At 61.7% G+C, this 56306-nt stretch carries 54 protein-coding genes and 2 pseudogenes (2 of these 56 running past the window's edge); 21 read left to right on the top strand and 35 right to left on the bottom strand.

The annotated features are described in order from the left end of the window. The 8 genes from HX811_RS28870 to HX811_RS28835 all read right to left on the bottom strand — a co-directional run. A protein-coding gene (locus tag HX811_RS28870) for a proline/glycine betaine ABC transporter permease (RefSeq protein ID WP_023658964.1) crosses the window boundary here: on the bottom strand, positions 1–546 show its 5' portion. 351 nt of this gene lie to the left of the window's left edge; 546 of the gene's 897 nt are visible here — the first part of the coding sequence; its start codon is at positions 544–546; its stop codon lies off the left edge, out of view. Further along, on the bottom strand, positions 539–1672 hold the full coding sequence (locus HX811_RS28865) for a glycine betaine/L-proline ABC transporter ATP-binding protein (protein ID WP_003219477.1): 1134 nt from the start codon (positions 1670–1672) through the stop codon (positions 539–541). The genes HX811_RS28870 and HX811_RS28865 overlap by 8 nt, the downstream gene beginning before the upstream one ends. Before the next feature lie 242 nt (positions 1673–1914). After that, the gene (locus tag HX811_RS28860) at positions 1915–2310 is read right to left on the bottom strand and encodes a carboxymuconolactone decarboxylase family protein (protein ID WP_003219479.1); all 396 of its coding nucleotides are present in this window, start codon (positions 2308–2310) and stop codon (positions 1915–1917) included. Then, positions 2303–3115 (bottom strand): alpha/beta fold hydrolase, encoded by an 813-nt coding sequence (locus HX811_RS28855; RefSeq protein ID WP_102369460.1) that lies wholly within the window; start codon positions 3113–3115, stop codon positions 2303–2305. Before HX811_RS28855 ends, HX811_RS28860 begins: the two co-directional genes overlap by 8 nt. Beyond that, positions 3115–4191, bottom strand: coding sequence for an LLM class flavin-dependent oxidoreductase (locus HX811_RS28850; protein ID WP_003219483.1), 1077 nt, complete (start codon positions 4189–4191; stop codon positions 3115–3117). The genes HX811_RS28855 and HX811_RS28850 overlap by 1 nt, the downstream gene beginning before the upstream one ends. An 18-nt stretch (positions 4192–4209) precedes the next feature. Continuing rightward, entirely contained in the window at positions 4210–5721 is a 1512-nt protein-coding gene (locus HX811_RS28845; RefSeq protein ID WP_087693080.1) for an aldehyde dehydrogenase, read from the bottom strand. A 22-nt stretch (positions 5722–5743) separates the two neighbouring features. After that, positions 5744–6691 carry a flavin reductase family protein gene (locus tag HX811_RS28840; RefSeq protein WP_177048450.1) on the bottom strand — a complete coding sequence of 316 codons (948 nt, stop codon included), beginning with the start codon at positions 6689–6691 and terminating at the stop codon, positions 5744–5746. A 298-nt stretch (positions 6692–6989) separates the two neighbouring features. Then, positions 6990–7589, bottom strand: a complete 600-nt coding sequence (locus tag HX811_RS28835) for an amino acid synthesis family protein (protein ID WP_177048448.1) — start codon at positions 7587–7589, stop codon at positions 6990–6992. A 189-nt stretch (positions 7590–7778) separates the two neighbouring features. Between HX811_RS28835 and HX811_RS28830 the strand changes: the two genes are divergently transcribed. From HX811_RS28830 to HX811_RS28800, 7 genes are all read left to right on the top strand, one after another. After that, positions 7779–9527, top strand: a complete 1749-nt coding sequence (locus HX811_RS28830) for a helix-turn-helix domain-containing protein (RefSeq protein WP_177048447.1) — start codon at positions 7779–7781, stop codon at positions 9525–9527. Between the two features lie 67 nt (positions 9528–9594). Further along, complete coding sequence (locus tag HX811_RS28825) at positions 9595–10095, top strand: sigma-70 family RNA polymerase sigma factor (RefSeq protein ID WP_003219490.1); 501 nt, start codon at positions 9595–9597, stop codon at positions 10093–10095. A 32-nt stretch (positions 10096–10127) separates the two neighbouring features. After that, entirely contained in the window at positions 10128–11102 is a 975-nt protein-coding gene (locus HX811_RS28820; protein ID WP_177048467.1) for a FecR family protein, read from the top strand. Positions 11103–11198: 96 nt separating this feature from the next. After that, positions 11199–13604 (top strand): TonB-dependent receptor, encoded by a 2406-nt coding sequence (locus tag HX811_RS28815; RefSeq protein ID WP_177048446.1) that lies wholly within the window; start codon positions 11199–11201, stop codon positions 13602–13604. Between the two features lie 232 nt (positions 13605–13836). Then, a complete protein-coding gene (locus HX811_RS28810) occupies positions 13837–14808 on the top strand; it encodes a type III secretion protein (RefSeq protein ID WP_177048445.1) in 972 nt (323 codons plus the stop codon). Between the two features lie 95 nt (positions 14809–14903). After that, positions 14904–15248, top strand: coding sequence for a hypothetical protein (locus tag HX811_RS28805; protein ID WP_256344475.1), 345 nt, complete (start codon positions 14904–14906; stop codon positions 15246–15248). Between the two features lie 497 nt (positions 15249–15745). Continuing rightward, entirely contained in the window at positions 15746–16360 is a 615-nt protein-coding gene (locus HX811_RS28800) for a type III secretion effector protein (protein WP_177048444.1), read from the top strand. A 46-nt stretch (positions 16361–16406) separates the two neighbouring features. Here the strand turns inward: HX811_RS28800 and HX811_RS28795 are convergent, their stop codons facing one another. Together HX811_RS28795 and HX811_RS28790 are read right to left on the bottom strand one after the other, a co-directional pair. Further along, positions 16407–17558 carry an MFS transporter gene (locus HX811_RS28795; protein ID WP_087693074.1) on the bottom strand — a complete coding sequence of 384 codons (1152 nt, stop codon included), beginning with the start codon at positions 17556–17558 and terminating at the stop codon, positions 16407–16409. A gap of 279 nt (positions 17559–17837) precedes the next feature. Next, positions 17838–18083: a hypothetical protein gene (locus HX811_RS28790; RefSeq protein ID WP_003219506.1), complete on the bottom strand. Its 246-nt coding sequence runs from the start codon at positions 18081–18083 to the stop codon at positions 17838–17840. A gap of 92 nt (positions 18084–18175) precedes the next feature. On the opposite strand from HX811_RS28790, the gene HX811_RS28785 reads away from it, so the two are divergent. Further along, entirely contained in the window at positions 18176–18997 is an 822-nt protein-coding gene (locus HX811_RS28785; protein ID WP_177048443.1) for a helix-turn-helix domain-containing protein, read from the top strand. Here HX811_RS28785 and HX811_RS28780 read toward each other — a convergent pair. The 7 genes from HX811_RS28780 to HX811_RS28750 are packed head-to-tail and all read right to left on the bottom strand — an operon-like array spanning position 18939 to position 25135. Beyond that, a complete protein-coding gene (locus HX811_RS28780; RefSeq protein WP_177048442.1) occupies positions 18939–20159 on the bottom strand; it encodes a sugar MFS transporter in 1221 nt (406 codons plus the stop codon). The two genes, HX811_RS28785 and HX811_RS28780, sit on opposite strands and share 59 nt — an antisense overlap. A gap of 51 nt (positions 20160–20210) precedes the next feature. Then, positions 20211–20558 (bottom strand): L-rhamnose mutarotase, encoded by a 348-nt coding sequence (locus HX811_RS28775; RefSeq protein WP_177048440.1) that lies wholly within the window; start codon positions 20556–20558, stop codon positions 20211–20213. After that, positions 20555–21328, bottom strand: coding sequence for an SDR family oxidoreductase (locus HX811_RS28770; protein WP_003219518.1), 774 nt, complete (start codon positions 21326–21328; stop codon positions 20555–20557). Before HX811_RS28770 ends, HX811_RS28775 begins: the two co-directional genes overlap by 4 nt. Next, a complete protein-coding gene (locus tag HX811_RS28765) occupies positions 21325–22185 on the bottom strand; it encodes an amidohydrolase (RefSeq protein ID WP_177023247.1) in 861 nt (286 codons plus the stop codon). Before HX811_RS28765 ends, HX811_RS28770 begins: the two co-directional genes overlap by 4 nt. A gap of 37 nt (positions 22186–22222) precedes the next feature. Next, positions 22223–23500 (bottom strand): L-fuconate dehydratase, encoded by a 1278-nt coding sequence (locus HX811_RS28760; RefSeq protein ID WP_008432761.1) that lies wholly within the window; start codon positions 23498–23500, stop codon positions 22223–22225. A 20-nt stretch (positions 23501–23520) separates the two neighbouring features. Beyond that, complete coding sequence (locus HX811_RS28755; RefSeq protein ID WP_102369452.1) at positions 23521–24366, bottom strand: ureidoglycolate lyase; 846 nt, start codon at positions 24364–24366, stop codon at positions 23521–23523. Between the two features lie 28 nt (positions 24367–24394). After that, positions 24395–25135 (bottom strand): SDR family oxidoreductase, encoded by a 741-nt coding sequence (locus tag HX811_RS28750; protein ID WP_177048438.1) that lies wholly within the window; start codon positions 25133–25135, stop codon positions 24395–24397. Positions 25136–25369: 234 nt separating this feature from the next. Between HX811_RS28750 and HX811_RS28745 the strand changes: the two genes are divergently transcribed. From HX811_RS28745 to HX811_RS28720, 6 genes are all read left to right on the top strand, one after another. Further along, a complete protein-coding gene (locus tag HX811_RS28745; protein ID WP_087693068.1) occupies positions 25370–26131 on the top strand; it encodes a FadR/GntR family transcriptional regulator in 762 nt (253 codons plus the stop codon). Beyond that, on the top strand, positions 26128–27117 hold the full coding sequence (locus HX811_RS28740; RefSeq protein ID WP_177048436.1) for a diaminopimelate epimerase: 990 nt from the start codon (positions 26128–26130) through the stop codon (positions 27115–27117). The genes HX811_RS28745 and HX811_RS28740 overlap by 4 nt, the downstream gene beginning before the upstream one ends. A 311-nt stretch (positions 27118–27428) precedes the next feature. Continuing rightward, positions 27429–29471, top strand: coding sequence for a type VI secretion system tip protein VgrG (locus tag HX811_RS28735; RefSeq protein ID WP_177048434.1), 2043 nt, complete (start codon positions 27429–27431; stop codon positions 29469–29471). Beyond that, entirely contained in the window at positions 29471–30313 is an 843-nt protein-coding gene (locus HX811_RS28730) for a DUF4123 domain-containing protein (RefSeq protein WP_177048432.1), read from the top strand. The genes HX811_RS28735 and HX811_RS28730 overlap by 1 nt, the downstream gene beginning before the upstream one ends. Before the next feature lie 67 nt (positions 30314–30380). After that, positions 30381–30923, top strand: coding sequence for a hypothetical protein (locus HX811_RS28725; protein ID WP_143495382.1), 543 nt, complete (start codon positions 30381–30383; stop codon positions 30921–30923). Positions 30924–30971: 48 nt separating this feature from the next. Next, positions 30972–33122: a lipase family protein gene (locus HX811_RS28720; protein WP_177048430.1), complete on the top strand. Its 2151-nt coding sequence runs from the start codon at positions 30972–30974 to the stop codon at positions 33120–33122. 2 nt (positions 33123–33124) lie between these two features. Here the strand turns inward: HX811_RS28720 and codA are convergent, their stop codons facing one another. From codA to HX811_RS28685, 7 genes are all read right to left on the bottom strand, one after another. Then, positions 33125–34360 carry a cytosine deaminase gene (codA, locus tag HX811_RS28715; protein WP_003219538.1) on the bottom strand — a complete coding sequence of 412 codons (1236 nt, stop codon included), beginning with the start codon at positions 34358–34360 and terminating at the stop codon, positions 33125–33127. 27 nt (positions 34361–34387) lie between these two features. Continuing rightward, positions 34388–35605 (bottom strand): PucR family transcriptional regulator ligand-binding domain-containing protein, encoded by a 1218-nt coding sequence (locus HX811_RS28710; RefSeq protein ID WP_177048427.1) that lies wholly within the window; start codon positions 35603–35605, stop codon positions 34388–34390. Continuing rightward, positions 35602–36870: a cytosine permease gene (gene codB, locus HX811_RS28705; RefSeq protein ID WP_003219542.1), complete on the bottom strand. Its 1269-nt coding sequence runs from the start codon at positions 36868–36870 to the stop codon at positions 35602–35604. Before codB ends, HX811_RS28710 begins: the two co-directional genes overlap by 4 nt. 201 nt (positions 36871–37071) lie before the next feature. Continuing rightward, positions 37072–37695, bottom strand: coding sequence for an NUDIX hydrolase (locus tag HX811_RS28700; RefSeq protein ID WP_003219544.1), 624 nt, complete (start codon positions 37693–37695; stop codon positions 37072–37074). Between the two features lie 10 nt (positions 37696–37705). Continuing rightward, positions 37706–38158 carry a GNAT family N-acetyltransferase gene (locus HX811_RS28695; protein ID WP_177023239.1) on the bottom strand — a complete coding sequence of 151 codons (453 nt, stop codon included), beginning with the start codon at positions 38156–38158 and terminating at the stop codon, positions 37706–37708. A gap of 89 nt (positions 38159–38247) precedes the next feature. Then, entirely contained in the window at positions 38248–38604 is a 357-nt protein-coding gene (gene queD / locus HX811_RS28690) for a 6-carboxytetrahydropterin synthase QueD (protein WP_003190259.1), read from the bottom strand. Between the two features lie 180 nt (positions 38605–38784). Next, complete coding sequence (locus HX811_RS28685) at positions 38785–39864, bottom strand: hypothetical protein (protein WP_003219547.1); 1080 nt, start codon at positions 39862–39864, stop codon at positions 38785–38787. Between the two features lie 159 nt (positions 39865–40023). Between HX811_RS28685 and HX811_RS28680 the strand changes: the two genes are divergently transcribed. The 4 genes from HX811_RS28680 to HX811_RS28665 are packed head-to-tail and all read left to right on the top strand — an operon-like array spanning position 40024 to position 42636. Beyond that, a complete protein-coding gene (locus tag HX811_RS28680; RefSeq protein WP_008432789.1) occupies positions 40024–40332 on the top strand; it encodes a PepSY domain-containing protein in 309 nt (102 codons plus the stop codon). Next, the gene (locus HX811_RS28675; protein WP_177048425.1) at positions 40332–40655 is read left to right on the top strand and encodes a PepSY domain-containing protein; all 324 of its coding nucleotides are present in this window, start codon (positions 40332–40334) and stop codon (positions 40653–40655) included. The genes HX811_RS28680 and HX811_RS28675 overlap by 1 nt, the downstream gene beginning before the upstream one ends. Then, positions 40655–41323: a response regulator transcription factor gene (locus HX811_RS28670; protein WP_003219550.1), complete on the top strand. Its 669-nt coding sequence runs from the start codon at positions 40655–40657 to the stop codon at positions 41321–41323. The genes HX811_RS28675 and HX811_RS28670 overlap by 1 nt, the downstream gene beginning before the upstream one ends. Further along, a complete protein-coding gene (locus tag HX811_RS28665) occupies positions 41320–42636 on the top strand; it encodes a sensor histidine kinase (protein WP_177048423.1) in 1317 nt (438 codons plus the stop codon). The genes HX811_RS28670 and HX811_RS28665 overlap by 4 nt, the downstream gene beginning before the upstream one ends. Before the next feature lie 88 nt (positions 42637–42724). Here HX811_RS28665 and HX811_RS32340 read toward each other — a convergent pair whose 3' ends face one another. After that, positions 42725–43480 (bottom strand): methyl-accepting chemotaxis protein, encoded by a 756-nt coding sequence (locus HX811_RS32340; protein ID WP_371132465.1) that lies wholly within the window; start codon positions 43478–43480, stop codon positions 42725–42727. 102 nt (positions 43481–43582) lie between these two features. After that, positions 43583–43729: pseudogene (locus tag HX811_RS32335) on the bottom strand (HAMP domain-containing protein); the annotation flags it as partial. Positions 43730–45120: 1391 nt separating this feature from the next. Between HX811_RS32335 and HX811_RS28655 the strand changes: the two are divergent. From HX811_RS28655 to HX811_RS32325, 3 genes and pseudogenes are all read left to right on the top strand, one after another. Then, positions 45121–46440: a Na+/H+ antiporter family protein gene (locus HX811_RS28655; RefSeq protein WP_161635727.1), complete on the top strand. Its 1320-nt coding sequence runs from the start codon at positions 45121–45123 to the stop codon at positions 46438–46440. 70 nt (positions 46441–46510) lie between these two features. Further along, positions 46511–47332: pseudogene (locus HX811_RS32330) on the top strand (cache domain-containing protein); the annotation flags it as partial. Between the two features lie 36 nt (positions 47333–47368). After that, entirely contained in the window at positions 47369–48190 is an 822-nt protein-coding gene (locus tag HX811_RS32325; protein WP_371132463.1) for a methyl-accepting chemotaxis protein, read from the top strand. 60 nt (positions 48191–48250) lie between these two features. On the opposite strand, the gene HX811_RS28645 is transcribed toward HX811_RS32325, so the two are convergent. From HX811_RS28645 to nuoH, 9 genes are all read right to left on the bottom strand, one after another. Beyond that, positions 48251–48565, bottom strand: coding sequence for a DNA-binding transcriptional regulator (locus HX811_RS28645; RefSeq protein WP_003219555.1), 315 nt, complete (start codon positions 48563–48565; stop codon positions 48251–48253). After that, positions 48555–48905: a toxin gene (locus HX811_RS28640; protein ID WP_032899042.1), complete on the bottom strand. Its 351-nt coding sequence runs from the start codon at positions 48903–48905 to the stop codon at positions 48555–48557. The genes HX811_RS28645 and HX811_RS28640 overlap by 11 nt, the downstream gene beginning before the upstream one ends. Positions 48906–49143: 238 nt before the next feature. Further along, complete coding sequence (gene nuoN, locus HX811_RS28635) at positions 49144–50607, bottom strand: NADH-quinone oxidoreductase subunit NuoN (RefSeq protein WP_003219557.1); 1464 nt, start codon at positions 50605–50607, stop codon at positions 49144–49146. 7 nt (positions 50608–50614) lie between these two features. Beyond that, the gene (nuoM, locus tag HX811_RS28630) at positions 50615–52147 is read right to left on the bottom strand and encodes an NADH-quinone oxidoreductase subunit M (RefSeq protein ID WP_003219558.1); all 1533 of its coding nucleotides are present in this window, start codon (positions 52145–52147) and stop codon (positions 50615–50617) included. Between the two features lie 49 nt (positions 52148–52196). Beyond that, on the bottom strand, positions 52197–54050 hold the full coding sequence (gene nuoL, locus HX811_RS28625) for an NADH-quinone oxidoreductase subunit L (protein ID WP_003219559.1): 1854 nt from the start codon (positions 54048–54050) through the stop codon (positions 52197–52199). Next, positions 54047–54355 (bottom strand): NADH-quinone oxidoreductase subunit NuoK, encoded by a 309-nt coding sequence (gene nuoK, locus HX811_RS28620; protein WP_003219560.1) that lies wholly within the window; start codon positions 54353–54355, stop codon positions 54047–54049. The genes nuoL and nuoK overlap by 4 nt, the downstream gene beginning before the upstream one ends. 2 nt (positions 54356–54357) lie before the next feature. After that, on the bottom strand, positions 54358–54861 hold the full coding sequence (gene nuoJ, locus HX811_RS28615) for an NADH-quinone oxidoreductase subunit J (RefSeq protein ID WP_003219561.1): 504 nt from the start codon (positions 54859–54861) through the stop codon (positions 54358–54360). 9 nt (positions 54862–54870) lie between these two features. Next, complete coding sequence (gene nuoI / locus HX811_RS28610) at positions 54871–55419, bottom strand: NADH-quinone oxidoreductase subunit NuoI (protein ID WP_003174725.1); 549 nt, start codon at positions 55417–55419, stop codon at positions 54871–54873. Between the two features lie 11 nt (positions 55420–55430). Further along, positions 55431–56306 carry the 3' portion of an NADH-quinone oxidoreductase subunit NuoH gene (gene nuoH / locus HX811_RS28605; protein ID WP_003219563.1) on the bottom strand. It continues 132 nt past the right edge of the window, so only the last 876 of its 1008 coding nucleotides appear in the window; the start codon falls outside the window, past its right edge — the gene reads right to left on this strand; the stop codon is at positions 55431–55433.

The raw sequence follows: 56306 nt of genomic DNA, 5'->3' as shown, positions 1-56306 counted from the left end.
GTCGACCATGCGGATGCCCAGGTAGGTAAAGCGAATCAGCGGCGGGCAGGCGGAGATCACCACCGCCACTTCACCCGACACCGTGCCGACGCCAAACAGCATCACCACCGGCACCAGGTACACGAAGGTCGGGGTGGTTTGCATGATGTCGAGGATCGGCCGCATCACGCCCCACACCCGCTCGCTGCGGGCGCACCAGATGCCCACCGGAATGCCCACCACCATGCAGATCACAATCGCCGTGGTGATCAGCGACAAGGTGGTCATGGCCTCGTCCCACACCCCCAACGCGGCGATCACCACCAGGGCCACGGCGCTGAACACCGCCACCCCCAGGCTCGCCGCACGGTAGGCGATCAGGAACATCAGCAACACCATGACCGGGAACGGGATCGCGTGGATCACCGTGTCACTCAGCCCCAGCAAATGCTCCACCGGCCAGCGAATCGCCTGGAACATTGGCCGCAGGTGAATCCCCAGCCACTCCACACCCTGGCTGATCCACTGGTCTACGGGTAAAACCGCGAGGTCTTCTGAACTAAGCATGCTGTGCAACCTCCGCAGCGGCAGGGCGCGGGGCCGGGACGCTGGCTATGCAATCAAGAATGTGCGCGCTGTTGAGGGTGCCGACGAACTGCCCGTCGCCATCCACCACCGCCACCGGCAAACCCGGTTTGAGCAGGCGCGCGGCTTCCACCAGCTTGGCGCTGGCCGGCACGCAAACGAACTGGCTCGACAGCCGTTGCAGTGCGTCGGCGCCGCCGCCCACGGCCAGCAGCGCTGCCGAGTCCAGCACGCCGACCGCCTTGCCGCTGGTGTTCAGTACGAATGCAGCCGTGCCGTCATTGCCCACCACCCGGGTGTCACCCTGCACCAGCAGCGTGTGGGCTTTTTCCATGATCGAGCGCGCATCGAACAGCCGCGAACGGTCCACCTCCCGGGTGAACGCCGCGACGTAATCGCTGCCCGGGTCCATCACGATTTCCTGGGGCGTGCCCTCGCGCACCACTTGGCCGTCGGCCATGATCGCGATGCGTGTGCCCAGCTTCAGGGCTTCCTGGAAGTCGTGGGTGATGAACAGGATGGTTTTTTTCAGGGTGCGTTGCAGGCGCAGCAACTCGTCCTGCATCTCGGTGCGGATCAATGGGTCGAGGGCACTGAAGGCCTCGTCCATGATCAGCACGTCGGCGTCGGTGGCCAGTGCGCGGGCCAGGCCGACGCGCTGGCGCATGCCGCCGGACAGCTCGTGGGGATGGTGGTCGGCCCACTTGGCCAGGCCGACAATCGCCAGTACTTCCAGGGCCCGCTTGCGCCGCTCGGCCGCCGAGACACCGCGCAGCTTGAGGCCGAACTCGGTGTTCTCGATCACGGTTTTATTCGGCAGCAGCGCGAAGTGCTGGAACACCATGGAGATACGCGTGCGGCGCACTTCCCGCAGTTGGTTTTCGTCGAGGCTCACCAGGTCTTCGCCGTCCAGCAGGATCTTGCCCGCGGTCGGTTCGTTCAGGCGGTTGATACAGCGCGCCAGAGTGGATTTGCCCGAGCCCGAGAGGCCCATGATCATGTAGATCGCCCCGCTGGGGATCGACAGCGATACGTTGTTGAGGCCGACCACGGTGGCGGTCTCGGCCAGGATCCGGTCTTTGCTGGCCCCGGCGGTCAAGAGCTGCATGGCCCTGTCCGGGGTTGAAGAAAAGACCTTGTAGAGGTTCTCAATCTTTAGTCGTTCGCTCACCAATTGCCTCCAATTGTTGTTTTGCAATCTGCGGAAAACTTCATCAATAGAAATTTTTGGGCTACTGGCAGTTAAAAATCTTCGAGCTAAGGCGACGCAAGGCGCAGTCGCAAAAATTTCTTGTTGTGGTGCCAAGGCACTTACAGCATGAGCGGTGTGGCGAGTGCAAGGGTTGGGCGTCAACCGGTCGTTGAATCCGATGGAGCCATGCTTTCCCGGGCTTTGCGGGCCACACGAAACGCCTCGACACCCGCCGGCACGCCGCAGTACACCGCGATCTGCACGAGGGCTGCGCGCAGTTCGTCGTCGCTCAGTCCGTTGCGCAGGGCGCCGCAGAAATGCGTGCCGAATTCGTCCATGCGCCCCAGCGCCGCGAGCATTCCCAGGTTGAGCAGACTGCGTTGCTTGAGGTCCAGGCTGTCGTCGGTCCAGACCATGCCCCAGCAGTACTCGTTGAGCACCGCCTGGAAGGGCCGGGAAAAGTCGTCGGCGCGGCCCAGGGCCTGGTCGACGTAGCTATCCCCGAGGACTTGGCGGCGAACGCTTTCGCCTTGGGCCTGCAATGATTTATCCATGGTGAGTCTCCGAAGGGGTTAGAAAATCGCGTATCAGGGCGGCCACCTGTTGCGGCGCCTCGATCAGGATGCAATGGCGCAGCCCAGGCAGAATCCGCAGTTGCGAACCCTCGATGCGATCGTGCATGAACGTCGCCATCCGTGGGTTGGAGCCGGCGTCTTCGGCACCGGTGGCAATCAGCGTGGGGCAGCGGATCCGTGACAGCTGTTCGCCGAAATCCGACTCGGCCAGGATGCGATACGCCGCGGCATAACAGCCCGGGTCGTTGTCGGCATTCAGTTGGCGCAGACGGGTAACAGCCTCGGGATTGCGCGCCTGAAAATCCTCGGTCAGCCAACGCGACAGCGATGCCTCGTAGTGAGCCACCGGCTCCCCGGCCTGCAAGGCGGCGAGGCGCGCGTGTACCCGCTCGCGCTCCTCGGCGTTACGCCCGGCGACGGTCGACAGCAGCACCAACCGGTGAACCCGCGACGGATGAGTCAGGGCCATGCGCTGGGCGATCAGCCCGCCCAACGAGAACCCGGCCAGGTCGAACTGCTTGAAACCCACGTGATCCGCCAGGGCCAGCGCCTCACCCACCAAATGATCAATCTCATAACGCCCGGGCGTGCGGGACGACTGGCCGTGGCCGCGCAGGTCGAAGGTCAGCACGGTGAATTGCTCCTGCAGACCCGCCACCGTTTCAGCCCACGCCTCAAGGCTGGAACCCACGCCATGGATGCACACCAGCGGGCGCGGTCCATGCCCGTCCAGGCGATAGTTGAGCGTGACGTTGGCCACGCTGAAACGTTGTGCCTGGCCCATCACGCGCTGACCTGGTTGCGTTGTCTGGCGCGTTCGCGCTCGGCGAAGAATGGCATCACTTCATCGATGAACAGGCGCAGGGTCTGCTTCTGCAGTTCGAACGGCAGGTTGAAGGTCAGGCCCAGGCAATACTGGTCGACACCGGCGGCTTCGTAGTCGAGCAGCTTTTCGATGATTTCTTCCGGGGTGCCGAACATCAAGTTGCGTCGCAGGTTTTCCGGGTTGTAGTTGTCTTTGCCGCGCACGCTTTCAAACGGCACCGGCTCGGGGAAACCGTTGTGCACGGTGCCGATGTTCTGCATCAGGTTCTCGAAGGCGCGGCCAAAATCCATGCTGTGCTTGACCGGCAGTTCCCAGTCGTTGGCGTTGGCGTACACGCAGGTGCGGCGCTGCATCATGAAGCGCGGGCGTGGCACGTGGGGGTTGTCGGCCACGGCCTTGTTGAATTTTTCGCCGAGCACCGCGATTTCGGCCGCTGGCAGCGAGAGCGGGGTGGACAGGATGTTGGCGCCAATGCTCACTGCCCAGTCGAAGGTGCCCGGGTCCCGTGCGGCGACCCAGATCGGCGGGTGGCCTTTTTGCAGCGGCTTCGGTACGGCGGCGGTCTGCGGGAATTTCCAGTAGTGGCCGTCGTGGGCGTAGTCGCCGGTCCAGAGCTTTTGCACCGCCGGCACCAGTTCCTTCATGTAGCCCACACCTTCCTGCTGTTGCAGGCCGGGGGTCATGCGGTCGAACTCGTACTGGTAGGAACCGCGGGCGATGCCGAATTCCAGGCGGCCGTGGGTCAGGTGATCACACAGCGCGGCTTCACCGGCAAGGCGGATCGGATGCCAATAGGCGGCAGCGAGGGTAGCGGTGCCCAGGCGGATACGCTCGGTGTGCTGGCCGAGCCAGGTCAGGGTCTGGAACGGGTTGGGCGCGATGGTGCATTCCAGGGTGTGGTGTTCGGAGGTCCACAGGGTTTCAAAGCCGCCGGCATCGGCGATCTTTGCCAGCTCCAGCAGGTTGGCCATGACGGTCTGCATCGGCACGTCTGGCGAGAAGCGTTCCATGCTCAGGGATACGGCGAATTTCATAAGATGCTCCTTGAATAATCAGCGCAGGCGAATGACGAAGGGGTCCTGCATTTCGCCGGAGTAATCGATGACCACGTTCTTGGCCCGGGAAAACTCGCGCATCACGTCAAAGCCGCCGCGACGGCCATATCCGCTGTGCTTGAAGCCGCCGTTGGCGGACATGTAGGCCGAGCTGCGGTAGGTGTTGATCCACACCGTGCCGGCGTCGATGCGGTTGGCAAAGCGCATCGCGCGGTCGATGTTCTGGGTCCAGATTCCGGACGCCAGGCCGTAGTGGGTGTCGTTGGCCAGGCTGAGCATTTGCTCTTCGGTGGTGAAGGGCATCACACCCACTACCGGACCGAACAATTCGTCGCGCATGAACGGCATGTCGTTGGTGGCGTTGGCCATCACCGTGGGCTCGAAGTACCAGCCTTCGGACAGGTGCGCGGCGCTGGGGCGCTTGCCGCCGACGGCGATCTGCGCGCCTTGTTGGGCGCCGCTGGCGATGTAGCCTTCGAGCTTTTGCAGTTGGGCTTGCAGGGCCAGCGGGCCGATGTCGGTGTGTTCTTCCATCGGGTGGCCGACGCTGATCTGTTGGGTGCGGGCCACCAGGGCCTCGACGAACTTGTCGTAGATCGGCGCTTCGACAAAGCAGCGCGAACCGGCCACGCAACTTTGCCCGGCGGCGGCGAAGATCCCGGAGACCACGCCGTTCACGGCCTTCTCGATATCCACATCGGCAAACACCACGTGGGGCGATTTGCCGCCCAGTTCCATCTGGCACGGCACCAGGTTATTGGCGGCGTTGCCAGCGATACGCCGACCGGTTTCGGTGCTGCCGGTGAACACGTATTTGGCGATGTCGGGATGGCGGGTCAGGGCCTCGCCGGTGACGGCGCCGTTGCCGGTGACTACGTTGACCACACCCGCCGGGAAGCCGGCTTCGATGATCAGTTCGGCCAGCGCCAGTGTGGAGGCGCTGGCGTGTTCCGAGGGCTTGATCACCACCGTGTTGCCGATGGCCAGGCACGGTGCGAGGGTGCCGGTGAGCAGCATCAGCGGCGAGTTCCACGGGGTGATCATGCCGACCACGCCCAACGGCTCGCGGCTGCTGTAGTTGAGCTGGTTGAGCTTGTTGACCGGGATCACCTCGCCTTGCAGCTTGTCGGCCATGCCGGCGAAGTACACGTAGGCATCGGGCAGGGCGCTCATTTGCGCGCGCATTTCCCGCAGCAGCTTGCCGTTGTCGCGGGTTTCCAGCAGCGCCAGTTCTTCGGCGTGCTCGGCCACCAGCTGGGCCAGGCGATACAACAATTTGCCGCGTGCGGTGGGTGTCATGTTGCGCCACTGCGGGTCGTTGAAGGTCTTGTGGGCGGAAGCGACGGCGCGGGCCACGTCGCCGGCATCGGCCTGGGCGAACTGGTACCAGGACTGGCCGGTGGTGGGGTCGAAACTGTCGACATAGCTGCCGCTGTCGGGAGCGACAAAGCGACCGTCGATAAACAGGTTGAGGCGGTTGCCCTCAAGGGCGCTGACCGTGGTTTTCATGCAAGAGTCCTGTAGGTGCGTGTCAAAGGGGCGCGTTTTCGAGCATCGCGATGCGGCCGCTGGCGGCAGAGCCGGTGTAGATGCCGAACTGCTGGTTCTGGCGCTCGCGGGCATAGCGGCGCACCACCGAGCGCAGTTCGTTGACCGGCATCTGCTCGATGGGCAACTCGTCCAGCGGGAAGAAGCGCAGGGTGTCGGGCAGCTCGGCGTCGAACGGGCCGAGCTGGGCGCGGTAGATCAGGTAGCCGGGGTCGGTGTCGTCGACATCGAACGCCGAGTACAGGAAGGTCGATTCCAGCTCCACCGGCAGCGAGCTGTCGCCGGCGTCGATAAAACCCTTGCGCTTGCCGGCCACCGGCAGCGTCCAGCCGCCCTGGCCATCGGCGCGAAACAGGATCGCGTCGCCGGCTTCGATCAGGTAGCCGATGATCATCTTGTGGGAGTCCAGCCAACTGGCCGGCAGCGGGTCCTGGATGTTCGCGTAGCGGCCCCGGCAGAAGCACAGCGGCAGCTTGGGGCTGGTGCCGAAGGCGCGGACCTGGCCGATCAGCACCAGGTGGTCGCCGGCTTCGATGCGCTGGTGCACGCTGCAGTCGAACCAGGTCAGGCTGTCGGTGAGGATCGGTGCGCCGGTGTGCACGGTGTCGTGGTTGACGGTGTGGAATTTGTCTGGCGACTTGGAGGCGAAGGTCCCGGAGACGTCCACCTGGCCTTCGTGCAACAGGTTCACGGCAAACTGTTCGGTGCTGGCAAACGCGGTGTAGCTGGCGGCCGACTTGCCCACGCACACCAGCAGCAGCGGCGGGTCGAGGGACACCGAGGTAAACGAATTGGCGGTCATGCCGCGCGGGTTGCCATCGGTGTCATGGGTGGTGATGACGGTGACGCCGGTGACGAAGGTGCCGAAGGCCTGGCGCAAGGCGCCCGGATCGACGGCTGCAACGTTGGCGCTGATCGCGGTGCTCGGCATCGGGGTACTCCTTTGTTCTTGTGGTGTGAAGCAAGCCTACGAGCAAGGGAAACCGTGGGCTTGCGTCGAAAAATGGTAGCGAAGACGAAAGTTTTGCTTCGTTTCGCAGTGCTCCGGCATTTCTGTGGCAAACATCAACGCTTTGGCGAGGGAGCTTGCTCCCGCAGGGCTGCGAAGCAGCCCCACAACGGCAACCGGGTGCTTTCAGGCGGACCATGGCGGGGCTCATGGGGCCGCTCCGCGACCCAGCGGGAGCAAGCTCCCTCGCCACAATTGAGCGTCGTTCTTCAGCCAGACGTCAGTCCTTGGGTTGTTCCGCTTCCATCTCGGCCATGTCCTGGTAGCGGTCGGCAATCCGTGGGTGGGCACGGGAGCCGTCGCTGGCGCCGATGGCGATCAGCACTTCGTCGGGGCCCGGGGCATCGGCGACCTGGAAGTTGGCGGTGAGAAAGTGCGAGCGCTTGCCGGTTTCGCTTTTGTGCACCATCGGCAGCGAAAGCAGGGCGCCCGGTGCATTGCGGGTGTTGGTGAAGCTCAAGTAGGCGGTGCCTTCCACGGCTTCGCGGAACAGGTTGCCGAAGCGCAGGGTGTGGATCAGGCCCGAGGCGTGTTCGATTTCGCCGTTGACCCCGACCGCCGCCGCCTTGCCGAAGGCTTCGACCTTGCCCCCGGGCATCAGGGCGATCAGGCGACGGGTCATCTCATGGCCCAGGCCGGGGGCCAGGCGCAGGATTTCCGGACGCAGGTTTTCGACGAAGCCCTGGCCGGCCCAAGGGTTTTTCAACACGGCTGCCACCACGATCAGGGTGATCGGTTTGCTGGCGTCCTTGCCGCCTTCGATAAAGGTTTCTTCGATAAAGGTGCAGTACTTCCTGACGCCCAGATTTTCCAGATTCATGATCACTCGTCGCCCTTTTGGCTGTTGGTTGTGGCCTTAGGCTAGGAGCGTTGGGCAGCAGCGTCTTCCGTGGTTACGCAGTGCAAATCCACTGGACATTGCTCTGAACCGGAGCAAATATCAGGCGGGCCTGGCAGGCAACGTGGCTGCCGTGACCTCCATGTTCGGGTGAGCGCCTTGAATCGAGAAATGCAGATACTGTCGTTGCGCGATGTGGCCAGTCAGATCAACTCCGGCGGTGACCTGCAGTCGATGCTGCACCAGTTGGTGTACGCCAGTTGCCGCCACACCCACTGGACCATGAGTTCGATCATGGCCATCGACATGAACGCCGGCTTCGGCCACGTGATCGCCCGCCATGACCCGACCCTGGTGCAGCGCCCGCTGGTGGATTGCTGGGAGCTGTCTTCCAGCCCGGTGATGACCGCCCTGCAACGCAACGAGGCGGTGTTCATCCGCGACGTGCGCGAATGCGAGTATCCCGGCTACCGCCGCGAATCCCTGGAGCGCGATTACCGCACGGTGATGGTGATGCCGATGAACTGCACCGACTTCGACGGCCGGCCCATGGTGCTCAGTGTGATTTCCCGCACGCTGATGGACGTTTCGGAAGAAGACCGGGTGTTCCTCGGCATGATCATCCACCTGGGCGCCATTGCCGTGGAGCGCCAGCGCCAGCTGGAAGCCGAACGCCGCGCCGCCGAGCGCCTGCAGCAGGCGTTGCATGTGCATACCACGATGCTTGAACACGTATTGGGCGGCGGTTCGGTGACATCGTTGTCGCTGATGGTCGGCGACCAGTTGCCCAACCCGGTGATCGCCGTGGACTTCACCGCCAACCAGGTGGTGGCGGGGCGTTCGCCGGATCCCGCATTGTTTGACGACAATGCCTGGCAGGCCGCAGTCGCCGGGGTGCTCAGCGTGCAGATCACCAAGGCCGCCCAGGAAAGTTTGCGCAGCGCCCTGCGCAGTACGGTCAACCTGTTCCTCGACGATGGCCAGCGCCAGTTCACCCTGCGGGCGCAGATCGAACCGTTGATGGTCGACCACGAACTGGTGGGCGCGCTGGTGCTGTTCCCGGTGGCGGCGCCGGTCAACGAGCTGGACCTGCTGATGCTGGAAAGCGCCAAGTTCGCCTTGAGCGTGCAGATGATGCGCAGTTTTATCCGCTTTCGTTTTGAAACCCGCACCCAGACCGAGCTGTTGCTCGAAGTGCTCGAGGGCCGCTGGCGCGATGCCGATGACATCCAGCAGCGCGCCCAGCGGCTGGGCATCAGCTTCAGCACCGCGCAGCAGATGATCATCGTCGACTACGGCGCCAAGGCCCGGGAGGCGAAGAACCTGCACCACAACGTCGCGCGCATCCTGCAGCGTGCAGGGATGCAGGCCACGGTGATCATTGTCGACAACGGTTTGGTGTGCCTGGTGCCGGCGGAAGGCGAGCGCTTGAGCAAAATTAAACGGCAGATTACCGATGACCTGGCGCACTACCTGGGTGCCGAGCCGATCCTGCTGGCCAGCGGGGTGTGCCGGGCGCTGGCGGATTATCCTGCCGCGTGGGAGCGCTGCCGGCGGCTGATCGAGATTGCCCGCTCGTTCGGCCGCAGCGGGCCGATCTCCGATCAGGATTTCGGGCCGATCCCGATCTTCGTCGCGGCCGTGGGCGGAGAAGACATCCGCACCTTCGTCAACGACAGCGTTGGCGCCATGCTCGCCCATGACCGCAAGCACCAGACGCCGTACCTGGAAACCCTGACGGCGTATCTGCGGGAGAGCTGCCGCAGCCAGGCATGCGCGGACGCGATGGGAGTGCATGTGACGACGCTGCGCTACCGGCTGGCGCGGATCCAGGAGTTGTTCGGGATTGATGTGGAAACGCCGGAACGGCGGTTTGCCACGGAATTGGCGATTCATTTGCAGCGGGTGATTGATAGCTGACGGGTAGCATTGCTCCACTTAATAGGAAGCATTACTATTCACACCCCGCCTCCCCAGTGCTTCCTTGATGACTCCTCAGCCGCCCCGCAGAACAGGCTTTTTCGAGCACTACGAAGAGTTGATCGGGACCTGGACGCGCCGCCTGAGAAACCGTCAGCAGGCCGAGGACCTGGCCCACGACACTTTTGTGCGGGTGCTTGAGTCCAGCGCCACCAAGGTTGAGCAACCTCGCGCCTATCTGCATCAAACGGCGCGCAATATCGCCGTTGACGCCTATCGCCGCGAGGACCGGCGGGAGGCGATGGCCCTGGAAGCCTTTGATCAGAGTTCGCCCCACAGTGGCGACCCGGAGCATTTCATGCACGCGATCCAGCTGGCGGATTCCATCGAGCGAGCCCTGGCCGAGCTGCCGCTCAATTGCCGCAAGATTTTTATCTGGCAGAAAATCGAGGGCCTGACCCAGCAGGAAATCGCCGAACGCCTGGGCCTGTCTAAAAACATGGTGGAAAAGTATATGATCCGCACCCTGCGGCATCTACGTGACCGCCTGGATGCGATGGCACCATGACCAATGCCCGCTTTGAAACAGGATCTTCCATGATGGATACCCGTGAGTGTGCCTGCGGCAGTGCGACGGCCCGCGACGAGGCGGCGCAATGGTTTGTGCGTGTGCAGGACAGCCCATTGAGCGCAGAAGAACGCGAGCGTTTTGATGCCTGGCGTGCAGAGCATGCCGAGCACCAGTACGAATTTGATGTGCTGCAAGGTTTGTGGAGTGCCACCGACCTGGTGCCCAAGGCGCGCTTGCAGGCGTTGTGCGACGCCCCGCAGCAGCGTGCGAAGCGCCGGCCCGTGCTGCGTTATGCAGTGGCTGCAAGTGTGCTGGCGGTGGCCCTGGGCCTGGGGTTGTTCAGTGGCCTGGATCATCCGGCGACGTATAACGCCGAGTTCCGCACTGCATTGGGGGAGCACCGGCAGGTGGCATTGCCCGACGGCTCGCTGATGGACTTGAACAGCCGCAGCGTGGTGGCCGTGCACTATGTAAAAGGCCAGCGCGGCATCGAGCTCAAGCAGGGCGAGGCCATGTTCAGCGTCGAGCACGACACCAGCCGGCCCTTCGTGGTGGACGCCGGGGCAGGGCAGGTGACGGTCACCGGTACGCGTTTCGACGTGCGCCGCGATGACGACCAGACCCGCGTGGTGGTCGAGGCCGGTACGGTCAAAGTGCAAGGGCGCTCATCCGATGACATCGTGATGCTCACGGCCGGTCGGGGCACCCATGTGGATACCCGGGGCCAGGTGGCGGCTGCCTACGCCGTCAACCCTGAAGAGCTCACGGCCTGGCGCACCGGCAAACTGGTGTTCAACAACGCCACTCTCGGCGAAGTGGCTCGGGAGGTCTCACGTTACCGCGAGCAACCTTTGCGGGTCAGCGCGCCCGCGGTGAGCAACCTGCGCTTGACCAGCGTGTTCAAATCCACCGACACCGACGCCTTGCTCAAGGCCTTGCCGCACATTCTTCCGGTGGCCTTGCGCACCTTGCCGGACGGTAGCCAGGAAATAATTTCGCGATAGATTCAGGTTTTTTTCGAGTTCTTCGTCTTCTTGTGCAACTGCAACTGGTTTGCATTAACAGCCGCACTCTCTTGCGATCACAGGACTACGTTCGACGTGAAAAAACTCGCCATGAAAAACAATAAATCATCCCGCTGGGCACCCCTCGCCCTGGCGCTGGCCGTCAGCGCCGCACTGCCGGCGGCCTATGCTGACGATGGCATTCATATCCAGGCCCAGTCCCTGGGTTCGGCCTTGAGCCAATTGGGTCAGCAGACGTCGCTGCAAGTGTTCTTCAGCCCCGACATGGTGGCCGGCAAACAAGCCCCGGCCGTCGACGGCAACCTGTCGCCCGAACAAGCGCTGCGCCAGTTGCTGCAGGGCAGCGGCCTGGATTACCAGATCGATGCGGGCTCCGTGACCCTGCGCCCGCTGGGCAAGGGCACCGGCGAAGCCGGTTCGCCGCTGGAGTTGGGTGCCACCGACATCAAGGTGGTCGGCGATTGGCTCGGCGACGCGAATGCCGAAGTGGTGCAGAACCACCCGGGGGCGCGCACCGTGGTGCGCCGTGAAGCCATGGTGGAGCAGGGCGCGATGAACGTCGGTGACGTGCTGCGGCGCATTCCCGGGGTGCAGGTACAGGAGGCCAACGGCACCGGTGGCAGTGATATTTCCCTCAACGTCGGGGTACGCGGCCTGACCTCGCGTCTGTCGCCACGCTCCACGGTTTTGATCGACGGCGTACCGGCAGCGTTTGCACCTTACGGCCAGCCGCAGTTATCGATGGCGCCGATTTCCTCCGGCAACCTCGACAGCATCGACGTGGTGCGTGGCGCAGGCTCCGTACGTTATGGACCACAGAACGTCGGCGGCGTGATCAACTTCGTCACCCGGGCCATCCCGGAAAAATTCTCCGGCGAAGTCGGCACCACCCTGGAAACGGCAGCCCACGGCGGCTGGAAGCATATTGAAAACGCCTTCATCGGCGGCACCGCCGACAACGGTATCGGCGCTGCGTTGCTGTATTCCGGGACCAAGGGCGATGGTTACCGCGACCGCAACAACTCCAACGACATCGACGACGTGATCTTCAAGACCCACTGGGCGCCGACCGATCAAGACGATTTCTCGCTGAATTTCCACTACTACGACGCCAGCGCCGACATGCCCGGCGGCCTGACCCAGAAGCAGTACGACGCCAACCCGTATCAATCGGTACGTGACTGGGACAACTTCAATGGCCGGCGCAAGGATATGTCCTTCAAGTACATCCGGCAGATCGACGACCGCACCCAGGCTGAAGTGCTGACCTACTACTCCGACAGTTTCCGCGGCAGCAACATCGCCAACCGCGACCTGAAGACCCTGGGTTCCTACCCGCGCACCTACTACACCTTCGGCATCGAGCCGCGTGTGTCCCATGTATTTGACCTGGGGCCGAGCACCCAGGAAGTCAGCGTCGGTTATCGCTACCTCAAGGAAGGCATGCACGAGCAGGCCACCAGCCTGGCGCTGGTCAACAACGTGCCGACGCCCGTGGGCCAGAGTGACGGCCACGTGTACCAGGACCGTACCGGTGGCACCGAGGCCAACTCGTTCTATATCGATAACAAGATTGATATCGGCAAATGGACCGTCACCCCGGGCATTCGCTTTGAGCAGATCCGCACCGAATGGCACGACCGTCCGGTGGTAGGCCTCAATGGCGCCACGGTTCAGGAGAAACGTCGCGAGATCCACAACAACGAACCGCTGCCGGCCCTGAGCGTGATGTACCACGTCTCCGATGCCTGGAAGCTGTTTGCCAACTACGAAACCTCCTTCGGCAGCCTGCAATACTTCCAGCTGGGCCAGGGCGGTAACGGCGACCAGACCGCGAACGGCCTGAACCCGGAAAAAGCCAAGACCTACGAAATCGGTACCCGCTACAACGACAACGTCTGGGGCGGCGAAGTGACGTTGTTCTACATCGACTTCTCGGACGAGTTGCAATACGTCAGCAACGATGTGGGCTGGACCAACCTCGGCGCTACCAAGCACGAGGGCATCGAAGCGTCGGCCCATTACGACCTGTCGAACCTCGACCCGCGCCTGGACGGCCTGACCGCCAACGCCGGCTTCACCTACACCAGGGCTACCTCCGAAGGCGACGTTGCCTTCAAGGGCCGCGACTTGCCGCTGTACTCCCGTGAAGTGGCCACCCTGGGGCTGCGTTACGACATCAACCACTGGACCCACAACCTGGACGTCTATGCCCAGTCCGGCCAGCGTGCGCCGGGCACCGGTACCACCTACATCACCCAGCCGACTGCTGATGGCCAGTACGGGGATATTCCCGGCTACGTCTCGGTCAACGTGCGCAGCGGTTATGACTTCGGTGCGCAACTGTCGAACCTGAAGCTGGGCGTCGGGGTAAAAAACGTGTTCAACCAGGAACATTACACCCGCTCCAGCGACAACAACTCCGGGATCTACCTGGGTGAACCGCGCACGTTCTTCGTGCAGGCCAGCGTCGGCTTCTGATGCGTGCCTGATGTGGTCTGACTCCAGGTATCGACAGTGACGAGGGGGCGCAAGCCCCCTCGCCATAGCCCTTCTTCCTACTCTTTTTCTAACGATTTTCTGCGCCCGCAGGAACTGAATCCGACAGGTCTACCACACAAGGAGGTGCCCACTTTCCATGGGATACCTTGTATCGCCGAGGTGTCTTTGAGCCGGGAGTGAATCGTGTCAATACGCCGAACTGGAGATGCCTATGTCGGTAACCTTATCCAACTCAACTGTTGCCAACCCCTCTGATAACGCCGCGCAGCGGAATACTGATGCTGCCACATTGACGCAGTCACGCTCACGTTCCGGGCAGGGGTCGATCCACATCAGCTTCAACGTGCCACAGAATGGAGTCGGCCCGGTGTATTCGAATGGGCCGACGACCCAGAGCCCGATGGATACCCGTGGCGCCGCCAACCACGCATTCCCGGCGTCCTATCCAAACTCGTTCCTGGGCGGGCTGATCGGACAGCTTCAGGACTTTCTGCATAAGCTGTTCAATCAGTTCAGGCCTCAGCCCGGTTATGGTCGTCCTGACCCTGCCATTCCACTCAGGCCTCTTCCCGGACACTGCCGTCCGACCCCCGGCAAGCCTGACCCGGGATACGGTCGCCCGGACCCACAATATTCGAGTCGCACCAACGATCAACTGGGGGATTTGCTCAAAAACAATTTCGATGCGTTCAAGGCGCCGGGCAAGTCCTACGTCACGAAGCAAAGCCTGGAGGATATGGCGGGCAGAAGGTTGACCGGCAACGAGGCCCGTGATCAGAACATTCTGCTGGCCCAGGAACTGCTGCGACGCCCGGAAGTAATACAAGCCTTTGATCGAGCCGGTGGAACCGGTGATCTGGATGGCCGAATCTCCCGCAAGGACCTCGACGCCGTGCTCGATTCCGGTAACAACCTCAAGTACAAGACCGACAAACAGCTCGCCGAACAGATGCTGGAGAAATTCAATGCCCTGAAAGGCGGTTTCTGGAAAAGCTCCATCAGTATCAAAGATTTGAAAAGCTTGGCCGAATCGCAATTGACGGGGAACCCGAAGCGGGACGAGATCATCGAGTTGGCCAGGGAAGTCACTCAGCGCTCAAGCCTGTTGACGCTGATGGACGCCCTTGATCGCCGCTATGACGGCAAGATCGGCAAGGACGCCCTGCGCTGGCTGTCTCGCTGAGGCTGTTTTACCCCGATCACGCCGCGACCCTTTCGCGGCGTGATGACCTGTCTTGATCAATCCGCTGCTTTCAAACTCTCAGCCAGGGCTCAGACATGGCTACACCTTCGTGTGGATCGCACAATCCTGGCTATCAGCCAGCCTGCCTTGCGCCGACGGGCAGCGATACCCTGCAACCGCTCCCCGTTGCCGCACCGGGCAAACAGTGCGAAGAGGGCGCCGAAGCCCGGCGAGTGAAGAACTTCACCGGGCAGCACACGTTCCAGGCGCCGGCGGCTGACGACTTCATCAAAGGTATGTTGCCGCACGCTCAGTTGCCTGCCTCCCACGCGCCTGGGATACGCCCGTTTCGCGCGGTGATGGGCGCCATGGTCGCAGCGATCAAAGGCCTATGGCAGGAGACGAAACCGACCTCGCCAGGGGCTCGAAAAGCCGACTGATTTTCGGTTTTTACATGTAGTCATTGGAACGCTTCACTACCGCGGAACCATTGCCATTGGCACACCACACACCTTTGGCCTGTTTTCATATGAGCGATATGGCGGTTGCCGCCGATGATGACCAGGTCAATGTGGAACCGGAAAATGGTGGAGATGAATCATGACAATCAACGGCGGGTCCGTCTGCCAGCAGCTCGGTGCTACACCCCGTATTGCCCCGACACTGGACGAGGGTACGCGGGCAATTCGCGCCGCTTCAAGTGAACCCGGTGAGGCTGTCCAAAAGCACAGCCATCAATCCGGCGGGGCGCCTGTCCGCTCATCAGGCTATCGGCCTCCTTTGCGGGGAGAGAGTCACTGCAGGAGTCTGCTGCAACACCTGGGGCTTCAGAACGAAGTGGCCAGCCGCCTCCGCGGACCCAATCCCTACATTCGTTTGCCGGACAGCGATTTGGTGAGCGCGGCGAACGCCCAATTTTCCATGCTGAAAAAACTCCATGAGAACTGACGGACTGAAGCTGTCTTCACTGCAACGGATCGCCAGTAAAAAGCTCGGTGCCAGCCGGGAGGCCGACAGCGCTATCCTGCTCGCCAAGGCGATCATCCAGCGTCCGCGCCTGATCGATGCGATCCTCGACCAGGACGGCTACATCACCCGCGAAAGCCTGGCACAGGCCGAGAACGTCGTGTTCGGCAACAGCGATCCCAGTGCCTTCAGCCCGGACCCTTTCCACACAAAAAACAATGCCGATCTCGTCCGCCTGTTCAAGGAAATGTTCATCGAGTTACGGGACCGGTCGCGGGACCGCATGGGGTTTTTCGAGCAGATCTGCTACGTCAATATCGAGGTGCTGGCGCTGATGAGCAAAGACCCGGATGAGCTCGACAGCCATGGCCAAGTTGTACTGGACCCGGCCACGGGGCTACCGAAGAAGAAATACGACGAACAGCAGGTGTACATGGCGAAAAACCTTGTGGACCGGCCGGGCTTGTTGCGGTCGCTGGAAAACACCGCCGACAGCGGTCGGCGAATTTTCGGCAGCCATCACCAGGCGGGCTGGCTCAGCAACAAAACCCTTGATCGCTGGCTGGAACTCCAGAAAGCCAAATGACACCGGGTTAGCGCCTCAATGTACGAGGCGTGATGGAGCTGGGTGGTCAGACCCGCAGTATTTTCCCGCTGATCGCCACACCGATCAGCAGTACGGCAATCAGCACAAAGGCAGTGCTCAAGCTGCTGCCATGGGCGATGAAGCCGATCACCGCAGGGCCGGCGAGAATGCCGGTGTAGCCCAGGGTGGTGATGGCGGGCACGGCAATGTGTTCCGGCATGACGGTCTGCTTGCCGACGGCGGTGTACAGCACCGGTACGATGTTCGAACACCCGGCACCGACCAATGCATACCCCAGCAGGGCGGTTTCCCACGCAGGGAATAGCGTCGCCAACAGCATGCCGCCGGCGGCGAGCGCGCCGCCGAATACAATCACCCGGGTTGCGCCCAGGCGGCGAACTATCCTGTCGCCGGTAAGGCGCCCGACGGTCATGGTCAAGGCAAAGGCTGCGTAGCCAAGGCCCGCATAGGCCTCGTCAAGGCCGCGCTCGGCGCTCAGGAACACCGCGCTCCAGTCCAGCACGGCGCCTTCGGCAAGAAACACGATGCAGCACAGGCAGCCGATAAACAGCACCACGCCGTGGGGCACGGCAAAGGCCGGCCCGGAGCTTTCACTGCCGTAAGGCAGCAGGTGTGGCCCGGCCTTGAGCAAGGCCACTACGATGACGACGATCACCGCGAGGGTGGCCTGCAACGGCGACCAGCCCAACCCCAGCAGCCCGCTGACACCTGCCGCCCCGACGATCCCGCCCAGGCTGAACAGCCCGTGGAAGCCCGACATCATGGTCTTGCCGCTGGCCCGCTCGACCATCACCGCTTGCAGGTTGACCGTGGAGTCCACCGTGCCCAGGCCGGCACCAAACACAAACAGCGCGGCCATCAGCAACGGAATCGAGGTGACGGTGGCCAGCATCGGCAGGCCCAGGCAGATCAGGAGGGTGCCGCCGGTGGCCACTCGCCGGATACCGTAGCGCGACGCCAGGGCCCCGGCGACCGGCATCGCGATCATCGAGCCCACCCCCAGGCACAACAGCAAAAGGCCGAGGGTGCCCTCATTGAGTTGGGCGCGGGCCTTGGCATAAGGCACCAGGGGTGCCCAGGCGGCGATGCCGAAGCCGGCGATAAAAAACGCGATGCGGGTCGACATTTGTTCCAGCCGCCCGGGTACCACGGGCGCTGGGGTGCTGATGGCGGTCATGAAAAATCCTTGGTTTTGCGTTCAACGAACGATGTGCAGCGCAACATCCTTGCACATCAGGCCGTATCGAGCGAGCCGGGTTCCCTTGGCATGCCTGAACACAGGGCCAAACATTTTTTCCAGGATCGTGGAACGCTACGGGCTTTTCCAACCACTATCAGTTCGTAGGACAAGTAACCACTTGAAGTGCGAGGTGGCCTGGAAGGTGCGTAATCCCCGCGAGAACTGGTGAACCCCGGGGCTTTCAGCGACGGATTACCACCTTCCAGGCCGATCCTCTCACTTCAGCAGCCGCGCCAGTTTGGCATCCCGCACCTGCAACACTTCAAACACGCCCAGGGCCTGCAGTGCGGGGAGGGCTTGCAGAATGTCCTGTTCGGCCAGCAAGCGCTGTTCGTCCGGGGTGGCCGGATCGCACCAGGTTCTGGCGTTGGCGAGGAATGCACCCACCGTGCCCTTGCGCACGGTCACGCCATTGAATTGGCCTTGGTCGAGATGGTCGGGAAGCACGTCTTCTGCACGCATGGCGGAGCCCTCAATGAATGAATCCGCAGTCTGGGCGTGCGCAAATGGCTACACTGCCTTATCCAGGTCATTCAATACGGTAAAGCTGCCATATGCCGTCAACACTCGTTTCAGCCCAGCTCGCCAATGCGACCGGCGGTCCCTTGCTGGTGGCGACGTTGCGCAGCAGTCCGGTAGCACGCACCACGGCCCTTCATCAGCATGCCCGCGGGCAATTGCTCGGAGCCCAGCGTGGGTTGTTGTCGGTGCAGGCGGCGCACCAGCATTGGGTAGTACCGGCCACCCACGCGGTGTGGATTGCCCCCGATTGTTCCCACGCCTTGCGTTCCCACGGGCCGTTTGATGGCTGGAGTGTGTATGTCGAACCCCAGGCATGCGCAGGGCTGCCCCGACAGACGTGCGTTATCGCCACGTCGGCCTTGTTGCTGGAAGCCGTCAGGCGCGCGGCAACCTGGAGCCAGGCGCTGCTCGAGCCGCCACAGTCACGGATCGCCCAGGTGATCCTTGATGAAATCGCCGGGTTGCCCCAGGAGCCATTCGGCTTACCGCTGCCCCGGGATCCGCGCCTGTTGCGCATCGCCCAGGCGCTGGCCGACAGTCCCGACGACAACCGCTTGCTGGAACACTGGGCGCAGTGGGCCGGTGTCTCGCCGCGTACCCTGGCCCGGCGGTTTGTTGCCGAGACCGGGTTCACCTTCAGCCAGTGGCGCCAGCGCGCGCGATTGTTGCGCGCCCTGGAGTTGCTGGCGGCGCATGCACCCGTGACCCGGGTTGCGCTGGACCTGGGTTATGAAAACGTCAGTGCCTTTATTGCGATGTTCCGGCGTACGTTCGGGACGACGCCGGGGCGGTACTTCACGGATGGCGCAAGCGACTACGGGCATACACCGCCACAATCACGAAACACCCCATAGGCAACAGGTAAGCCAGCGCCACTGTGCTGTTGTCCGCCACCTTGCCCATCAAGTAGGGCATCAGGGCGCCGCCGACGATCGCCATGATCATGAACGAACTGCCGCGCTTGGTGTGCGGCCCGAGGTTCTTCACGCCCATGGCGAACAGCGTCGGGAACATGATCGACATGAAGAAGAACACTGCGATCAGCGCGATCACCGAGATACCTTCCAGGCCGATCACCACCAGGCCGCACAACGCGATATTGATCAGCGCATAAATCAGCAGCAGCTTCTGCGCGCTGACCCGGCCCATCAGCCAGGTACTGAAAAAGCGCCCGAACATGAAGGCCAGCATTGCGATCGACAGCAGATAGGCGGCTTGCTGATTGCCCATCTGTGCCCAATGCTCGGTGACGTAGTTGATGAAAAATGCGCCGACTCCGACCTGGGCCGCCACATAGAAAAACTGCGTGATCACCCCACCGACGAACTCCTGGTGCTGCCACAGACCCTTGCCGGCCGTCGGTTGCAGTGCCTGTTCCTGGGCGCGCAAATCCGGCAGCGGCGTGCGGGCGATCAGCAGCGCCACCAGCAGTACCAGAACCGCGATCACCACGTAGGTGGTCTGCAACGAACTCATGTCCGAGGCCGGTGTGCTGCCGGCGCTGAAGAACATCGCGCCGCCAATCAGCGGGCCGAAGAACTGGCCAAGGCCATTGAATGATTGCGCCAGGTTCAACCGCCGCTCGGCGCCCTGGGGTTCGCCCAGCACGGTGGCATAGGGGTTGGCAGCGGTCTCCAGGCAGCCCAGGCCGGCGGCGATGACAAACAGCGCGAACAGGAAAAACGGAAAGCTCGCCGCCGCAGCCGCCGGCATGAACAGCAGCGCGCCCGCCGCATACAGGCACAGGCCCAGCAGGATCCCGGCCTTGTAGCCGTGGCGGTCCATCAACAACCCGGCCGGCAGGGCAATCAGGAAGTACGCGCCGAAATAGGCGCTTTGCAACAGCCCGGACTGGGCCTTGCTGACGTGCAGGACTTCCTGGAAGTGCTTGTTCAGTACGTCGAGCAAACCGTAGGACAAGCCCCAGAGGAAAAACAGACTGGTCACCAGCATCAGCGCCCAGCGATAGGTCGGCACGGCACGGGTGCCTGGCAGGTGTGTGTCTTTGCTTAACATGACGCTTCTCCTGTTGTTTTTATGGGATCAAGGCGTGCGATGCAGCGGTTATCAGGGTTGGTCGGTGAGGCAGAAAATCTGCTCCAGGGCCTGCCATTTGCCGCCGGGGTCAGTCCACGGCGTGGGGGCCTGGTAGCGCCACATCAGGGTTTCCCAGGCTTGCACGTCGGGGTTGGCGCGTGCAGCGTGGTCCAGCCCTTCGAAGCTGAACCCGGCCGCAGTGTCCATGACCATGAACAGCCGCGTGCCCAGGCGCCAGATCTGCATTTCCAGGATTTGCTGGCTGCGCAGATGCTCTGCCACGGCAGGCCAGATGCGTCGATGCAACTGCTGGTACTCGGCGATCAATGCCGCATCGTCGATCAGGTCCAGGGCCAGGCAGTAACGTTGGCCGCTCATGTCAGCGCCCGGTCGAGGTGGGTGTAGCCTCCATCCACCACCAGCCACTGTCCGGTGGTGTGGGAGGCGCGGGGTGAGAGCAGGAACAGCACGCTGTCGGCAATTTCCTCGGGAGTGGTCATCCGTTTGCCCAAGGGGATTTTTTCGACGATGGCGGCGAGCTTGGCCTCGGGGTTGTCGAAGCCGTCGATCCAGCGTTGATACAGCGGCGTCAGCACCTCGGCGGGCACCACGGCATTGACCCGGATGCCGAACTCCAGCAAGGAGGCGGCCCATTCCCGGGTCAGTGACAGCTGCGCACCTTTTGCGGCGGTATAACCGCTGGTACCGCCCTGGCCGGTGAGGGCCGTCTTGGAGCTGATATTCACGATTGCCCCGCGGCTGGCCTTGAGGGCATCGAGGCACAAGTGGGTCATCAAGTAGTAATGAATCAGGTTCTTTTCCAGGGATTCGACGAACGCTGCACGGCCCGCATCCAGGCCCACGCCGTCGTTGACCCCGGCGTTGTTCACCAGGCCGTCGATGCGTCCGAAACGTCGCAACACTTCGTTGACGGCTGCGCGGCAGGCGTCCTCATCGCGCAACTCGACACGGATGAAGTGGCTTTGACCGTGCTGCTCAAGCTCGGCCGCGAAGGCCGGCGACAACGGTTGATGGCCGAAAATTACCGGGATTGCGCCTTCGGCAATCAATCCCAGGGAAATGGCGGCGCCAATCCCCGAGCCGCCGCCGGTGACGATGATCACGCGGTCCTGCAAATGCAGATTCATGGGCAATTTCCTTCAAGGTGATAGACCCGCTGGGCCGTGCCGCCCCAGATGGCCTGCTGTTCATCGGGCGACAGTGGGCCGAGGGTCTGTTGCAGCAATTGGCAGGTGCCCTGGTATTCCCCGGCCAGCAGGCACACCGGCCAGTCCGAACCGAACATCAGGCGCTCGGCGCCGAACAATTCCAGCGCCAGTTCGATGTAGGGGCGCAGGGCTCGGGCGTTGCGTTGCTCGGGCCCGGCTTCGGTGAGCAGGCCCGACAGCTTGCAACTGACGTGGGGCAGGGCGGCCAGTGGCGCCAGGTGTTCGGCCCAACCGACGGGGCCGTTGGCGATGTCCGGCTTGCCCAGGTGATCCAGCACCAGATGATGCCGGTCGTGGCGCTGGCACAGGGCTGTCGCGGCGTCGAGGTCGGCGCAGCGGATCAGCACTTCGTAGACGTAGCCTTGTTGCTGCAGGTGTTGCAGGCCACGGGAGAACTTCGCGTCAGCCATAAAGCTGGCAGGCGTAGGCTCATCCTGAATCTGATGCCGAAAGCCCTTGAGTCCCGGTGCGTCGCGCCACTGTTCCAGGTGCTGTTCCAGGCGTGGGTCGCACAGGTCGACCCAGCCGACGACGCCGAGTATCCATGGGTGCTGCCGCGCCATTTCCAGCAGCGCGTCGGTTTCCTGCTCACCGGCGCGGGCTTGCACGGCAATGCAGCCATCCAGGTCGGCAGCGTCGAGCAACGGCCGCAAGTCCTGTGGGAGAAAGTCCCGCCGCAGGTCAGCCTCAGCCGTACCGATCCACGGATAATCAGCGGCCCGGTAGCGCCAGAAATGCTGGTGCGCATCGAGCCTCAAAGGTGATGGGGACGACATTGTTATTGTGCTCCGTCCATTCAAATTGCGGTTCAGCTCACGGCCGGTGGCGGTATTGCTCCCGGGACGCGGCTTTCATCTGGATCGAAAAGCCCGGCGCCTTCGGCGGCAGATAGGCCGCACCGCGCACCACGCAAGGTTCCTCGAAATGCTCGTGCAAATGGTCGACATACTCGATCACCCGGCCTTCGTGGGTGCCGGCAATGCACAGGTAGTCGATCATCGAAAGGTGCTGCACGTACTCGCAAAGCCCGACACCGCCGGCATGCGGGCACACGGGCAGGCCATATTTGGCCGCCATCAGCATCACTGCCAGCACCTCGTTCACCCCACCCAGGCGGCAGGCGTCAATCTGCACCACGTCGATGGCTTCGCGCATGATCAATTGCTTGAAGATGATCCGGTTCTGGCACATCTCGCCGGTGGCGACCTTGACCGGCGCCACGCCCAGGCGAATCTTGCGATGGCCTTCGATATCGTCGGGGCTGGTGGGTTCCTCGATGAACCACGGCTTGGCAAACGCCAATTCGCGCACCCAATCGATGGCGGTGTCGACTTCCCACACCTGGTTGGCGTCAATCATCAATTGGCGGTCCGGGCCCAATACTTCGCGGGCGATGCGTACGCGCCGCAGGTCATCCTGCAAGTCGTGGCCGACCTTGAGCTTGACGTGGTTGAAGCCGGCATCTACCGCTTCCTGGCACAGCCTGCGCAGCTTTTCGTCGCCGTAACCGAGCCAGCCGGCGGAGGTGGTGTAGCAGGGGTAGCCGTTGGCTTGCAGGTCGGCCAGGCGTTCAGCCTTGCCTTCGGCGCGTTGGCGCAGCAAGGCCAGGGCTTCGCTGGAGGTGATGCAGTCGGTGATGTAGCGGAAATCGATGCAGCGCACCAGCTGTTCCGGGCTCATGTCGGCGACCAGGCGCCACAGGGGTTTGCCTTCGGCCTTGGCCCACAAGTCCCACGCGGCATTGACGATCGCGCCGGTGGCCAGGTGGATTGCGCCCTTGTCCGGACCGATCCAGCGCAACTGGCTGTCACTGGTGACATGCCGCCAGAAGCGGCCCATGTCTTCGGCGATCCATTCCAGGGTCAAGCCCACCAGCAGCGGCTGCATGGCCTGGATCGCCGCGCAGCAAATCTCGTTGCCACGGCCGATGGTGAAGGTCAGGCCATGGCCTTCAAGGGCCGGGTTGTCGGTCTGCAAAATCACATAGGCGGCCGAGTAGTCCGGGTCCGGGTTCATGGCGTCGGAACCGTCCAGGGACTGGGACGTAGGAAAGCGGATATCTTCGACGCGAATCGCGGTAATGGTAGTCATGAGCGGCTCCTAGTCTCTTGTCAGGCGTCGACCGTGGTCTGGTTCTGTTCGCCGAGGCCTTCGATACCCAGGCGGATTTTTTGCCCGGGCTTGAGGTAGACCGGCACGGGCTTGATCCCCAGGCCGACACCGGGCGGGGTGCCGGTGGAAATCACATCCCCCGGTTGCAGGCTCATGAACTGGCTGAGGTAGCTGATCAGTTTGGGGATCTGGAAAATCATCGTGCGGGTGTTGCCGTTCTGGTAGCGGTGGCCGTCGACTTCCAGCCAGATCGACAGTTGGTGCGGGTCGGCGATCTCATCGCGGCTGACCAGCCAGGGGCCGAGCGGGCCGAAGGTGTCGCAGCCCTTGCCCTTGTCCCAGGTGCCGCCGCGTTCCAGCTGGAACTCGCGCTCGGAGACGTCGTTGATCACGCAGTAGCCGGCCACGTGCTGCATGGCCTGGCTTTCCTCGATGTAGCGGCCACCCTGGCCGATCACCACGCCCAACTCCACTTCCCAGTCGGTCTTGGTGGAGTGGCGGGGGATTTCGATGGTGTCGTTGGGGCCGACGATGGCGCTGGTCCACTTGTTGAAGATGATCGGTTCGTCAGGGATGGGGGCGCCGGTTTCGGCAGCGTGATCGGCGTAGTTCAGACCGATGCAGATGAATTTTCCTACCTGGCCGACACAGGCGCCCAAACGCGGATTGCCCGGTACCAGGGGCAGGCTCGCGGGGTCGAGTTCTTGCAGGCGAGCGAGATTTTGCGGGAGCAGGGCGTCACCGGCGATATCACTGATGTGGGCGGACAGGTCACGCAGACGTCCATCAGCGTCCAGCAGGGCCGGGCGTTCCTGACCTTTTTCACCATAGCGCAGCAATTTCATGAGCAATCCTCTTATTGGAAGTGGGCGGTCAGTTGCTCCAGCCGCCGTCAATGATCTGGGTGGTGCCGGTGGTAAACGCGCTGGCATCGGAGCCAAGGTACAGCGCCAGCTGGGCAATTTCCTGGGGCGTGCCCAGGCGTCCCATCGGCTGGCGGGCGGTGAATGCGGCGTATACCTCATCCTGCTGGCGGCCTTCACGACTGGCTTGTTCGACGATGCGTTGCTGCAGCGAAGGCGACTCCACGGTGCCCGGGCAGATAGCGTTGCAGCGGATGCGCTGGGTAACAAAGTCGGCCGCGACGGATTTGGTCAGGCCGATGACGGCCGCCTTGCTGGCGCAATAGGCAAAGCGGTTGGGCACGCCCTTGAGGCTGGAGGCCACCGACGACATGTTGATGATCGAGCCGCCGCCCGCCGCCAGCATCCCCGGCAGAAACGCGCGGATCATGCGGTACATGGCGGTGACGTTCAGGTCCAGGGCAAACGTCCAGTCGCTTTCCGGGCATTCGAGAATATTGCCGGCATGCACCACGCCTGCGCAGTTGAACAGCACGTCCAGAGGGCCGATCTCGGCGGCAAGGCGTTGGATGGCGCTGGCGTCGGTGACATCCAGCACCACCGTTTGCGCACCCGGCAAGCCGGCGAGCGCCTGTTGATTGATGTCGGCTGCAATCACTTCGGCCCCTTCCGCCAGATAGGCTTCGACGCTGGCGCGGCCAATGCCCTGGGCGGCGGCGGTGATCAGCACGCGTTTACCGGTGAGGTCCATGACAGACTCCCTTGATTATTGTTATTGGCTCAATGGTCAGGCCATTGAGGACGTGAAACACCTGCATCTGCGGCATAGCGAACCCTGGTGGGTTTGCTATGATCAGCACACTGGAAACGATCCAATGGTCAGGCCATTGATCCAATTTTTAGCATGGGTCATCCCGGTCAACAAGCGGCTTTTTTGCGGGTTGATCGCTTTGACCGTGCTGTGCATGAATCGAGCTGAGCCTAGATGCCATTTCAAGTAATTGATAACCAACGTCTTTATCGACAGATTGCCGACCAGTTGCGAGCGTTGATCGACAGCGGAGAATTTCCGCCGGGCAGTCGACTTCCCGCTGAGCGTGAACTCGCCAAACTGCTGGGCGTGAGTCGCGCCTCCGTGCGTGAAGCGATGATTGCCCTGGAGGTGATCGGCCTGGTAGACGTGCGGGTGGGCAACGGTGTGCTGGTGTGCGAACCCGTGCAACCGACAGTCAGCCAGGAACCGGTGATGGCCCAGGCCACCCGGGATCAATGGAAAGAGTTCGATCCGGAACTCAACCTGCACGTCGACTTCAATGCCGAGATTCCACCGTTTTCCCTGCTCCAGGCCCGTCGCCTGATTGAGCCGGAAGCCGCCGCCCTCGCCGCCAAACATGCCACCGACGAAGAGCTGGCGGGGATCCGCGAGGCCTTCGAGCGTAATGTGCAGGACAACCGCGACGGCTCCCATACCCATCCGGGCGATCGCCTGTTTCACATTCGCATCGCCCAGGCCTCGGGCAATCCGGCGTATGCGTTGATGATTGCGCATTTGCTGGGGCATCGTTACGGCAGCATGTTCCAGCGGTTGCAGGCGCATTACACCTCGGACGACATGCCCCATCGCTCGGAAGACGAGCATCGCAAGATCCTCGATGCACTGGAACAGCGAGACGTGGAGGGTGCGCGACAGGCGATGCGCAAGCACCTGGAAGAGGTGGTACGAATCTTTATGCGGACTGCGCAATGACCCTGTTCTACGACGCCCGCGGGAATATCTACGGGGTGGTAAGCCCGGCGCAGTTACGCAGCAAGGGTATCGACGTGCCGGACCGTGCCGACTTGGCCGCTGGCACCCGAGGTGTTTGGGCATTGGCGGCGATTGCCGCCGAGGGCGGTTGGGATGAGTTGCCGCGCCCGGCCGAGGCCAAGGCGCATCGTTGTGACGGTTTGTTGGTGGGGCCGTTCCAGGCCGCGCCGCCGTTTGACCTGTTGATCGTCAACACCGACGGTTCCCTGGCCGAACGCAGTGGCAATGGCCTGACGATCTTCGCCCAGTCGTTGACCGACCAGGGATTGATGGCGCAAGGCTGTGAGTTGCAGGTGCATCACGACAAGACAGACGCACTGTCGCCGGTGGTTACGCGGGTTGAGCCGGCGGAGTACGAACAGGTGCAAGGCTTTTGGCTGGCGCTGGGGCGTCCCGAATTCGGGCCTTTGGCGGTAGGGGCTGTTGGTGTGGGCGCGGTCTCGCTTGAGGGAACTGAGGTGAGCCATGTTTCGCCACTGGCTGCGCTCAACCCCGAGTGGAATCACAGCCAGTTTGTGCGTGTGGGCAACCCGCATTGTGTGACGCTGGTACAGGACGCGTCAGCGTTGCCGGACAACGCCCAGCTGCATCGACCAGCCTGGTTCGATCCGCTGAGGGCGATTGCTTTCGCACCACCTGCCGGGGCCGGCCAACCTTGTATTTCCGGGGTCAACCTGCAATGGGTCGCCCGGGATTCAGGCAATCGCGTGATCGCGCGGGTGTTTGAGCGTGGTGAGGGGCCCACGGCGTCCTCCGGGACCAGCGCCAGTGCGGTGGCATGCGCCGCCTGGTCTGTAGGATGGGTGACGGCGGGTGAAGTAGCGGTGGTGATGCCGGGCGGTACCGCACCCGTACGGTTGCAAGCAGAGGCGGGTGAGTTGCTGAGCGTTAGCCTGTTCGGGACTGCGCGGCTGCAGGAAGTTTGAAAAAGGCAGTGGCGGGCTTAATCATCTTTGTCAGCTGTTTCTCTATAAATCAGCAGCTCTGGTGAATGGTGGTGTAAGAGTATTCCCGTTAGTCAGTACCGGCTGTTTAACTGCATTTCTGTATTTATAAAAAGACCCTTCCAATATCAATGTACGAATCTTCTTTTTTATTTTGAAGCGGCCGAATTTCGCCTGAAATCGCTAGTATTCCTGGGGTTCAGGCACTTTTTATCGGCTTCGAATTGAGTGGCTTTATCTGCGTTTACGGGAGAAGTTATTTCAGCTCGACAATGAATGGCGGGTAACAACGGATGTTCAATACGCTTGTTTCGTCACGTTTCAAACTGGTCGTTGCAGGAATGAACCAGGCATTTCAGGTGCTGGCTTTTAAAGGCAGCGAAACGATTGACCAGCCTTTTTTCATTGAAGTGCAGTGGGTCAGTGAAAACCCCAGCCTGGATCTGGAGAAGTTGCTTCACCAACCGGCCTATCTGGATTTTGGCGAGCCCGGTGAAGGCCTGCACGGGCAAATCTACAGCGTTGGCCGGGAAGGCCCGGGGCAGCGGCTGACCCGCTACCACCTCACCCTTGCGCCGCGCGTGGCGTACCTGGCCCATCGTTGCGACCAGCGGATTTTCCAGCAGCGCAGCGTGCCGCAAATTATCGCGGCAGTGCTTGAGCAGCACGGCATCCTTGCTGATGCCTATACCTTCGAACTGGGGCCGGTGGTTTACCCACCGCGTACGTTCTGTGTGCAATACGCGGAAACCGACCTGCACTTTATCCAGCGGCTGTGCGAGGAAGAGGGCATTCACTACCACTTTCGCCACACTGCAGACGCCCATGTACTGGTGTTGGGTGATGACCAGACGGTGTTTCGTCGTTTGCCGGCGCAACGCTACTGCCCGGCCGGAGGCCGGGCTGCCGAAACGCTGGTGATCCAGCGTTTCGATGTGCGCCTGGCCACGCGCAGTGCTCAGGTTGTTCGGCGTGACTACGACTTCGAACATCCGTCGCTGCGCTTGCAGGAGCAGGCCGGATCTTTCCCGGCACTTGAAGACTATCAATACCCTGCGGGATTCACGGGGCATCTGCGAGGTTTGCAGTTGGCCCGGCGTGGCCTGGAACGTCATCAACGCGACCGCCATCGGGCCTTGGGCCGCAGTGACCAGCCGGCTTTGCGCAGCGGGCATTTCCTGGAACTGCGCGGCCATCCGGACCGCACCTGTAATGACTTGTGGCTGATCACCGGCGTGCGTCACGAAGGCTATCAACCGCAGGTGCTGGAGGAGGCGGTGGTGGATGTCGAAGCATTCCACGGCTACCGCAATCGATTTACCGCAACGCCCTGGCGCGCCGCTTACCGCCCGCCGCTCAAGCACGTCAAACCGCGTATCAGTGGCAGCCAGACCGCAACCGTCACCGGGCCCGAGGGTGAAGACGTGCATTGCGACGCTCACGGCCGGGTGAAAATTCGCTTTCATTGGGACCGCCTGGACCAGCACGACGACAAGAGCAGCTGCTGGGTGCGTGTGGCGTCCGGATGGGCGGGTGACAGCTATGGCGCGGTGATGATCCCGCGTGTGGGCATGGAGGTACTGGTGACGTTCCTGGAAGGTGATCCAGACCGGCCAGTGATCAATGGTTGCCTGCCCAATACCTTGCAGCCTGTTGCCTATCCGTTGCCCCAACACAAGACCCGCAGTGTGCTACGCAGCCGCAGTTCGCCGGGCGGGACGGGGGCCAACGAGCTGCACCTTGAGGACCGCAGCGGCCAGGAACTCATCTACCTGCGCGCCCAACGCGATCTGGAGCAGCAGGTCGGCCACGACAGTCGGCTGGAGGTGGTGGGCGAACGTCGGGAAACCATCCACGGCTTGAGTGCCACCACCCTGGGAGGCGAGGAACACCGCAGCATCGCCGGCGACCGCAAGGTTCGGCTTGGGGCTGATGATCACTTGCACGTGCAGGGCAACAGCCAGACCCTTGTCGGCCAGACTCTGATGATCGAAGCGGGGCAACAGGTCCATCTGAAGGCGGGCGCCAACCTGGTTATCGATGCCGGCGCGCAGTTGAGCTTCAAGGCCGGTGGTGAGCATTTGCTGATTCAGGCCGGCGGGATTTTCAGCAGTCGGCCGATCACGTTGGGCGGTGCGCCTGCCGTGATTCGCACAGCCAACCCAGTTGGACCGGGTGACGTGGCTGCTTCGTCCGCATTTGCAGCGGATGGGCCCAAGGTTTCGGTTATCCAAGGCGCAGTCATGGAGCTGGCCAGAAGACTGGATGCGGACTTCTGTCCAGTGTGCGAGCGCTGCCGTGAAGGCCTGTGCGAATCCACGGGGAGGGCGGCTTGATGGAGATCGCGCCTGGCCAGTGGATGGCTGAACAGCAGCAGGCAGGGCGCCGGCTGTGCCTGGTTCTACAGGGTGAAAGCGATGCGCGTGGGGTACTGCTGGCGACACGTACGGTCGCTGAGTATCGCTGCCTCTATGGTGAAACCGTCGCATCGGAAATGGCAGCGGATGGGCCGATGCTCCTGTTGCTCGACCATGTCAGCGAGCCCGCGTTGGTGGGTTTGCTGCAAAACCCCCAGCGTAATTGGGGCTGGTTGGGCAGCCTGCCTGGTGATGATTTATCGGGTGTTACCCGGCACTGGCGCGACAGGTTAGTGGTGGGAACGGCGGGCAGTCAGGCGCTGTACCGCTTCCACGATAACCGCACCTTGGCGCGGGCCTTGGTTCACCTGCCTGCTCGGGACTGGCCTGTTTTTCTCGGGCCGCTGATCGGCGTGTGTTACTGGCAGGGTGAGCGTTGGAGTTGTGTCGATAACCCGGCTCCGGGGGCGTATCCGGTACCCGATCCTGCGCCGTGGCTGGAGGCGCCGAATCCCCAGGCGGGAGTGATTCTGCAAGCCAATATCCTGCGTTACCTGCTGGCCGAGTACAGCGAGGCGTTGAGCGCACTGGTTGAGTTTCAAGACCCGAGAATCTGGTTGGCGCAGGTGCTGGAGCAAGCGCGGGATTGGCAATGGGACAGGCCGGAACAGCTGGAGTTTTTGGTGGTGCGGCGCTTGGTGGAGGCCACTGGGAACGTGCTTGTTCGATGGCAGCCGATGCAGGGGGAAGTGGCGGAGGATCATTTTCAGCGGGTGGTTGGGGAGTGGCGTCGGGTGGAGCGGGAGCAGCAGGATGCGTAGGGGATTTATGTCGGGCGTGTGGCGAGGGGTATTCGTTTGCAGTGTGCTGGGTGTTTCCGGTTGTGTGATGAAGCCTGCTGATAGTTTCACTTTGGAGGTCGATTTGCCGGCGAATTACAGACTCAGAGGCGATGCAACTTACGTCCCCGGAACAGGTGAAACTTGCACTTTACGATGGCGTCCAGGTGATCTGCCAGAGATCAAGATATTCGACGCTCTTGAGAAGTCGGTGGCGAATCGGGCGAGCTTCGAATTGCCTCTTACGGAGACGGTGAACGGGTGTCCGTTAGTGCTGCGTTACATGACGTTTGATGTCTATGCGAAGTCGGCTGAGCACTTGTCGGACAGTGGGGGGGATTTTGCGTTTATCGGTGTGCATGATTGGGTTGAACCCCATATGTCTCGAATGCCGGGGCCAGGTACCTTGGAGGTGCCGGGGGCCTGTCAGTGGTTACTCAGGCCGGCAGGGCCAACGCAGGCGACTGATAACGTATTTCAATGCAACCTGGTGGATGCAAGAGGACTGCCGCCAACGACTGCAACGGGTGGCCGTGTGCAGCGTGATGAGCTGAACGGTAAAACGGTGAGGCTCGTGTTTGGGGAAATCTGATGGGGAGCGTACTTATCTTTAACTTTTACTGAATAAGGATATTCAGCGATGGCGCTTACAGAATGGAAACAACCCTTTTTCAGCGGGAAAATGCCGGCTTGTGCAGTGCGTGGATGTTGGCTGAGTTTTTGTCTGGTGGACGAATCAGGTGACGGAAACGCTTATGGGGGTCTTGCGTACAAGGTTTTTGACAGCACAGGTCAACAATATGCAGGTCGTTTGGATGGAAACGGTTTCGCAAAGCTGGACAACCCATATCGAGGGCCTGTGGTTCTGATCTTCGATGCGCCATATGAAATGAGCGGGGATTACTACGCAACGTTGCAAACGCGTGGTTGTTACCCACTGCCTATCACCGAGCTTCAGGTGCGAGCCGAACAGACGCGGTTTTCACGTGTAGACGGGGAGCGCGTCGAGCGAAACCCGGCACGACGGGAAACAGGCAAATTCTATCAAGTCGAGGTCAGTGACTTGGTCTTGCACACTGCTCACTTGCCTCCATTGGCGCCCAGAACCCATCGACCACCGCGGCATGCGCTCCGCATGCTGGCTGAACTTGGGTTTGGCCCCCCTCAGCCCAAGCTGACAGGGCTGGTTTTATTTCCTGACCTGCACACTGTGCTGGAGGTAAGGCCGCTGCGTGCGTTACGCCCGTTGTTGTCGATTGAAGACCAGTTCTGTGCCTTGAACCTTTATCAGTTGGCGCTTATGGCTACCTTGAGTTATTGCGATTTTGGGCAGGAACCATCGACTCCGCCGATGGACCAGGTCAGCTTTCCCATAGAGCCCAGTGTGGGCAATTTTTTTTCCGAACAACTGTCGGGCTATCAGGAGGCCTGGAAGTTCGATTCCGACCAGGTGGAACACTTTTATCCCGTGTATGAAGACGTGCCGTACTCGCAACGATTCGAGGTGTTGCCTTTTGATCCTGAGTTGTATGAGCAAAATCGATCGGGGCAAGGAGAGTCCCCGGCCCACCCAGCGAAGCTGCATTTTTTTGATGACGAGGAGAATGGCACTGATACTCAGGCGTTTATCAGCCATCACGACCATGTGATCCTGATCGCAGTGCGGGGCACTGCAAGCCGTTCCGATGGGCTGAGGGATGCCAATGCTCACCAGGTCGCTTTTGTCGAGGGTGTTGGTAAGGTTCATGAGGGCTTTTATGGCGCGTATCGGGCGATGCGTGATTTTGCGCTGCATTACCTCGACCGGTTCTACATAGGCCAGCGCATCATAATTTGTGGCCATAGTCTCGGCGGCGCCATAGCACTGCTGCTGGCAGAGTCTCTTAGGCGAATTCCAGGTTACGACCGCAGCATCCTTCTTTACACCTATGGCGCTCCCCGCGCTGCCGACTCTGAGTTCACTGACGGTGCTTCATCTTTGGTGCATCACCGCATCGTCAATCATAACGACCCGGTACCCAGCGTCCCGGCACCCTGGATGAACACAACTGCCAAACTCTGGATTCCCGGGCTTGTTACCCTGTTCAGCAATCCTGCACCTGCTGGCCTGCTGTTCGCACTTGGGTTGGTGCGGGTGGGCGGGAACGCCTATCAGCATCACGGCTCCCAGCAGCATTTCATGCCGATTGCCTTGCCCGACGGCACACAGTCTTCAATATTGTGGAACCCCGGGTGTGAGTCGATCGAAGAAGCTGCATGCAATCGCGCGATTCAACTCAGCGGTGATATGCCGGACCGGGCCAACCTGATCAAGCAGCTAGTCCAATACAAGCAGCACTTTATGACCGCAAGCTACATCCCGGCAGCCTGGGCGACGTTACGCCGCTGGCAGCAAACCGTGGACGCCGACGGAACACTGGTGACTGCGAGTGAATTTGAGCTGATCGAAAAAGCGCTGATCAGCATGCGGCAACAACTGCGGGAGAAAAAACGAGAACTGGACCGCTATCGACCGACCAATCAGCGTGGTTATGAAGATATCCAGGCCTTGAGCATCGAAGCTGATCGTCTGCAAAGTAGTCGCGACCGCCTGGCAACCCTCCGCTGGCGCCGCCTCCAGGCCCGCGACGTCTACGGCAGCCACGCTTCATCCCCAACCCTGCAATCCAGCCTGAAACGCTGGTTCGCTCACCCGCAAAATCGCGTACTCACCCAAGTGGCGAGCATCCCGCCACAGTCGGATGATGGCTGGGGAAAGCCACAAACCCTCGATATAGATTCAATCGTATGAGCCTACAAAAACTCCACCTGCGCCGGCCGGCGTTTCATCAACACTTTGCCCGCTCGAATCGAATACAACGGCAAGCCCTGGCTGCGAATCACTTCATAGTCGCTGTCTGCAGACAGGATCAACAGGTTCGCCGGGCGTCCCGGTTCCAGGCCATAACGATCCCCCAGGGCCATCGCCCGGGCGCTGTTGTCGGTGACCAGGTCGAGGGCACTTTGCAGGTTGCGGTAGCCAAGCATGTGGCAGATATGCAACCCGGCTTCCAGCACCCGCAAAATGTTGCCGTTACCCAAGGGATACCAAGGGTCGACGATGGAGTCCTGGCCGAAGCAGACGTTCATGCCAGCCTCCAGCAGTTCGTTGACCCGGGTCACGCCGCGGCGTTTGGGGAAGGTGTCGAAGCGGCCCTGCAAGTGGATGCTTTCGGTAGGGCAGGAGACAAAGCTTATGCCCGAATGCCCCAGCAGGCGGAAGAGTTTGGCGCAGTAAGCATTGTCGTAGGAGCCCATGGCCGTGGTGTGGCTGGCGGTCACGCGGGCGCCCATGTCACGGCTGCGGGCCTCTTCGGCCAGCACTTCAAGAAAGCGCGAGTGTGGGTCGTCGGTTTCGTCGCAATGCACATCGACCAGGCAACCGGTGCGTTCGGCCAGGTCCATCAGGAACTTCACCGAACTCACCCCTTGGTCACGGGTGTATTCAAAGTGCGGGATGCCGCCGATCACGTCGGCGCCCAGGCGAATGGCCTCTTCCATCAGCTCGCGGCCATTGCGGTACGACTCGATGCCTTCCTGGGGGAACGCGACGATTTGCAGGTCGATCAGGTGGCCGCTTTCCTCGCGTACTTCAAGCATGGCCTTGAGCGCGGTGAGGTCCGGGTCGGTGACGTCGACATGGGTGCGCACATGCTGGATGCCATGGGCGGCCAGGGTCTGGATGGTTTTTTTGGAGCGGGTCTTGGTGTCTTCCAGGGTGATGGTGGCCTTGCGCTCGCCCCAGCACTCGATGCCTTCAAACAGGGTGCCGCTCATGTTCCAGCGCGGCTCGCCGGCGGTCAGGGTGGCATCGAGGTGAATGTGCGGCTCGACGAAAGGCGGGACCACCAGGTTGCCGGCGGCGTCCAGGTCGTCGGGGCCTGCCAGGGGGGCAGCGCCTTGTTGGGTGATGCTGGCGATCCGGCCGTGTTCCAGGTGCAGATCATGCAGGCCTTCACGGTTGCGCAGGCGGGCGTTGATGATGTGCATGGGCAAGTTCCTCTTGGCAAAAAACAGTCAGGCAGACAGCCGCCAGATCATCAGCGCGATGCCGATGTCCAGGCGGTCATAAGCATTGTCCAGCGTCAGCCCGCACAGGGCTTCGATACGCTGGACGCGGTGCGTCAGGGTGTTGCGGTGAACCGCCAGCCGTTGGGCTGCGGCCACAAGGTTACCATTCTCGTTGAACCAGGCCTCCAGGGTCGGCATCAGGCTTGGGCCATGGTGCAGGTCGTGGCGCAGCAGCGGCCCCAGGCGTTCGTTGAGGAACTGATCGAGCAGGGCGCGATCACGTACGCCACTGAGCAGCTTGAGCACGCCCAACTCATCGTAGACACACAGCCCGGCGCGTTCACTGAACCGTCGCGCAGCGGCCAATGCCTGGCGCGCCTCATCCAGGGCCTGGGCCAGGCGCGCGGGTGGGTGCGCGGCAGCACTCAGGCCGATAAACAGTTTCAACGGTGCCAGGCGCAGATTCAGTGCCTTCAACCAACCCGCCAACAACTGACGGTTGGCCAATGCCGCACCCGCGTCTATCGCAGGCAGCAACAACGTCCATTGTCCGGCACGCCCCAGCACGGGCAGGCGCGACGGATGCTGCGCAGCAAACTGGCGCAGACGGCGGGTAATAGCATCGTGTTGTCGGGCAAGCTGCGTCTCGACCACTGGCGCCTCACCCTGGGCAAACAGCGCGTCGCTGCCGTCCAGTTGCAACTGGACGAGTTGCCAATGGCCGGCCAGCGGCATGTCCAACTGCGCAGCGCGGTGCAGCAGCAAATCCAGGGATTGGTAATCACCGGCCAGCAGGCGCTCCAGCACATCGTGTCGCGAGCGCCCCAACTGCTGCGACTGGATCAACGCCGAACCGATGGCCTGGGTCACCAGTACCATCTTCAACGAGTAAGGCTGTTCGATCAGCGGCATGCCCGCCGCTTGCGCCGCTTCCAGCAAACGCTGGGGAATCGCCTGGATATAGTCCGGCCCCGTGAGGATCACCAGGCCGGCGACCTGGCGCTGACAGGCTTCGTCCAGCAGCACCAACAGATTGGCCTCGTCCCGTGGGTGATTGATGCCGGTGACGAACACCAGTTCGCCCCCCAGCACCCATTCGGCAATGCCGCTGTTTTCTGCGACATAGGGCCAGCGCACCGTGTTCTCCAGGCCGGCTTCCCCGGCCCGCAGGCACATCGATTCAAGGCCGGGCAAGGCCAGCACATCGGCGACTGTCAGGCTCATGCCTGGACGTCAGCCAAAGGTGCCCGCACCCGCAATACGCTGGTCAGCACGATGTAGGTCAGGGACGCCGCCACGATCCCCACCAACGGCGCCACCCAGGGTGAATGAAAGGCCAGCACCGTACCCACGGCATAGGCGATCAGCCCTGGCCAGTTGAAGGCCGGCAGGCGTGTATCGGCCAGGCGCGGATAGTGGCCGCGGTAGCGATAGAAGAAATCCGCCATGATCACCCCGCCAATCGGTGGGATCACCGTGCCCAGCAGGATCAGGTAGGGCACCAGCATGTCGTACATGCCCAGCAACGCCAGCAGGGTGCCGATCACCGCACCGGCCAGGGTCACCGTTTTGCGGCGCTTGGTGCGCAGCAGGTTGCAGCCGGCGACGGCGAAGTTGTAGATGGTGTTGTCCTGGGTGCTCCAGATATTCAGCAACAGCATCGCCATGGCCGCCATGGCGAAGCCTTGCAGCAGCAACACTTCGACCACGTCGGGCTGCTGGTAGACGATGGCGCCATAGGCACCGATCAACACCATCAAGCCGTTGCCGATAAAGAAGCCGATCAGGCTGGCCAGCACCGCGACCCTGGCCGAGCGTGAGAACCGCGTCCAGTTGGTGGCCTGGGTCGCGCCGCTGACAAAGGTGCCGAACACCAGCGTGATAGCCGTGGACATGTCCAGCTCACCGGTCGGCACCACCGCCAGCAGTCCATCGAGCCCGCCGACCTTGACGGTGGCGACCCACATCGACAGAAACAACAAAATACCCATGGCCGGCACGGCGATGTAGGACAGAATCTCCAACCCGCGATAGCCCACGTAGGCCGTCGCGCAGAACACCATGCCAAACAGCACCATCAGCCCGAGTACGCTGCCCTGGCTCAACTCGAAATACTTGCCCAGTACCACGGCTGCGGTGGCGGTGCCCCAGGCGTACCAGCCGATCTGGGTAAAACCGAGAATCAAGTCGCTCAGCTTGCTGCCCACTTCACCGAAGCAGAAACGCCCCATCAATACTGAATTCAAACCGCTCTTGAACGCGATGTAACCCAGGCCTGCGGCGTAGATACCCAACAGCAGGTTACCCAGGGCCACGACGCCGAGCATCTGGGTAAAGCTGAAGGCCACCCCCAGCTTGCCGCCGGCGAACATGGTCGCGGTAAAAAAGGTAAAGCCCAGCAGCACCATGGCGGTGGAGGCCAGGCCTTTGCGGGCATGCATGGGCACCTCGCTGAGAGGGTAGTCATTGCCCGGTTCGTTCTGCGTCATGTGCCGTTCTCCCAGAATGAGTGACGCAGGCCTATTGCACCCGTCGTGCCAAGTGCGAGGCAGTGACGGGCGCACGGTCAGGACTGTGCAGGTTGCACAGTATTTATAGCCAAACAGGGGAAACACGCAGGCGGGATTGGTCTTTCTGCCCACTCAGGCGCGAAAGCGGTGCAGGGTGATACAAATTGGATCACCCGTTATTCAATCGAACAGGGTGTGAGTGGTCTGCCCGCGATGAAAGGCAAAAGCGGCCTCAAGGTCGCTTTCAATGGTGCGGCCACGGGACAGCGGCGGCAGATCGTCCAGGCTGAAGAAGCCAACTTCGGTGGTTTCGAAACCGGCCGCCGGCGCCAGTTGATCAACCCGTTCGCACAGAAAGTAGAGTTTGTAGAAGTCCCGGATATCCGGCCGGTACAAGCCTTTGGCCTTGTGGGTGACGCTGTACAGCGCCTTGGCCGTGACCGTCAGCCCGGCCTCTTCGCGAATTTCCTTGACGATGTTTTCAGCCGCCGACAAACCAATATCCGCATAACCGCCGGGCAATGCCCAGCAGCCATCCGTGAGCTCGCGGACCAACAGGATCCGGTCACCGTCAATCACTGCGCCCCGCACATCAATCATGGGCGTCGAATAACGTTTGGCAAAATCCGGCACCAGCCCGGTGATGCGCTCCAGCGGTACTTCACCCAATTGCGCCAGCATGCTGTGGGCAATCTGGGCGATTTCCTCGAGGCGCTCGCGCTCGAAGTCATCGGTGCAGAAGTGCAGCCCCGTGGAGGCCAATGCTTGCAGGCGCTTGGCCTGGGCCAGCCAGATGTTTTCCATGGGAGCTCCTTCAGTGCGAGGCGGTGAGGTCTTTTTGCATGTAGACCCGACGCAGGCCGTTTTCCTCGGCCCGGTGGGTTTCCACATAGCCTTTGCGGGTGTACAGCGCGATGTTTTCGGTCATCGCTTCATTGGTGTAGAGACGGATGGAGCCATGCCTGGCCTGGCCTTCCGCGAAGCCCAGCAACAGGCGCCCGTAACCCAAGCCCTGGGCACCGGGGTCGACGGCCAGGTTATCCAGCAGCAGGTACTCATCGTGATGAATCAGTACGACAAAGCCGTGGACCTGGCCCGCACTCTCCAGCACATGCACCCGTTCGGCGGCGACCTGCTGGCGATAGTCATCCAGCATCGGCCCTGGCTTGCGCCCGATTCGCTGGATGTAAGGGGAGTAGGCGGCGTGGACGATCGCTTCAATTGCGGCGATATCGTCGACGGTAGCGGGGCGGATATGGGTTGGCATCGCAGCGCTTCCTGTACAAGAGGCCACGACTGTAAGGGAGTCACCGGCATAAAAAAACCACCGCAAGGGTGGTTTTTTACATCGCCGGCTTATTCGCCGCGATAGATGCAGCCGCTGGTGCAGGTCTCATGGATGCGAATCGCGCTGAGTTCCGGCAACAGCGGTTTCAGTTCATTCCAGATCCACTTGGCCAGCACTTCGCTGGTGGGGTTTTCGAGGCCCGGGATGTCGTTGAGGTAGTTGTGGTCGAGGCGCTCGTAGAGCGGCTTGAAAATCGCCTTGATCTCCGAGAAGTCACGGATCCAGCCGGTGTGCGGGTCGAGGTCGCCGCTGAGGTGGATCGCCACCTTGAACGAATGGCCATGCAGGCGCCCGCATTTGTGGCCTTCCGGTACATGGGGCAGGCGGTGGGCGGACTCGAAGGTAAACTCTTTGAAGATTTCCACAGGGTTTTTCAGCTCGGTGAGGTGTCTGGCAGGCGGCGAGTTTAACAGTTTGTGGCGGCCGCGCGCATACCGCGTAGCAGCTGTCGAGCCATGGCGAGGCTGCGTTTGCGATTTGTCTGACAAACCGAGGTGCTGCCGACGCAGCCTCGCTTGGGCTCGACAGCTGCTACGGAGAGGGCGCTAGAGAGCCAGCAGGCGTTCGCCCAATTGGCCATTGTCGGCCAGTTGCAGAAACTCATCCCCCAGCCGCTGGCTTTCGCTCATTGCGGTTTGCCAGTACTTGTTGCGGCCCGGGTCATCCCCCATAAAGCGCTTGAAGTCACTGCGGTCCGGCAGTTTGCCGTGGGGCAGTCGCGCCAGGTATTCCTTCGACGGCGCCAGCAGCAGGACATCCTGCAAACCCTGTTGATTGGCACGGCGCCACGGCAAGCCTTTGTCGAACCAGCCGGGAATGACCCGGTCGGTGAAGTGCGGGTACAGCACGATGTCATCGCCGTGGTAGGGCAGGTCGAGGTGATAGTCCAGCAGGCCGCCATCGCGGTAAGTGCCTTGGCCTGCACCCGGCAGGTCGCGTACGCCTTGCATCACCATGGGGATTGAGCCCGACGCCAGCAAGGCCTGGCGCAGGTTGCCCAGTTCCAGATCAAGGAAGCGCGACGGGAAATCCTTGAGCGCATGCAGCGGTGGCGCCTGGCGTGGATCGTGGACGATCAGCCGTTCGAAGTGCCGGGACAACCGCGCGCGGCCCCTCAGGTTGTCGGCGATCACCGAGGACAACCCCAAACCAAGCCGACCGCGATGATCGTCGGCGAGCAGGCCATGGCTTTTGACCACCATGATGTTCAGCCGGTAGTGCGGGTTGTCGAGCACGCGGGCATCGCGGCCGGCCAGCAAGTCATCGAGCATGCGCACGCAGCTCTGGCTGACTTCGGCCATGGTCACGCCTTTGGCAAAGCTTTGTGCGTTGTACAGCCGGCCCAGGTCGAGCAGGCCTTGCACCGGATCGGGCAGGCACGCACTGGCAAACCGCCAGGAGCCTATCGAGGCGCCGATCAGCGCACGCTCGCGGGGCGCCCGGGGCAGCCAGTCACCAAACAGCGCCAGGTCCAGACCCTGGATGCCCAGCGCCTTGGGCCCGCCGGCAGCGCCGGGAAGGATGCCGACGTCCGCAGGCGCAAGCCCCTGCTCACGAATGCGTGCAAAAGCGCGTTTACCGGCCTTGAGGGTCAAGGCGGGGAACTTCATATGGATAGCAGTCATACCGGTCTCATTTACCGCGAGCAGGGCAGTATAGAAAATCTTGCCCGGTTGCAGGCAAAGGTCTCGCAGAGAATTGCCATGGTGGCAATTCAGTTTCAGTTAAGTTGGATCCAGTACCGTGAGCCCCGTAGGCAAAATATCCCGAAACGGAGACTCACCATGAAAACCCTCACAGCCTTGATCGCCAGCAGTATCATCGCCCTCACCGCAGGCGTCGCCCAGGCTCGCGACCTGGGGCCGGACGAAGCACTGAAGTTGCGCGACGCTGGTACCATTGTGTCTTTCGAGAAGCTCAATGCTATCGCACTGGCCAAACATCCCGGCGCCACCGTGCATGAAACCGAGCTTGAAGAGGAATACGGCAAATACCTTTATCAGGTTGAACTGCGCGACGCCCAGGGCGTCGAGTGGGACCTGGAATTGGACGCTGTCACCGGCGCCGTCCTCAAGGATCATCAGGATACGTAATGAAGGTAAATCTACGCACCAGCGCTCAAGTGGCGCTGGTGCTCCTGGCATTTTGCTCAGGCCTGGCCGCTCGTGACCTGGGCCAGGACGAGGCGCTGCGCCTGCGCCAGGAGGGTGTGATCGCGCCGCTTGAGCATCTGCTGGGCCCGGCTTTCGAGCGCTACCCGGGCGCCAAGCTGCTGGACGCCGAGCTTGAAGAGCACAAGGATCGCCCTGTGCGCTATATCTATGAAATCGAACTATTGACGGTGGAAGGCGTAGTGCGCGAGATCGAACTCGATGCCAACACCGGTCAACTGCTCAAAGACAAGGAAGACGACTGATGCGCCTGCTGCTGGTGGAAGACCACGTACCCCTGGCCGATGAGTTGATGGCCGGGCTCAATCGCCAGGGCTATGCCGTCGACTGGCTGGCGGACGGGCGCGATGCGGTGTATCAGGGGCGCAGCGAACCCTACGACCTGATCATCCTTGACCTCGGCCTGCCGGGTTTGCCCGGGCTTGAGGTGTTGACGCAATGGCGTGCCGCCGGCCTGGCCACGCCGGTGCTGATCCTCACTGCCCGCGACTCCTGGGCCGAGCGCATCGAAGGGCTCAAGGCCGGGGCCGACGACTACCTCAGCAAACCGTTCCATCCCGAAGAGCTGCACCTGCGTATCCAGGCCTTGCTGCGTCGTTCCCATGGCCACGCCAATCAGCCCACCTTGCAGGCTGCCGGCTTGCACCTGGATGAGGGTCGCCAGTGTGTGATGCGTGATGGCGAGGAGATCCAGCTGACCGCGGCCGAGTTTCGGCTGCTGCGTTACTTCATGCTGCACCCCGAGCAAATCCTTTCAAAAAGTCACCTGGCCGAACATTTGTACGATGGCGAGACCGAGCGTGACTCCAATGTGTTGGAGGTCCACGTCAACCACCTGCGCCGCAAATTGGGCCGCAGCGTGATCGAGACCCGGCGCGGCCAGGGTTACCGGTTTGGTGCCAGCCCGGCATGAAGTCGATCCAGCGGCGCCTGAGCCTGGGGCTGATCAGTGTGATGGTGATCGTCGGCCTGGTGCTGGCGCAGACCAGCCTGTGGCTGTTCGAAATGGGCCTGCAACGTTACCTGGAGTCCGGCTTGCGCAACGACAGCGAGAACCTGCTGGTGGCGCTGGTGCGCGGGCCGGCGGGGGTGCAACTGGATGAGCAGCGGTTGTCTCCTGCGTACCAGCGTCCGTTTTCCGGGCACTATTTCCGTATCGATTTTGCCGACACCCATTGGCGTTCCCGCTCGCTGTGGGACCAGGAACTGCCGCAGTTGCCCCACGCCGGGCTCAAGGGCAACCTGCAGTTGGGGCCGGAAGGCCAGCAGTTGCTGGTACTGCGTTCGGACTACAAACGGTTTGGCCAGTCGATTTCCATCAGCGTGGCCCAGGACTACACACCCGTCAGAGAAAGCTTTCGGCTGATGCGCCAGATCGGCCTGGTGCTGGGGCTGGCGGCGCTGTTGCTGATCCTGATTCTGCAACGGGTCACCGTGCGCCGCGCCTTGCGCCCGCTGGAGACCGCACGCAACCAGATCGCCCAACTGCAGCAGGGCCAGCGCTCGCAACTGGATACCCAGGTGCCGGTGGAACTGGAGCCGCTGGTGGCGCAGATCAACCATCTGCTGGCCCACACCGAAGACAGCCTCAAGCGCTCGCGCAATGCCCTGGGCAATCTCGGCCATGCCTTGAAAACCCCGTTGGCGGTGTTGCTGAGCGTGGCATCCAGTGAACAGCTCAAGGACCATCCGCAACTGAGCAAGCTGCTGCGGGAACAGTTGGAGCAGGTGCAGCAACGGCTTAATCGTGAACTCAATCGTGCCCGCCTGGCCGGAGAGACACTGCCGGGTGCCTTGTTCGATTGCGACGGCGAATTACCGGGGTTGCTCGCGACCCTGAACATGATCCATGGCGAACACCTGGATTTGAGTTACCGCGTGCCGCCCGGTTTGCAATTGCCGTGGGACCGCGAAGACCTGCTGGAACTGTTGGGCAACCTGCTGGACAACGCGTGCAAATGGGCGGATGCGGAGATTGTGTTGAGCATCGGCGAAACCCCGGAAGGCTTTCGGTTGGCTGTCGAAGATGACGGGCCGGGGATTCCCGAGAGCCAGCGTGATCAGGTGTTCAGCCGAGGCACGCGGTTGGATGAGCAGACTGACGGGCATGGTCTGGGGCTGGGGATCGTGCGGGATATTGTCGAGGTGTGGGGCGGGGTGCTTCTGTTGCAGGAGAGCGAGCTGGGCGGGTTAAAGGTCATCATCGACCTGCCACGCCGCCAGTGAACACAAACGTAGCAGCTGTCGAGCCTCGCCGAGGCTCGACAGCTGCTACGGGATACTCGGGCTGATTGCCGGAGTATCCAGCAGCTCATCAAACCCTGAACTGATCCATCAGGCCCTGCTGCTGATTCGCCAGGCTGTTCAACGCCTGGCTGACCCGTGCCGATTCATTCGCCTGCCCGGACAACGACTCCGTCACATCTCGAATCGTCGCCACATTGTTGTTGATCTCCTCGGCCACCGCACTTTGCTCTTCGGCGGCGCTGGCGATCTGCAGGTTCATGTCGCTGATTACCGTTACCGCATCGCCGATCTGGCGCAAGGCGGTCACGGCCTGGCCCACTTGTTCGACGCTGCCCTGGGCCTGGCGATGGCTGTTGCTCATGGAACCGACCACTTCCTGGGTACCGCTTTGCAGTTGCTCGATCACCAGGCGGGTTTCTTCCACCGACTCCTGGGTACGTCGCGCCAGGTTGCGCACTTCATCGGCGACCACCGCAAAACCACGACCGGCTTCACCCGCACGGGCGGCCTCGATAGCGGCGTTCAGTGCCAGCAGGTTGGTCTGCTCGGCGATTGCACGAATCACTTCCAGTACCGAACCGATCTTCTCGCTGTTGGCCGCCAGTCCTTCAACCTGGGTCATCGCGGTGCTCATATCCGCCGCCAGGTGGCCGATGCTGGTGGTGGTGCGGTGGATCACGGTCAAACCTTCACGCGTCGCCTGATCGGCATCGCGGGCAGCCTGGGCGGCTTGCGCGGCACTGCGGGCGACGTCCTGGGCGGTGGCGCTCATCTCGTGGGAGGCGGTGGCCACCTGGTCGACCTGACGGTATTGCTGCTCCATGCCGGCACTGGTTTCAGTGGCGATGGCGGCCGACTGGTCGGCGGTGCCACGGGCGTCCTGCACTGAGCGTTTGACCTGGGCAATGATCGGCTGCAGCTTGTCGAGGAAGCGGTTGAACCAGCCGGCCAATTCGCCGAGTTCGTCGTGTTTGTCGTAGGCCAGGCGGCGGGTCAGGTCACCTTCGCCACTGGCAATGTCTTCCAGCATGCGCGCCACACCGAGGATCGGCCGGGTCACGCTGCGGGCCATCAGCCACACCAGCAACAGGCCGACGATTGCTGCCAGCAGGCCCAGGCTCAGTTCCAGCAGAGTGCCCTTGGCGTTATCGGCGTCCAGTTTGGACTTCAGGGCTTCAGCCGGAGCCACCAGGACTTTTTCCGGAACATCCAGCAACACGCCCCACGGCTTGCCATCGGGGATCGGCTGGAACGGCGCGAGCACCTTGAGTTGGTGGTCGGTGCGCACGCTGCGGGTCTGGGTGCTGGTGGAAAGCGAACTGATCAATTGCGCGCCGTTGGCGGTGTCGACGGCATCCAGGCGCTGGCTGAGTTTGCCGGCGTCCGGACTGTAGCCGGCCAGCAGGCCCACCGGGCTGATGATGCTGACGCTGGTCTGGCCGTCGTAGAGTTTCTGGCTGGCGCCCTGGCTGACGGCTTGCAGGCTGTTGAGGTTGATGTCCACCGACAGCGAGGCGATGACTTTGCCGTTGACCATCAGCGGGAAGACGATGCTGGTCATCAGCACCTTTTGCCCATCGATCACATAGAAGTACGGCTCGATCACGCAGGGCTTGAGTGTGGTGCGCGGGCAGGTGAACCAGGCGTTGGCTTTTTCGCCGCTGGGTCCGACGCTGGTGTCGGACATGTCGCTTTCGGGCAGCGACATTGAAGTCAGCTTGCCCGCAGTCGGCTGGGACCAGTACAGCGCAAAGCGGCCCTTGTCGTTGCTGCCCAGTTCTTGCTGGTTGGCGAACAGTTCGTCCTTGCCATCCAGTGCGTTGGCCTCGAATACCAGGGACAGGCCCAGCAGGTCAGGGTTGGCCTGCAGCGCGGCCTTGACCTGCCGGGTCAGGTCTTCGCGCAGGTCGAAGGCATCCAGGAAGCGTTTCTCGGCCTGTTCGCGCAGGAACAACACCTGCCGGGAAAAACCGTGGCCGTATTGATAGGCGTCCATGAACTGCTGGCGAATGCCCAAGGCCTGGACCTCACCCTGGGCTTCGATGCGCGCCTGGGCGGCTTCGTCGAGCATTTCCATACTGGAAGCCTTGACCAGGTCGGAGCTCTGCGCCATGCGGTACAGCGAGAGACCTACCAGCAAGGTCACGATGCCCAGCAGGCAAAGACCGGCCAGCAGGGTAATTTTCCATTGAATGGACAGCTGTCTGAGCGACATGGAGCCTTCCTTAACCTTTCGATACGACAGAGACGATCTGCCTGTATCGGCGGCTCGGAAATTTTCTTTATTCAAACGATCAATTTAAAGCTGTTTGCGACGTCGTGCTTTGACATGCCCGCCCACCTGCTGCAAAGTGCGCGCCCTCTAATAAAACTCCCTTAAAACCTGGTTTGCGGCAGCCGTTCCCGACAGCAGCCCGGGCAGGTGCGTGCTTTTTTCATGTTTTCTGTCTTGAGGTAACGATGATTAATGCAGTAATCGCCGCGGTCGGCACCATGCTGGTGCTCAGCTTGTCCCGCGTGCATGTGGTGATCGCGATCATTGTCGGCGCCCTGGTGGGTGGCCTGACCGGCGGCCTGGGTATCGACGCGACGCTCAAGGCGTTCAACAGCGGCCTGGGTGGCGGTGCGACGGTGGCGTTGTCCTACGCGCTGCTCGGCGCGTTCGCCGTGGCGATTGCCAAATCCGGCCTGGCTCATGCGCTGGCCGATAAAGCCCTGCTGCTGGTGGATCGGCAGGAAGCCACGGGCGGCAGTCACGTCAAATGGCTGCTGATCGGTCTGCTCTGGGTGGTGGCCATCGCCTCGCAGAACATCCTGCCGATCCACATCGCGTTTATCCCGCTGCTGGTACCGCCGCTTTTATATGTGCTGACCAAACTGCAGCTGGACCGCCGTCTCATCGCCTGCGTCATGACCTTCGGCCTGATCACGCCCTACATGTTTCTGCCGGTGGGCTTCGGCAACATCTTCCTGAATCAGATCCTGCTGGCCAACGTGGCCAAGAGCGGTGTCGACATCAGCCAGGTCAATGTCACCCATGCCATGGGCCTCCCGGCGCTGGGCATGGTGGTCGGTTTGCTGGTGGCGGTGTTTGTCAGCTACCGCAAGAAGCGTGTGTACGACCTGGAGAAGATCGAGCGAGTCGAGCAGGTGGCGGTGCACTACAACCCGCTGACCCTGCTGGTGGCCGGCCTGGCGATTGCGGCGGCGTTCATTATCCAGCTGTGGCTGGACTCGATGATCATTGGCGCCCTGGCCGGTTTCCTGATCTTTTCGGTGTCGGGCATCGTGCGCTGGCGCGACACCGATGACCTGTTCACCGAAGGCATGAAGATGATGGCGATGATCGGCTTCATCATGATCGCCTCGTCAGGCTTTGCCGAAGTGCTCAAGGCCACTGGTGAAGTGCAGACACTCGTGCAAGCCTCCGCGGCGTTTATCGGCCATAGCCGCGGTGTGGGCGCGCTGCTGATGCTGCTGGTGGGCTTGCTGGTGACCATGGGCATCGGCTCGTCGTTTTCCACGGTGCCGATCCTGGCGGCGATCTTTGTGCCGCTGTGCGTGCAGCTGGGCTTCAGCCCGCTGGCGATCGTGTGCATCGTCGGCACGGCCGGGGCATTGGGTGATGCCGGCTCGCCTGCGTCGGACTCCACCCTGGGCCCGACTTCCGGTTTGAACATCGATGGCCAGCACCACCATATCTGGGACACCGTGGTGCCGACCTTCCTGCACTACAACATTCCGCTGCTGGCGTTTGGCTGGTTTGCCGCGATGACGCTCTGACGGGATTGTCCTACAGATTTATTGTAACTAGCCGTTAACCTCTTGAGTTGTCCCTCAAGAGAGAAGAGCCATGCGTCTGAGTCTAAAGGCCAAAGTACTGTCCCTTGCTGTCCTGCCCGTGTTGTTGTTTGCCGTGATCATCAGCCTGACCACGGTGTGGATCCTTCGGGAGCAGGCCCGCAACGAGGTCGAAGAAACCCGTCAGAACCTGCTCAACGACGCCAAGACCACCTTGCGCGGCTACGTCGAGGTGGCGATGACCACCATCAAGCCGCTGTACGACGCTGCCACCCAAGGCGATACGGCCGCACGGGCGCAAGTGGTCAAGCTGCTGTCCAACATCAGCTATGGCAAGGACGGTTATTTCTTCGGCTACGACTCCGAGACCATTCGCCTGTTCAAGGGCAACAGCCCGGACGGCGTCGGCAAAAGCTTCAAGGACAACCGCGACCCGAACGGCGTCTACGTCAACCGCGACCTGGTGAAAGTCGGCAAGGACGGCACCCACTACCTGCAATACAGCTCGACGCAGCCCGGCCAGACCGAGCTGGTGCCCAAGCTTGGCTACACCGAATACTTGCCCAAGTGGGACATGGTGATCGGTACCTCGGTGAACCTGGACGGCATCGACGCCCAGGTTGCCGAGGTTCAGGCCAAGGTGGAGAAACGCATGGAAGGTGTGGTGCTGAGCATCATCGGCATTGCCGTGGTGGTGCTGTTGGTGATTGCCGCCGTGGGCATGCTGGTGGCCAATACCATCCTGCGGCCGTTGCACCTGATGAAGATCAACCTCGACGACATCGCCGCCGGTGAGGGTGACCTGACCCGCCGCCTGGCCATCACCAGCCAGGACGAGCTCGGCGAACTGGCAGGCTCTTTCAACCGCTTTGTCGACAAGATCCACAGCCTGGTACGCCAGATCACCGAGATGACCTCCCAGCTTACCGGCCTGGTGAGCCAGGTCGCCGAGCAAGCCAACCGCTCGGAAAAGGCCATGGAGCGCCAGCGACACGAGACCGACCAGGTGGCTACCGCGATCAACGAAATGTCCTCCGCGGCCCATGAAGTGGCGCGCAGTGCCCAAGGCGCAGCCGTCGCTGCGCAGCAAACCGACGCCGAAGGCCAGGCCGCGAAAAAAGTCGTGGATGGCAGCATCGCGCAGATTCACGCGCTGGTGAACGACATCCGCAGCAGCGGCGTGTCCCTGGACAGCTTGCAGCAGGATGTGTCGTCGATTGTCAGCGTGCTTGGCGTGATCCGCTCGATTGCCGAACAGACCAACTTGCTCGCCCTCAACGCCGCCATTGAAGCCGCGCGGGCAGGGGAGGCCGGTCGTGGTTTTGCCGTGGTCGCCGACGAAGTACGGGCGTTGGCCAGCCGCACCCAGCAAAGCACCCAGGAGATCCAGGGCATGATCGACCGCCTGCAAAAAGGCACCGAGGCCGCCGTGGAATCCATGCGCCGCTCCAGCGATGCCGGCGACGGCACATCGGCCCAGGCCAACGAAGCCGGAGCGTCCCTGGACACCATGGCGCAGCTGATCGGCACCATCAACTCGATGAACGCGCAGATCGCCAGCGCGGCGGAAGAACAAACCGCCGTGGCCGAAGAGATCAACCGCAGCGTGCATCAGATCGCGGTGGCGGTGGACAGCGTGGCGGATGAAACCCAGCAGGGCGCCCAGACCTCTCGCAGCCTGGCGGACCTGGGGCAGCGGTTGGGGCAGTTGGTGGGGCAGTTCAGGATTTGATTGCAGGCTTTCGCCCATCGGCAACGTCCTGTTGCCGATGGGGTTGGCTGGATTGATCGATCAGGTCAACAGCGCCAAACGTTCCACCGTCTCCGGAAACTTCGACACCAGCCGAATCAAGGTTGCCGCCTGAGCATTGGGTGTGGCCCGGCCTTGCTCCCAATTTTCCAGGGTCCGGGTGTTGGTGCGCAGGTACATCGCAAACACCGAGCGCGACAGATTGAGTTGTTGACGCACAGCGACTACTTCGTCGGCAGTGAGCGGTGCCAGCTTGCTCAACTGCACCTTGTGGCTGCGCAGCGTTACCTTGCCTTCTCGTTCATCTGCCAGCGCGTCGAAGCCTTCGACCAGTTCGGAAAAGATGTCACGTTTCATAAGATTTTCTCGCTTTGATTTCCCTGTCCAGCAGGTGTTTGAGCGCCGTTTTGTGTTGAGCGCTCAGGTCGTCCTGTTCGTGTTTGCCATAAAGGGTGAACAGCCAGAACTGCGTACCGCCCGACCACCAGTAATAGATGACTCGCAGGCCACCCCGTTTGCCCTTGTTGCGTCGCTCGTCGACAAAGCGCACCTTGCGTAACCCGCCGGTTCCCTCTATCACGTTGCCCGCTTGCGGGTTTCTCATCAACTCTTGTTGAAAGCCGTGAAATAACTCATCACTCAGATAATCCCTGCGGTGCCGCTCAAAGGCTGGCAATTCGATAAATAGAGCATCCATGTTCTGTACGTAGCCTGCGTATAGTTTGGTGGCCCATCTGCGGTGGGTCAAGTGACCCTGCTGTGGGATGTTTCCTAAAACGCAACCACGATACGAGCGACCCAGGCAGGGTGATGCCGGAAGGGGAGGCATCTCGACGAGGAAAATTCCCTTTGTGTGTCAGACAACAAATTAATACGCCAGAAACGCAAAACGGCGCCCGAAGGCGCCGTTTTGCTTGCTGCGTTTAACTAAGCGATCAACCCGCCATCACCGCATGCTGCACCAGGGTGAGCAACGGTTGTGGGTACACACCCAGGAAGAACGCCAGCAGGGCGATTGCCAGCAGCATCACGCCGCCTGCTTTCTGTTCCCAGTGCAACTCGGCGTCCACACGGCGCAGGTTTGGCTCGATCAGGTACAAGGTCACCATCACGCGCAGGTAGTAGAAAACGCCGATGGCGCTGCCCAGTACCAGGGAAGCAACCAACCACCATTCGTGCGCTTCAACACCGGTGGCCACGATGTAGAACTTGCCGATGAAGCCCGCAGTCAGCGGGATACCCGCCAGGGACAGCATCATCACGGTCAGTACTGCGGTCAGGTACGGACGGCGCCAGAACAGGCCGCGGTATTCGTACAGGGCGTCGGCGTCGCGGCCTTTGTAAGGCGAGGACATCAGCGTGATCACACCGAATGCACCCAGGCTTGTGATCACGTAGGTGACCAGGTACACGCCGATGGCTTCCATCGCCAGGCCCTTGCTCGCCACCAGGGCGATCAGCAGGTAACCGAAGTGCGCGATGGACGAATAACCCAGCAGACGCTTGAGGTTGTTCTGGGTCAGCGCCAGCAGGTTGCCGAACAGGATCGAAGCGATGGCGATGATGGTCAGCACGTTGCTGAGTACACCGGTGTTGGCCGCAGGGGAGATCTGGAACAGACGCACCATCACGGCAAACACGGCGACTTTCGACGCGGTAGCCAGGAAAGCAGCCACCGGCGCCGGGGCGCCTTCGTACACGTCCGGGGTCCACAGGTGGAACGGCACCAGCGACAGCTTGAACGCCAGGCCGATCAGCATCATGGCCAGGCCCAGTTGGGCAATTGGCGCAGGGCTGCCGGAGGCTGCCAGGGCGTGACCGATACCGCTGAAGCTCAGGCTGCCGGCTTCTGCGTAGAGCAGGGCCATACCGAACAACAGGAACGCCGAACCGGCTGCCGACAGCACCATGTACTTGATGCCGGCTTCCAGGGAGCGCTTGTTGAAGAAGGCATACGCCACCAGGCCGTAGACCGGGATCGACAGCAGTTCCAGGCCGATGAACAAGCCGGCCAGGTGCTGCGCGCTGACCAGCACGATACCACCGGCCGCAGCCAGCAGGATCAGCAGGTACAGCTCTTCGCGGTTGCCCGGGTAGCCGGTGCCGCCTTCGCCGAGGTAGGCGTGGGCGAGCGTGACGCAGGCCAGGGTGGCAACCAGGATCAGCGCGATATACAGCAGCGCGAAGTCATCGACCATCATCAGCGGGGTCACGGCCAGTGGCGCGACCTTGAGTGCCGGGATAATCGACAGCAGGGCCAGGTTCAAGCCCGCACAGGACAGCAGGAACGTTTGCGAGTGATTGCGGCGCCAGGCGATCGCCAGCATCACCACCACGATGGTGAGGCTGGTGATCAGCAGCGGCGCAAGCGCGATAAAGTGTTGGATCGTGAATTCCATAGCGCTCTTACCGGGCCGAAGCGAGTTGAGAGAAGGCGGTGCCGAACCACTGCTGCACGCCATGCATCGTTGCGGCAGAAGTATCCAGGAACGGTTGCGGGTACACGCCGATAAACACCAGCAGTACCGCAAGGCCGAGCACCATGATCAGTTCGCGACCGTCCATGCCGTGCAACACGGTGTCGGACTTGGCCGGACCGAAGTATGCGCGGTGGATCATGATCAGCGAGTAGACCGAACCGAACACCAGGCCAGACGTAGCGATCGCACTGACCCACGGCGTATGCACGAAGGCACCCATCAGGATCAGGAACTCGCCGATGAAGTTACCGGTACCCGGCAAGCCCAGGGATGCGGCGGCGAAGAACAGGCTGATGGCCGGCAGGTAGGCGATACGTGACCACACGCCACCCATCTCGCGCATGTCACGAGTGTGCAGGCGCTCGTACAGTTGGCCGCTGAGGATAAACAGTGCCGCTGCCGACACACCGTGAGCCAGCATCTGGATCACTGCGCCTTGCAGCGCCAGTTGGCTGCCGGAGTAGATGCCGATCAGTACGAAGCCCATGTGGGAAACGGACGAGAAGGCAATCAGACGCTTGATGTCGGTTTGGGCGAAGGCCAGGAACGCACCGTAGAAGATCCCGATCAGACCGAGGGTCATGGCGATCGGCGCGAACTCGGCCGAGGCATTCGGGAACAGCGGCAGGGCGAAACGCAGCAGGCCGTAGGCCGCCGTCTTCAACAGGATACCGGCCAGGTCGACGGAACCTGCAGTCGGCGCCTGGGCGTGAGCGTCAGGCAACCAGGAGTGAAACGGCACCACCGGCAGCTTCACCGCGAACGCGATGAAGAAGCCCAGCATCAGGATGTACTCGGTGGTCAGGGACATCTTGGTTTTCAACAGGTCGGCGTAGTTGAACGTGATCACGCCCGTGCTGTTGAAGTTGACCAGTACCAGGCCCAGGATCGCCACCAACATGATCAGGCCGGAAGCCTGGGTGAAGATGAAGAACTTGGTCGCCGCGTAGATCCGGGTTTTCTTGCCGTCCGAAGAACTGTGACCCCAGAGCGCGATGAGGAAGTACATCGGCACCAGCATCATTTCCCAGAAGAAGAAGAACATGAACAGGTCGAGGGCGAGGAACACGCCGACAACGCCGCCCAGGATCCACATCAGGTTCAGGTGGAAGAAGCCCACGTGACGCTGGATCTCTTTCCAGGAGCAGAGTACCGAGAGGATACCCAGCAGGCCGGTCAGCAGGATCATCAACAGCGACAGGCCGTCGAGGGCCAGGTGCACGTTGATGCCGAAGCGCTGGATCCACACGTGCTTGAATTCAAGCGCGAAGGTTGGATCGACACCCGGTGCCGGAGCAAATGAATAGTCGCCATGGGCCCACAGCCAGAGGCCGAGCGCGAGTTCCAGGGACATGGTCAGCAACGCAATCCAGCGGGGGAGGGTGGCGCCGAAGCGTTCACCCATCCAGCAGAGCAGGCCGCCGATAAAGGGGATCAGGATTAGCCAGGGCAGAATCATGACGGGCTCGTTTCCTTTCGCAAGTTCGCAAAGTTCGCAATGTGCATAGTCAGACCGCGACCACGATGATGGCGCCGATTACCAGGACGGCACCGGCCGCCATGGAAGCTGCATACCAGCGCAATTGGCCGGTCTCGCTGCGGCTCAGGGCGGTGTGACCGGCCTTGGCGGCACGCGGGATCAAACCGATGGTCTGGTCGAGCGGGTCTTTGCGCAGTACGTGGCTGATCGCAAGGTACGGCTTGACGAACAGTTTGTCGTAGATCCAGTCGAAGCCCCAGGCAGCGAACCACCAGGCCGAAAGGAAGCGGCCAATGCCACTGTTGGCGATGGCGGTGACGAAGCGGCGCTTGCCGAGGAACAGCAGGGCCGCCAGCAGGATACCCGCGATGGCGATGGCGCCCGAGGCGATTTCCAGGCTGTGCTTGGCTGCACCACCGGCATGGCCGGCGCTTTCCGGCAAAACACCGGCCAGTGGCGGGGTGATCATGGCGCCGACGAAGGTCGACAGGATGATCAGCACCGACAGTGGCAGCCAGTGGGAAATGCCATGGCCTGCGTGGGCTTCAGTCTTGGCTTCACCGTGGAACGTGATGAAGATCAGGCGGAAGGTGTACAGCGAGGTCATGAACGCACCTACCAGGCCGGCGTACAGCAGGCCGTGGTTACCGCTGGCAAAGGCTTCCCAGAGGATTTCGTCTTTCGAGTAGAAACCTGCGGTCACCAGTGGCAGGGCCGACAAGGCCGCGCCGCCGACGATGAAGCTGGCGTAGGCCAACGGCAGTTTCTTCCACAGGCCGCCCATCTTGAAGATGTTCTGCTCGTGGTGGCAGGCAACGATCACCGCACCGGAAGCAAGGAACAGCAGGGCCTTGAAGAAGGCGTGGGTCATCAGGTGGAAGATCGCGCCGTCCCAGGCGCCAACGCCCAGGGCCAGGAACATGTAGCCGATCTGGCTCATGGTCGAGTAGGCGAGGATACGCTTGATGTCGGTCTGAACCAGGGCAGCAAAACCTGCCAGTACCAGGGTCACGCCACCCACCAGGCCCACCAGGTGCAGAATCTCCGGCGCCAGGGTGAACAGGCCGTGGGTACGGGCAATCAGGTAGACACCGGCGGTTACCATGGTCGCGGCGTGGATCAGTGCCGAAACCGGGGTAGGGCCGGCCATCGCATCCGCCAGCCAGGTTTGCAGCGGCAGTTGTGCGGATTTACCGACCGCGCCACCCAGCAGCATCAGGGTCGCCAGGGTGATCCAAAAGTCGCCGACCTGGAATTTCTGCGGTGCCAGCACCAGCAGTTCCTGGATGTTCAGCGTGCCCACCTGTTGGAACAGGATGAACAGGCCGATGGCCATGAACACGTCACCGATCCGGGTCACGATAAAGGCTTTGAGTGCGGCGTTACCGTTGTTGCGGTTGCTGTAGTAGAAACCGATCAACAGGTACGAGCACAGGCCCACGCCTTCCCAGCCGAAGTACAGGAACAACAGGTTATCGCCCAGCACCAGGAACAGCATGCTCGCGATAAACAGGTTGGTGTAGGCGAAGAAGCGCGAGTAACCGGCTTCACCGCGCATGTACCAGGACGCGAACAGGTGGATCAGGAAGCCTACACCGACGACCACGCCGAGCATGGTGATCGACAGGCCGTCGACGTAGAGGGCGAAGTTGGGCTTGAAACCCTCCACCGACATCCACTGCCACAACACCAGCGTGTAGTGACCGCCTTCAGGCGGTGCGACGTTGAATTGCCAGATGACGTAGGCGGCGACAATTGCCGACAGGCCGATGGAACCCACGCCGACCAGGGCCGAGAGGTTTTCCGACCAGCGTCCACGGGAGAACGACAGCAGCAGGAAACCGATCAGGGGAAATACGAAAGTCAGAAAGATCATGTTCATCCGCGCATCTCACTGGCAGCGTCGATATCAAGCGTGTGGAAGCGACGATACAGTTGCAGCAGGATCGCCAGGCCAATACTGGCCTCGGCGGCTGCCAGGCTGATCACCAGGATGAACATCACTTGTCCATCCGGCTGGCCCCAACGGCTACCGGCCACGATGAACGCGAGTGCCGCGGCGTTCATCATGATTTCCAGGCTCATCAACACGAACAGAATGTTGCGGCGAACCATCAGGCCGACCAGGCCAAGGCAGAACAGGATGCCGGCGACCGCCAGACCATGCTCCAAAGGGATAGCAGGCATCGTCATTGCTCCTTGGCTTCGTTGCGGCCCAAGTGGAAGGCGGTGATGGCTGCAGCGAGCAGCAGCATCGAAGCCAGTTCGACCACCAGCAGGTACGGGCCGAACAGGCTGATGCCCACGGCTTTCGCGTCTACGGTGGTGTGGCCGATGGCCTGGCCGCTCTGGTGAGCGAACAGCACATACAGCAGTTCGCCCAGCAGCAGGGCTGCGAGGATCACCGGGCCGAGCCAGATGCCGGGCTTGAGCCAGACGCGTTCCTGGGCGACAGACGCGGGCCCCAGGTTGAGCATCATCACCACAAACACGAACAGCACCATGATGGCGCCGGCGTAGGCGATCACTTCCAGTACACCGGCGAACGGTGCGCCGAGGCTGAAGAAGGTCATGGCCACGGCGATCAGCGAAATGATCAGGTAGAGCAGGGCGTGCACAGGGTTAGTGTTGGTGATCACGCGAAGCGTGGACACCACTGCAATACCCGATGCGAAATAGAAAGCGAATTCCATCTTTCTTCCTTAAGGCAGCAAGCTCTTCACGTTGATCGGCTCGGCTTCGTTTTGTGCGGCGCCTTTCGGCTTACCGGCAACGGCCATACCTGCAACACGATAGAAGTTGTAATCAGGGTTTTTACCGGGACCAGAGATCAGCAGATCTTCTTTCTCGTACACCAGGTCCTGACGTTTGAACTCGGCCATCTCGAAATCCGGTGTCAGCTGGATCGCGGTGGTCGGGCAAGCTTCCTCGCAGAGGCCGCAGAAAATGCAGCGCGAGAAGTTGATGCGGAAGAAGTCCGGGTACCAGCGACCGTCTTCGGTTTCAGCTTTCTGCAGCGAGATGCAACCCACCGGGCACGCCACGGCGCACAGGTTGCAGGCCACGCAGCGCTCTTCGCCGTCGGGGTCGCGGGTCAGGACAATGCGGCCGCGATAACGCGGCGGCAGGTACACCGCTTCTTCCGGGTATTGCAGGGTGTCGCGTTTGCGAAAGCCGTGACCGAACACCATCACCAGGCTTCGCAACTGGGTACCGGTACCCTTAACGATGTCGCCAATATATTTGAACATGGGTCAAATCCTCACTGAACCGCGCCCGCTGGCGTGTTCAACAACACAACGGCAGCAGTCACCAGCAAATTGATCAGGGTCAGCGGCAGGCAGAATCGCCAGCTGAAATCCATCACCTGGTCATACCGTGGACGCGGGATGGAAGCGCGCAGCAGGATGAACAGCATGATGAAGAACGCGGTCTTCAGGAAGAACCAGAAGAACGCCAGCTGCGGCAGGATGCCGAACGGACCGTGCCAGCCGCCGAAGAACAGCGTGACCAGCAGGGCCGAGATCAAGATGATGCCGATGTATTCACCAACGAAGAACATGCCCCATTTCATGCCGGCGTATTCAATGTGGTAACCGTCGGCCAGTTCCTGTTCCGCTTCCGGCTGGTCGAACGGGTGACGGTGAGTCACGGCGACGCCAGCGATGAAGAACGTACAGAAGCCGAAGAACTGCGGAATGATGAACCACAGGTTCTGCGCCTGGTACTCGACGATGTCGCGCATGTTGAACGAGCCCACCTGCACCACGATGCCCATCAGCGCGAGGCCCATGAACACTTCGTAGGACACGGTCTGGGCCGAGGCCCGCAAGCTGCCCAGCAGGGCGAACTTGTTGTTGCTCGACCAGCCGGCGAACAGCACCGCGTAGACCGACAAGCCGGCCATGGCGAAGAAGAACAGCAAGCCGATGTTCAGGTCCGCCACGCCCCAGGTCGGGGTGATCGGGATGATTGCGAAGGCAATCAGCAAGGCGCTCATGGCCACGACCGGTGCGAGGGTGAAGATCACCTTGTCGGCAAACGGCGGGGTCCAGTCTTCCTTGAAGAACATTTTCAGCATGTCGGCGGCGATCTGGAACATACCAAACGGGCCAACGCGGTTCGGACCGTAACGGTC

The organism is Pseudomonas sp. F8002, from assembly GCF_013385495.1.
Classification (GTDB): domain Bacteria; phylum Pseudomonadota; class Gammaproteobacteria; order Pseudomonadales; family Pseudomonadaceae; genus Aquipseudomonas.
Note: the sequence above shows the minus strand (reverse complement) of the source record. Positions and strands in the feature narration are given on the sequence as shown.

Coding starts and splice junctions, on each gene's coding strand:
- HX811_RS28685 (WP_003219547.1), bottom strand. CDS start 39,864: ATGACTGCTATCCATATGAAGTTCCCCGCCTTGACCCTCAAGGCCGGT.
- HX811_RS28835 (WP_177048448.1), bottom strand. CDS start 7,589: ATGAATCTGGAAAATCTGGGCGTCAGGAAGTACTGCACCTTTATCGAA.
- HX811_RS28640 (WP_032899042.1), bottom strand. CDS start 48,905: ATGGATGCTCTATTTATCGAATTGCCAGCCTTTGAGCGGCACCGCAGG.
- HX811_RS28665 (WP_177048423.1), top strand. CDS start 41,320: ATGAAGTCGATCCAGCGGCGCCTGAGCCTGGGGCTGATCAGTGTGATG.
- HX811_RS28860 (WP_003219479.1), bottom strand. CDS start 2,310: ATGGATAAATCATTGCAGGCCCAAGGCGAAAGCGTTCGCCGCCAAGTC.
- HX811_RS28720 (WP_177048430.1), top strand. CDS start 30,972: ATGGCGCTTACAGAATGGAAACAACCCTTTTTCAGCGGGAAAATGCCG.
- HX811_RS28795 (WP_087693074.1), bottom strand. CDS start 17,558: ATGACCGCCATCAGCACCCCAGCGCCCGTGGTACCCGGGCGGCTGGAA.
- HX811_RS28760 (WP_008432761.1), bottom strand. CDS start 23,500: ATGACTACCATTACCGCGATTCGCGTCGAAGATATCCGCTTTCCTACG.
- HX811_RS28765 (WP_177023247.1), bottom strand. CDS start 22,185: ATGTCGTCCCCATCACCTTTGAGGCTCGATGCGCACCAGCATTTCTGG.
- HX811_RS28825 (WP_003219490.1), top strand. CDS start 9,595: ATGACTCCTCAGCCGCCCCGCAGAACAGGCTTTTTCGAGCACTACGAA.
- HX811_RS28865 (WP_003219477.1), bottom strand. CDS start 1,672: ATGCAGCTCTTGACCGCCGGGGCCAGCAAAGACCGGATCCTGGCCGAG.
- HX811_RS28725 (WP_143495382.1), top strand. CDS start 30,381: ATGAAGCCTGCTGATAGTTTCACTTTGGAGGTCGATTTGCCGGCGAAT.
- HX811_RS28770 (WP_003219518.1), bottom strand. CDS start 21,328: ATGAATCTGCATTTGCAGGACCGCGTGATCATCGTCACCGGCGGCGGC.
- HX811_RS32340 (WP_371132465.1), bottom strand. CDS start 43,480: ATGGAGCAGCAATACCGTCAGGTCGACCAGGTGGCCACCGCCTCCCAC.
- HX811_RS28855 (WP_102369460.1), bottom strand. CDS start 3,115: ATGGGCCAGGCACAACGTTTCAGCGTGGCCAACGTCACGCTCAACTAT.
- HX811_RS28840 (WP_177048450.1), bottom strand. CDS start 6,691: ATGCCGAGCACCGCGATCAGCGCCAACGTTGCAGCCGTCGATCCGGGC.
- HX811_RS28790 (WP_003219506.1), bottom strand. CDS start 18,083: ATGCGTGCAGAAGACGTGCTTCCCGACCATCTCGACCAAGGCCAATTC.
- HX811_RS28670 (WP_003219550.1), top strand. CDS start 40,655: ATGCGCCTGCTGCTGGTGGAAGACCACGTACCCCTGGCCGATGAGTTG.
- HX811_RS32325 (WP_371132463.1), top strand. CDS start 47,369: ATGACCTCCCAGCTTACCGGCCTGGTGAGCCAGGTCGCCGAGCAAGCC.
- HX811_RS28775 (WP_177048440.1), bottom strand. CDS start 20,558: ATGAGCGGCCAACGTTACTGCCTGGCCCTGGACCTGATCGACGATGCG.
- HX811_RS28735 (WP_177048434.1), top strand. CDS start 27,429: ATGTTCAATACGCTTGTTTCGTCACGTTTCAAACTGGTCGTTGCAGGA.
- HX811_RS28700 (WP_003219544.1), bottom strand. CDS start 37,695: ATGGAAAACATCTGGCTGGCCCAGGCCAAGCGCCTGCAAGCATTGGCC.
- nuoM (WP_003219558.1), bottom strand. CDS start 52,147: ATGATTCTGCCCTGGCTAATCCTGATCCCCTTTATCGGCGGCCTGCTC.
- HX811_RS28810 (WP_177048445.1), top strand. CDS start 13,837: ATGTCGGTAACCTTATCCAACTCAACTGTTGCCAACCCCTCTGATAAC.
- HX811_RS28675 (WP_177048425.1), top strand. CDS start 40,332: ATGAAGGTAAATCTACGCACCAGCGCTCAAGTGGCGCTGGTGCTCCTG.
- HX811_RS28740 (WP_177048436.1), top strand. CDS start 26,128: ATGACCCTGTTCTACGACGCCCGCGGGAATATCTACGGGGTGGTAAGC.
- nuoI (WP_003174725.1), bottom strand. CDS start 55,419: ATGTTCAAATATATTGGCGACATCGTTAAGGGTACCGGTACCCAGTTG.
- HX811_RS28755 (WP_102369452.1), bottom strand. CDS start 24,366: ATGAAATTGCTGCGCTATGGTGAAAAAGGTCAGGAACGCCCGGCCCTG.
- codA (WP_003219538.1), bottom strand. CDS start 34,360: ATGCACATCATCAACGCCCGCCTGCGCAACCGTGAAGGCCTGCATGAT.
- HX811_RS28785 (WP_177048443.1), top strand. CDS start 18,176: ATGCCGTCAACACTCGTTTCAGCCCAGCTCGCCAATGCGACCGGCGGT.
- HX811_RS28800 (WP_177048444.1), top strand. CDS start 15,746: ATGAGAACTGACGGACTGAAGCTGTCTTCACTGCAACGGATCGCCAGT.
- HX811_RS28745 (WP_087693068.1), top strand. CDS start 25,370: ATGCCATTTCAAGTAATTGATAACCAACGTCTTTATCGACAGATTGCC.
- HX811_RS28845 (WP_087693080.1), bottom strand. CDS start 5,721: ATGAAAACCACGGTCAGCGCCCTTGAGGGCAACCGCCTCAACCTGTTT.
- HX811_RS28710 (WP_177048427.1), bottom strand. CDS start 35,605: ATGAGCCTGACAGTCGCCGATGTGCTGGCCTTGCCCGGCCTTGAATCG.
- nuoN (WP_003219557.1), bottom strand. CDS start 50,607: ATGGAATTCACGATCCAACACTTTATCGCGCTTGCGCCGCTGCTGATC.
- HX811_RS28730 (WP_177048432.1), top strand. CDS start 29,471: ATGGAGATCGCGCCTGGCCAGTGGATGGCTGAACAGCAGCAGGCAGGG.
- HX811_RS28820 (WP_177048467.1), top strand. CDS start 10,128: ATGGATACCCGTGAGTGTGCCTGCGGCAGTGCGACGGCCCGCGACGAG.
- HX811_RS28830 (WP_177048447.1), top strand. CDS start 7,779: ATGCAGATACTGTCGTTGCGCGATGTGGCCAGTCAGATCAACTCCGGC.
- nuoK (WP_003219560.1), bottom strand. CDS start 54,355: ATGCCTGCTATCCCTTTGGAGCATGGTCTGGCGGTCGCCGGCATCCTG.
- nuoL (WP_003219559.1), bottom strand. CDS start 54,050: ATGAACATGATCTTTCTGACTTTCGTATTTCCCCTGATCGGTTTCCTG.
- HX811_RS28850 (WP_003219483.1), bottom strand. CDS start 4,191: ATGAAATTCGCCGTATCCCTGAGCATGGAACGCTTCTCGCCAGACGTG.
- nuoJ (WP_003219561.1), bottom strand. CDS start 54,861: ATGGAATTCGCTTTCTATTTCGCATCGGGTATTGCAGTGGTGTCCACG.
- codB (WP_003219542.1), bottom strand. CDS start 36,870: ATGACGCAGAACGAACCGGGCAATGACTACCCTCTCAGCGAGGTGCCC.
- HX811_RS28680 (WP_008432789.1), top strand. CDS start 40,024: ATGAAAACCCTCACAGCCTTGATCGCCAGCAGTATCATCGCCCTCACC.
- HX811_RS28805 (WP_256344475.1), top strand. CDS start 14,904: ATGGCTACACCTTCGTGTGGATCGCACAATCCTGGCTATCAGCCAGCC.
- HX811_RS28645 (WP_003219555.1), bottom strand. CDS start 48,565: ATGAAACGTGACATCTTTTCCGAACTGGTCGAAGGCTTCGACGCGCTG.
- HX811_RS28695 (WP_177023239.1), bottom strand. CDS start 38,158: ATGCCAACCCATATCCGCCCCGCTACCGTCGACGATATCGCCGCAATT.
- HX811_RS28750 (WP_177048438.1), bottom strand. CDS start 25,135: ATGGACCTCACCGGTAAACGCGTGCTGATCACCGCCGCCGCCCAGGGC.
- HX811_RS28780 (WP_177048442.1), bottom strand. CDS start 20,159: ATGTTAAGCAAAGACACACACCTGCCAGGCACCCGTGCCGTGCCGACC.